Origin of the sequence: Vibrio sp. OY15, assembly GCF_000742455.1 — a bacterium.
GTDB classification, from domain to species: Bacteria; Pseudomonadota; Gammaproteobacteria; order Enterobacterales; family Vibrionaceae; genus Vibrio; species Vibrio alginolyticus.
On record NZ_JPIL01000023.1, the window covers coordinates 1 to 54221 of the forward strand.

General features: G+C 45.3%; 53 protein-coding genes, 1 tRNA gene and 1 riboswitch. Of the genes, 17 read left to right on the forward strand and 37 right to left on the reverse strand.

Features of this window, described 5'->3' with window-relative positions; genetic code table 11:
• Positions 1 to 507: 507 nt before the first annotated feature.
• The gene (locus IJ23_RS20805; RefSeq protein ID WP_033907260.1) at positions 508 to 963 is read left to right on the forward strand and encodes an RNA-binding protein; all 456 of its coding nucleotides are present in this window, start codon (positions 508 to 510) and stop codon (positions 961 to 963) included.
• On the opposite strand, the gene murI is transcribed toward IJ23_RS20805, so the two are convergent.
• The 3 genes from murI to btuB are packed head-to-tail and all read right to left on the reverse strand — an operon-like array spanning position 926 to position 4348.
• Positions 926 to 1729 carry a glutamate racemase gene (murI, locus tag IJ23_RS20810; protein ID WP_033907261.1) on the reverse strand — a complete coding sequence of 268 codons (804 nt, stop codon included), beginning with the start codon at positions 1727 to 1729 and terminating at the stop codon, positions 926 to 928. The two genes, IJ23_RS20805 and murI, sit on opposite strands and share 38 nt — an antisense overlap.
• Positions 1730 to 1760: 31 nt before the next feature.
• Positions 1761 to 2453, reverse strand: coding sequence for an ATPase (locus tag IJ23_RS20815; protein WP_017821272.1), 693 nt, complete (start codon positions 2451 to 2453; stop codon positions 1761 to 1763).
• Positions 2454 to 2512: 59 nt separating this feature from the next.
• Positions 2513 to 4348 (reverse strand): TonB-dependent vitamin B12 receptor, encoded by a 1836-nt coding sequence (gene btuB / locus IJ23_RS20820; RefSeq protein ID WP_033907262.1) that lies wholly within the window; start codon positions 4346 to 4348, stop codon positions 2513 to 2515.
• 56 nt (positions 4349 to 4404) lie between these two features.
• Positions 4405 to 4602, reverse strand: a riboswitch (cobalamin riboswitch).
• Between the two features lie 186 nt (positions 4603 to 4788).
• Here btuB and trmA point away from each other — a divergent pair.
• Positions 4789 to 5898 (forward strand): tRNA (uridine(54)-C5)-methyltransferase TrmA, encoded by a 1110-nt coding sequence (gene trmA / locus IJ23_RS20825; protein ID WP_033907263.1) that lies wholly within the window; start codon positions 4789 to 4791, stop codon positions 5896 to 5898.
• 65 nt (positions 5899 to 5963) lie between these two features.
• Here trmA and IJ23_RS20830 read toward each other — a convergent pair whose 3' ends face one another.
• The gene (locus IJ23_RS20830) at positions 5964 to 6329 is read right to left on the reverse strand and encodes a YijD family membrane protein (RefSeq protein ID WP_005378634.1); all 366 of its coding nucleotides are present in this window, start codon (positions 6327 to 6329) and stop codon (positions 5964 to 5966) included.
• Positions 6329 to 6970, reverse strand: coding sequence for an HTH-type transcriptional repressor FabR (gene fabR, locus IJ23_RS20835; protein WP_005378632.1), 642 nt, complete (start codon positions 6968 to 6970; stop codon positions 6329 to 6331). The genes IJ23_RS20830 and fabR overlap by 1 nt, the downstream gene beginning before the upstream one ends.
• Before the next feature lie 263 nt (positions 6971 to 7233).
• Here fabR and sthA point away from each other — a divergent pair, with 263 nt between their 5' ends.
• Complete coding sequence (gene sthA / locus IJ23_RS20840) at positions 7234 to 8664, forward strand: Si-specific NAD(P)(+) transhydrogenase (RefSeq protein ID WP_006742759.1); 1431 nt, start codon at positions 7234 to 7236, stop codon at positions 8662 to 8664.
• 57 nt (positions 8665 to 8721) lie between these two features.
• Here sthA and dinF read toward each other — a convergent pair whose 3' ends face one another.
• The 3 genes from dinF to lexA form a co-directional block, all read right to left on the reverse strand.
• Complete coding sequence (gene dinF, locus IJ23_RS20845; RefSeq protein ID WP_017636071.1) at positions 8722 to 10071, reverse strand: MATE family efflux transporter DinF; 1350 nt, start codon at positions 10069 to 10071, stop codon at positions 8722 to 8724.
• Positions 10072 to 10126: 55 nt separating this feature from the next.
• Positions 10127 to 10921 (reverse strand): class I SAM-dependent methyltransferase, encoded by a 795-nt coding sequence (locus IJ23_RS20850; RefSeq protein WP_005378679.1) that lies wholly within the window; start codon positions 10919 to 10921, stop codon positions 10127 to 10129.
• Between the two features lie 184 nt (positions 10922 to 11105).
• A complete protein-coding gene (gene lexA / locus IJ23_RS20860) occupies positions 11106 to 11726 on the reverse strand; it encodes a transcriptional repressor LexA (protein ID WP_005378682.1) in 621 nt (206 codons plus the stop codon).
• A 368-nt stretch (positions 11727 to 12094) separates the two neighbouring features.
• Between lexA and plsB the strand changes: the two genes are divergently transcribed.
• The gene (gene plsB / locus IJ23_RS20865; protein ID WP_033907264.1) at positions 12095 to 14521 is read left to right on the forward strand and encodes a glycerol-3-phosphate 1-O-acyltransferase PlsB; all 2427 of its coding nucleotides are present in this window, start codon (positions 12095 to 12097) and stop codon (positions 14519 to 14521) included.
• Positions 14522 to 14585: 64 nt separating this feature from the next.
• Here the strand turns inward: plsB and ubiA are convergent, their stop codons facing one another.
• Positions 14586 to 15440 (reverse strand): 4-hydroxybenzoate octaprenyltransferase, encoded by an 855-nt coding sequence (ubiA, locus tag IJ23_RS20870; RefSeq protein WP_005378684.1) that lies wholly within the window; start codon positions 15438 to 15440, stop codon positions 14586 to 14588.
• Entirely contained in the window at positions 15441 to 15980 is a 540-nt protein-coding gene (locus tag IJ23_RS20875) for a chorismate lyase (protein ID WP_081886437.1), read from the reverse strand.
• Between the two features lie 161 nt (positions 15981 to 16141).
• On the opposite strand from IJ23_RS20875, the gene IJ23_RS20880 reads away from it, so the two are divergent.
• Positions 16142 to 16552 carry a flagellar basal body-associated protein FliL gene (locus IJ23_RS20880; protein WP_005378687.1) on the forward strand — a complete coding sequence of 137 codons (411 nt, stop codon included), beginning with the start codon at positions 16142 to 16144 and terminating at the stop codon, positions 16550 to 16552.
• Positions 16553 to 16615: 63 nt separating this feature from the next.
• Here IJ23_RS20880 and glpG read toward each other — a convergent pair whose 3' ends face one another.
• The 6 genes from glpG to ftsY all read right to left on the reverse strand — a co-directional run bounded on the left by glpG (position 16616) and on the right by ftsY (position 22175).
• Positions 16616 to 17458: a rhomboid family intramembrane serine protease GlpG gene (gene glpG, locus IJ23_RS20885; protein ID WP_033907266.1), complete on the reverse strand. Its 843-nt coding sequence runs from the start codon at positions 17456 to 17458 to the stop codon at positions 16616 to 16618.
• The gene (glpE, locus tag IJ23_RS20890) at positions 17458 to 17778 is read right to left on the reverse strand and encodes a thiosulfate sulfurtransferase GlpE (protein ID WP_005378691.1); all 321 of its coding nucleotides are present in this window, start codon (positions 17776 to 17778) and stop codon (positions 17458 to 17460) included. Before glpE ends, glpG begins: the two co-directional genes overlap by 1 nt.
• A 493-nt stretch (positions 17779 to 18271) precedes the next feature.
• A complete protein-coding gene (rpoH, locus tag IJ23_RS20895) occupies positions 18272 to 19129 on the reverse strand; it encodes an RNA polymerase sigma factor RpoH (protein WP_005378693.1) in 858 nt (285 codons plus the stop codon).
• A gap of 176 nt (positions 19130 to 19305) precedes the next feature.
• A complete protein-coding gene (gene ftsX / locus IJ23_RS20900; protein WP_025768167.1) occupies positions 19306 to 20274 on the reverse strand; it encodes a permease-like cell division protein FtsX in 969 nt (322 codons plus the stop codon).
• Positions 20264 to 20938: a cell division ATP-binding protein FtsE gene (ftsE, locus tag IJ23_RS20905; protein ID WP_005378697.1), complete on the reverse strand. Its 675-nt coding sequence runs from the start codon at positions 20936 to 20938 to the stop codon at positions 20264 to 20266. Before ftsE ends, ftsX begins: the two co-directional genes overlap by 11 nt.
• 22 nt (positions 20939 to 20960) lie before the next feature.
• Positions 20961 to 22175, reverse strand: coding sequence for a signal recognition particle-docking protein FtsY (ftsY, locus tag IJ23_RS20910; RefSeq protein ID WP_033907268.1), 1215 nt, complete (start codon positions 22173 to 22175; stop codon positions 20961 to 20963).
• Positions 22176 to 22405: 230 nt separating this feature from the next.
• Here ftsY and rsmD point away from each other — a divergent pair, with 230 nt between their 5' ends.
• On the forward strand, positions 22406 to 23005 hold the full coding sequence (gene rsmD, locus IJ23_RS20915) for a 16S rRNA (guanine(966)-N(2))-methyltransferase RsmD (protein WP_005378702.1): 600 nt from the start codon (positions 22406 to 22408) through the stop codon (positions 23003 to 23005).
• A 25-nt stretch (positions 23006 to 23030) separates the two neighbouring features.
• Positions 23031 to 23297 carry a DUF1145 domain-containing protein gene (locus IJ23_RS20920; protein WP_005378704.1) on the forward strand — a complete coding sequence of 89 codons (267 nt, stop codon included), beginning with the start codon at positions 23031 to 23033 and terminating at the stop codon, positions 23295 to 23297.
• Positions 23298 to 23354: 57 nt separating this feature from the next.
• On the opposite strand, the gene IJ23_RS20925 is transcribed toward IJ23_RS20920, so the two are convergent.
• From IJ23_RS20925 to IJ23_RS20940, 4 genes are all read right to left on the reverse strand, one after another.
• On the reverse strand, positions 23355 to 23939 hold the full coding sequence (locus IJ23_RS20925) for a YhgN family NAAT transporter (protein ID WP_005389671.1): 585 nt from the start codon (positions 23937 to 23939) through the stop codon (positions 23355 to 23357).
• 106 nt (positions 23940 to 24045) lie between these two features.
• Positions 24046 to 24267, reverse strand: a complete 222-nt coding sequence (locus IJ23_RS20930) for a YecH family metal-binding protein (protein WP_005378711.1) — start codon at positions 24265 to 24267, stop codon at positions 24046 to 24048.
• A 69-nt stretch (positions 24268 to 24336) separates the two neighbouring features.
• Entirely contained in the window at positions 24337 to 24957 is a 621-nt protein-coding gene (locus tag IJ23_RS20935) for a lysoplasmalogenase (protein WP_005389670.1), read from the reverse strand.
• A gap of 1081 nt (positions 24958 to 26038) precedes the next feature.
• Positions 26039 to 26407 (reverse strand): hypothetical protein, encoded by a 369-nt coding sequence (locus IJ23_RS20940; RefSeq protein ID WP_005378717.1) that lies wholly within the window; start codon positions 26405 to 26407, stop codon positions 26039 to 26041.
• A gap of 328 nt (positions 26408 to 26735) precedes the next feature.
• On the opposite strand from IJ23_RS20940, the gene IJ23_RS20945 reads away from it, so the two are divergent.
• Positions 26736 to 27065: a DUF2500 domain-containing protein gene (locus IJ23_RS20945; RefSeq protein WP_005389668.1), complete on the forward strand. Its 330-nt coding sequence runs from the start codon at positions 26736 to 26738 to the stop codon at positions 27063 to 27065.
• Here IJ23_RS20945 and IJ23_RS20950 read toward each other — a convergent pair.
• From IJ23_RS20950 to rhtB, 7 genes are all read right to left on the reverse strand, one after another.
• Positions 27062 to 28075, reverse strand: coding sequence for an acyltransferase (locus IJ23_RS20950; protein WP_017636080.1), 1014 nt, complete (start codon positions 28073 to 28075; stop codon positions 27062 to 27064). The genes IJ23_RS20945 and IJ23_RS20950 overlap by 4 nt on opposite strands.
• 283 nt (positions 28076 to 28358) lie before the next feature.
• A complete protein-coding gene (arsJ, locus tag IJ23_RS20955; protein WP_005378722.1) occupies positions 28359 to 29576 on the reverse strand; it encodes an organoarsenical effux MFS transporter ArsJ in 1218 nt (405 codons plus the stop codon).
• 254 nt (positions 29577 to 29830) lie between these two features.
• Positions 29831 to 30325, reverse strand: a complete 495-nt coding sequence (locus IJ23_RS20960) for a cyclin-dependent kinase inhibitor 3 family protein (protein ID WP_033907269.1) — start codon at positions 30323 to 30325, stop codon at positions 29831 to 29833.
• A 13-nt stretch (positions 30326 to 30338) separates the two neighbouring features.
• Positions 30339 to 31340 (reverse strand): ArsJ-associated glyceraldehyde-3-phosphate dehydrogenase, encoded by a 1002-nt coding sequence (locus IJ23_RS20965; RefSeq protein ID WP_005383630.1) that lies wholly within the window; start codon positions 31338 to 31340, stop codon positions 30339 to 30341.
• A gap of 42 nt (positions 31341 to 31382) precedes the next feature.
• Positions 31383 to 31718, reverse strand: coding sequence for a metalloregulator ArsR/SmtB family transcription factor (locus IJ23_RS20970; protein WP_005378730.1), 336 nt, complete (start codon positions 31716 to 31718; stop codon positions 31383 to 31385).
• Between the two features lie 154 nt (positions 31719 to 31872).
• Positions 31873 to 33096 carry an EAL and HDOD domain-containing protein gene (locus IJ23_RS20975; protein ID WP_005378731.1) on the reverse strand — a complete coding sequence of 408 codons (1224 nt, stop codon included), beginning with the start codon at positions 33094 to 33096 and terminating at the stop codon, positions 31873 to 31875.
• A 24-nt stretch (positions 33097 to 33120) separates the two neighbouring features.
• Complete coding sequence (rhtB, locus tag IJ23_RS20980) at positions 33121 to 33738, reverse strand: homoserine/homoserine lactone efflux protein (RefSeq protein ID WP_005378732.1); 618 nt, start codon at positions 33736 to 33738, stop codon at positions 33121 to 33123.
• A 65-nt stretch (positions 33739 to 33803) separates the two neighbouring features.
• On the opposite strand from rhtB, the gene IJ23_RS20985 reads away from it, so the two are divergent.
• Positions 33804 to 34814 (forward strand): alpha/beta fold hydrolase, encoded by a 1011-nt coding sequence (locus tag IJ23_RS20985; RefSeq protein WP_005378733.1) that lies wholly within the window; start codon positions 33804 to 33806, stop codon positions 34812 to 34814.
• Between the two features lie 244 nt (positions 34815 to 35058).
• Positions 35059 to 35883, forward strand: a complete 825-nt coding sequence (locus IJ23_RS20990; protein WP_017636084.1) for a Cof-type HAD-IIB family hydrolase — start codon at positions 35059 to 35061, stop codon at positions 35881 to 35883.
• Between the two features lie 50 nt (positions 35884 to 35933).
• Here IJ23_RS20990 and IJ23_RS20995 read toward each other — a convergent pair whose 3' ends face one another.
• Positions 35934 to 36404 (reverse strand): EVE domain-containing protein, encoded by a 471-nt coding sequence (locus IJ23_RS20995; protein ID WP_005378735.1) that lies wholly within the window; start codon positions 36402 to 36404, stop codon positions 35934 to 35936.
• A 47-nt stretch (positions 36405 to 36451) separates the two neighbouring features.
• Here IJ23_RS20995 and IJ23_RS21000 point away from each other — a divergent pair, with 47 nt between their 5' ends.
• On the forward strand, positions 36452 to 38002 hold the full coding sequence (locus IJ23_RS21000) for a COG3650 family protein (protein WP_033907271.1): 1551 nt from the start codon (positions 36452 to 36454) through the stop codon (positions 38000 to 38002).
• On the forward strand, positions 38002 to 38598 hold the full coding sequence (locus IJ23_RS21005; protein WP_033907272.1) for a tRNA-uridine aminocarboxypropyltransferase: 597 nt from the start codon (positions 38002 to 38004) through the stop codon (positions 38596 to 38598). Before IJ23_RS21000 ends, IJ23_RS21005 begins: the two co-directional genes overlap by 1 nt.
• Before the next feature lie 83 nt (positions 38599 to 38681).
• On the opposite strand, the gene IJ23_RS21010 is transcribed toward IJ23_RS21005, so the two are convergent.
• The 7 genes from IJ23_RS21010 to lptM form a co-directional block, all read right to left on the reverse strand.
• Complete coding sequence (locus IJ23_RS21010; RefSeq protein ID WP_033907274.1) at positions 38682 to 41168, reverse strand: EAL domain-containing protein; 2487 nt, start codon at positions 41166 to 41168, stop codon at positions 38682 to 38684.
• 138 nt (positions 41169 to 41306) lie between these two features.
• Positions 41307 to 42023, reverse strand: a complete 717-nt coding sequence (gene yigB, locus IJ23_RS21015) for a 5-amino-6-(5-phospho-D-ribitylamino)uracil phosphatase YigB (protein WP_033907278.1) — start codon at positions 42021 to 42023, stop codon at positions 41307 to 41309.
• An 8-nt stretch (positions 42024 to 42031) separates the two neighbouring features.
• Positions 42032 to 42964 carry a tyrosine recombinase XerC gene (xerC, locus tag IJ23_RS21020; protein WP_033907275.1) on the reverse strand — a complete coding sequence of 311 codons (933 nt, stop codon included), beginning with the start codon at positions 42962 to 42964 and terminating at the stop codon, positions 42032 to 42034.
• Positions 42930 to 43661: a DUF484 family protein gene (locus tag IJ23_RS21025; protein ID WP_005383398.1), complete on the reverse strand. Its 732-nt coding sequence runs from the start codon at positions 43659 to 43661 to the stop codon at positions 42930 to 42932. The genes xerC and IJ23_RS21025 overlap by 35 nt, the downstream gene beginning before the upstream one ends.
• Positions 43655 to 44485, reverse strand: a complete 831-nt coding sequence (gene dapF / locus IJ23_RS21030; RefSeq protein ID WP_006743008.1) for a diaminopimelate epimerase — start codon at positions 44483 to 44485, stop codon at positions 43655 to 43657. The genes IJ23_RS21025 and dapF overlap by 7 nt, the downstream gene beginning before the upstream one ends.
• A 10-nt stretch (positions 44486 to 44495) precedes the next feature.
• Positions 44496 to 45749, reverse strand: coding sequence for a diaminopimelate decarboxylase (gene lysA, locus IJ23_RS21035; protein ID WP_033907276.1), 1254 nt, complete (start codon positions 45747 to 45749; stop codon positions 44496 to 44498).
• Positions 45750 to 45810: 61 nt separating this feature from the next.
• On the reverse strand, positions 45811 to 45927 hold the full coding sequence (gene lptM / locus IJ23_RS25850; protein ID WP_005378746.1) for an LPS translocon maturation chaperone LptM: 117 nt from the start codon (positions 45925 to 45927) through the stop codon (positions 45811 to 45813).
• Positions 45928 to 46001: 74 nt separating this feature from the next.
• Between lptM and cyaY the strand changes: the two genes are divergently transcribed.
• On the forward strand, positions 46002 to 46316 hold the full coding sequence (gene cyaY / locus IJ23_RS21045) for an iron donor protein CyaY (RefSeq protein ID WP_005383391.1): 315 nt from the start codon (positions 46002 to 46004) through the stop codon (positions 46314 to 46316).
• A gap of 69 nt (positions 46317 to 46385) precedes the next feature.
• On the opposite strand, the gene IJ23_RS21050 is transcribed toward cyaY, so the two are convergent.
• A complete protein-coding gene (locus IJ23_RS21050) occupies positions 46386 to 48914 on the reverse strand; it encodes a class I adenylate cyclase (RefSeq protein ID WP_005378748.1) in 2529 nt (842 codons plus the stop codon).
• A 346-nt stretch (positions 48915 to 49260) separates the two neighbouring features.
• On the opposite strand from IJ23_RS21050, the gene hemC reads away from it, so the two are divergent.
• From hemC to IJ23_RS21070, 4 genes are read left to right on the forward strand one after another with little or no spacing between them, the layout of a single operon-like run.
• Complete coding sequence (hemC, locus tag IJ23_RS21055) at positions 49261 to 50199, forward strand: hydroxymethylbilane synthase (protein ID WP_033907277.1); 939 nt, start codon at positions 49261 to 49263, stop codon at positions 50197 to 50199.
• A gap of 2 nt (positions 50200 to 50201) precedes the next feature.
• The gene (locus tag IJ23_RS21060; protein WP_005383386.1) at positions 50202 to 50930 is read left to right on the forward strand and encodes a uroporphyrinogen-III synthase; all 729 of its coding nucleotides are present in this window, start codon (positions 50202 to 50204) and stop codon (positions 50928 to 50930) included.
• Between the two features lie 17 nt (positions 50931 to 50947).
• Positions 50948 to 52159, forward strand: coding sequence for a uroporphyrinogen-III C-methyltransferase (locus tag IJ23_RS21065; protein ID WP_005378751.1), 1212 nt, complete (start codon positions 50948 to 50950; stop codon positions 52157 to 52159).
• Positions 52159 to 53340 (forward strand): heme biosynthesis protein HemY, encoded by a 1182-nt coding sequence (locus IJ23_RS21070; RefSeq protein WP_005383375.1) that lies wholly within the window; start codon positions 52159 to 52161, stop codon positions 53338 to 53340. Before IJ23_RS21065 ends, IJ23_RS21070 begins: the two co-directional genes overlap by 1 nt.
• Positions 53341 to 54045: 705 nt before the next feature.
• Here the strand turns inward: IJ23_RS21070 and IJ23_RS21075 are convergent.
• A tRNA-Ser gene (locus tag IJ23_RS21075) sits at positions 54046 to 54136 on the reverse strand.
• Between the last annotated feature and the right edge of the window lie 85 nt (positions 54137 to 54221).

Genomic DNA, 54221 nt, shown 5'->3' on the forward strand with positions numbered 1-54221 from the left:
TTTGAATTGACTGTGCTGAATCCGAAGATTCAATGGTCACTTCGTATCATTGAAACCTAATTTGATACCAAGGTATCGAATTGGATTATCATCAACGAGTGCCCACACAGATTGATAGGTTCTTATTTTTAAAGAGCTTTTCTAACGTTTTCAGCAACTTAGTTGCTCGTCGTTAGGGGTGCGTATCTTACTTCACACCGTGAGAGAGTCAAGCATTTTTTTCAAATTCTTTTTTCTCTCTTCTCGACTCGCTGTGTGACTTTCGTCTCACTCCGTGTCGGTGGATGCGCAGTATAGGGGGTTGAGAAATTAGTACAAGCGTTTTTTGCAAATAAAAAACCAACCGGTCACAAATTATCCAAAAGTGCGATATTTGCATATTTCTTCGTCACATTTGAGACATATCACAGCAATTGGTTGGAAAAACACCAACCATATACGTAAGATTCATGTGTCTATTCTGTTAATGGACAATCGATCTCTTTATCACTATGTGTAGTAATTAAAATGACGTCTAAAAAAAATCTGATTTTATGTGTTGGGCTGGCCATCGTTGGGGGAATCATCTTCTCTCAATTCATCATCCCACCAGCCTTGAGCTTCCTCATTGGTGTTATCGCTACTGCTTTTCTTTTTTCATTTTCTAGCAAAACACCTATTCTTCAATCTTCGGATCCTGATCCTTCAACTAAAACGCTGTATGTCGGCAACCTTCCTTATAAGGCCAATGAGAGTCATGTTCGCGATTTGTTTGCTGAATATGGACAGGTCTATGCAGTACGCTTAATGAAAGATAAGCGCACTGGAAAAAGAAGAGGGTTTGGTTTTGTAGTGATGGCTGCGGCAGATGCCAAGCCAGCTATCGCTAAACTTAATGAAAAGGAATATATGGAGAGAACGCTAAAAGTGAGAATTGCGAACGATCCTAAACATCCGGATGGCGGTAAACCTGAACAGGATTAAAACCTAGCTTCTTTAAACAAATGTTCAGTGCATCTTCCTGCCAAGGAGTTGCACTGGCATAAATCGACTTACTTCCCTCTTCTGTATCCTCAATTTCATCACTTAATAGCAATGCTTTTACTCGACGTGCAATCGCTGCGCCTGAATCAATTAAAGTAACGTCCCCACCCAAAGCTTGATGAATCTCCTCTTTGATTAAAGGGAAGTGAGTACAACCGAGCACCGCAACATCGACTTTATCGCGAAGGGGAAGCAGGATATTTGTCAGTTCGTCGAGAGAAACGCTGTTGCCTCGCAACTTCTCTTCGGCCATATCTACCAAGCGAGTTGATCCCACCAGCTCAACTGGTTTGCCTTGCGCAAAGTCCCGTATTAACTCGTGAGTATATTGGCGTGTTACTGTCGCCGGAGTGGCGATCAGCCCTACCCCTTTTGATGCTAAAAGCGATGCGGGTTTAATCGCAGGGACAACACCAACAACGGGAATCGATAAATTTTCGCGTAAGGAAGGAAGCACTATGGTGCTCGCCGTGTTGCAAGCAATGACAACAACGTCGACTTGGTGTTCTTCGACTAATGAAGAGACCAGTTGGTTAACTCGTGAAATGAGTACAGCCTGATCGAGTTCACCATAAGGGTAAGCCTGATTATCGAATAAGTATAAGTAGTCTAACTGGGGCAATAGGCGATGTATCTCTTGGAATACAGAAAGACCACCAACACCAGAGTCAAAAACTAGGACTTTTTTCTTACTTGCTACTCGCACGAGTCTTACCTAAAGAACAGAAACGTTGCGATCATACTGCGTAGATTTGTTTTGGCAATGCTTTAGCATGGTATCTTTGATGGCTGAATCTATCTCCAGATTCTACATCTCGCTTCGTCAACTCGATATGTCCTTGAAAAGATGGCGAAGACGTAACCAATGTGTGAAATTCACCATTTTCCCCACAGGGATCAATTTGACTTGGTAATGACTCTATTAGGGCTTTGTCATACCAGCGACCACACCATTCTGGAGGGAGAACTCTTCCGTCGATGGTGATTAACATAGTTTGAATACCACGCTCTATGATTTCCATCGCTAGTTTTTCGCTGCTCTCCCCTAATAGAGGAAAGACGCATTCCCAGCCAACAGGTTCAATATAGCTGCGTCGGTAATCGGCAATGCCATTACAAAACATATCACCAAATGCGACAGCTTCTATATTCAGACCACTACTTTGTAATGCATTAACGATGGTCGATTGATAAATGTCGTTACTTGGAAAGACTTCAGGTAGCTCGATAGTAATGAGCGGAAGCGCAAGTAAGTCTGCTTGCATTTGTACGACTTCAAGCGGAGTTGCTTGGAAAGGGACTTCTTTCCCTACGTAAGTCGTGTACAAACCGACAACTTGATAATTTGGATTCTCGTTAAGGCGCTCAAGCGTTAATGTCGAATCTTTACCGCTGGACCAACTGATCACCACTCGCTTGGGTTTCTTCATTCGATTTTCCACCACAAAATATTAAAAACCGCCCGAAGGCGGTTTGTGCTCATTCACGATTAGAATTCGTAGCCAACGTTGAGATAGTACGCTCGCTCTGCAGCAGGGTAACCTTTTGCCATCTCATACTCTTCATCAAGTAGATTATCGATACGAGCGCTAATAGAGGTCGACTCATTCGGATAGTAAGTCACCGCCGTATCAACCAACGAGTAAGAAGAAAGCGTAATATCTTGTGAAGGCCAAGTGCTGTAATCCACATCTGGACGCTTACCGACGTACTGATAGCTAACCGACCAATCCACTTTATCGAAGCTCACTAAAGCATTCCACTTATACATTTCTTTAGCGCGGCGCTGCAACTGATGCCCTTTATCGTCTTCAGCATCTTTGTAATCTGCACTCAACTGGTGCTGCACAATCCCTGTATCAAACTCAGCAACAAGCTCCACACCTTGGATATGTGTTTCACCATCGACATTCAAATATTTGTATGTGGTTGGATGGTAATCGATAAGATTCGTGATTTTATAGTCATAACCCGTGACGGACCAAAAAACGCCTTGGACATCACCGCTGAATGCTAGCTCCCAAGCATCTGACTCTTCCGGCTTCAGATCTTTCTCACCGTATGTTGGGTCATACTGTTGATATAGGTTTGGAGCCTTAAACGCAGTACCAAAAGAAGCTTTAACCCCAAACTCTGGCACAAATTGGTAACCAGCCGCTAAACTGTAAGTGAACTCACTACCGTATTCTTCGTTATCATCAAGGCGAGCACTGCCCTCAAGCATTGCTTTATCAATACTAGTCGTTGCCATACCAAACAGAGCGCCATTGGTACGATCAAACGTTTTATTCGCACTCTTGTCTTTATAAGACTCATTACGCCAATCAATACCACCAGCCAACGTCGTATTGTTGTTTAGCAAGTAACTGTTGGTCCACTGGACATTCTGCTGCTCAAGTTCATCTTTAGTACCTGAGTGTTTGCCTTTTGCTTGCTCATAGTTCCAAGACTTCTGTTTCTGTGCCGTTACTTGTAGTTCTGACATTACATTATCAGACTGATACTTACCGCCCAGAGTGACAGAAAGATCGTCTTTTTCTGCTTCGTAGTAACCGCGACTGCCGTAGCTGCTGTCATATTGATAAACATTTTCGTAAGCACGTAGGTTACCAAATGCAGACCACTGATCATTGAAGTTATGCACGTAACCTAGCAGACCATTCTTTGTATCAAAGCCATGGCGATCACCGTCATTAACTCCCGGTACAGGACGAACGTTATAACCATCATCACTTTCACTACCAAGCGCGATATTTAGCTGGCCGCTCTCTGTGACTTTAATACCAGATGCCACACTCAATTCCTGGTAATCTAAGCTGCCTAAACCCGCACTTAACTTCGTTCCTTCTTCGTCAGCACGCGCAATGGTGATGATATTGATCACGCCACCAATCGCTTCTGAGCCGTAAAGTGACGCACGCGCACCACGCACGTACTCAATACGTTGAACGTAAGTAAGTGGGATTTGGTTAAAGTCCACAGCGCCCTTCGCTGCTCGTGCAAAACGTACGCCATCAACCAGTACTAAAACTTGGTCGGAACTGGTTCCACGAACAAATAAAGACGCTAGCTGACCACGACCACCATTTTGTGAAACTTGAATCCCGGTAAGGCGACGCAATACATCTGGTAGGGTTTTCGCTTGAATGCGATCGATGTCTTGTCGAGTAACTACTTCGACATCTGCCAACGTACGGCTTTCGGCTTGCTCAAAACGGTTTGCCGTAACAACGATGGTTTCGTCAGTGGAGGTTTCTTGGGCCTGTAGATAAGAGACAGGTGAAAGCAGCGATGCCAAAGTGATCGCCAGTGCGGATTTTCTCATTGTATTGTCCTAAATCGCGTAATTCCTTCCGAGCCCTGTCATCATGACAGTCCAGTGCTGTGGCTCAGTTGTTGGCAGGTATTCGGACTCAAGAGCACGGGTGTACCGCCTACTTGCTCGACTTCCCACATAAACTAATGCAGTGTCTGATGAGCGTTCGTTCTCTTTTACCGCTGCGCGTCAGTTCTGGATTCACACCAGATTCCCATTTCAGCCATCTAGATTGCTAGATAGCACCAACTTGAGGCAAATATTATTCAGCTATTGATTATTTGTCCAGCCAATATTGCCCTTAGAAGTTGTAACGTTTTGATTGATTTTGCTTTCTACTCTGCCTGTACGCACTATCTTTAAATCAATTCCAGTACAAAACTGGACATCCTATTGAGATTGAATAAAATCTGCGCTCTTAAATTGAATGCACCATAAAAGGTAAGATCATGGCTACTCTTGATGTAAACCCACAACGCTACCAAGAACAACTGGCTGAAAAAGTCGAACGTCTCACGGATATGTTCGCGCCATACAACATGCCAGAACTGGAAGTGTTTGAATCACCAGAGCAGCACTACCGCATGCGTGCTGAGTTCCGTGTTTGGCATGAAGGCGAAGATCTTTACTACATCATGTTCAACCAAGAAACTCGTGAGAAGTACCGTGTTGACCAATTCCCTGCAGCAAGCCGTCTGATCAACGACCTGATGCCGCTATTGGTTGAAGCGATGAAAGACAACGACTCACTACGTCGTAAACTGTTCCAAGTGGATTTCCTATCGACGCTAAGTGGTGAGATTCTGGTCTCACTCCTTTACCATCGCCAACTTGATGAAGAGTGGATTGAAAACGCGAAAGCCCTTAAACAGCGTTTAAATGATGAAGGCTTTAACCTAAACATCATTGGTCGCGCTCGTAAGATGAAGATTGTCCTAGACCGAGACTACGTTATCGAGAAGCTCGATGTAAATGGTCAAAGCTACATCTACCAACAAGTAGAGAACAGCTTCACTCAGCCGAACGGCAAAGTCGCAGAGAAGATGCTGGAATGGGCGGTCGACTGTACCCAAGAAAGCACTGGCGACCTACTAGAGCTTTACTGTGGTAACGGTAACTTCTCGCTGGCGTTGGCACAGAATTTCGACCGCGTACTGGCAACTGAGCTAGCGAAGCCATCTGTGGTATCTGCACAGTACAACATCGCCGCCAATAAGATTGATAACGTACAAATCTTACGTCTATCGGCAGAGGAATTTACTCAAGCGATCGAAGGTAAGCGTGAATTCCGTCGTCTACAAGATGCAGGTGTGGATCTGAAGAGCTACAACTGCAACACGATTTTTGTCGATCCACCACGTGCTGGGATGGATGTCGATACTTGTAAAATGGTGCAAGGTTACGAGCGCATCATGTACATCTCTTGTAACCCTGAGACTCTAAAAGAGAACTTGGACATTCTATGCGAAACACACAACGTGACGCGTTTTGCTCTGTTTGACCAATTCCCTTATACCCACCACATGGAAGCTGGCGTGCTATTGGAACGTAAAGCTTAGTCCACCAGCTTCAGACAAAAAAAAGCGAGCTCAATGGCTCGCTTTTTTTAATTTGATTCGTTTGCTTATTCCGCAGAAGTCTTCTTGCTGACAAAACCTAGCTTCTTACCAATCCATGCGAGTAAGATCATTGAAACCATGATCGCGAAGAAGTTTGAGCCTGCTTCTGGGTATTGCGCTTTAATAAACGCAGAGTGACCAAACGCACCTACGAAGAAACACGCCAAGCCAACTAATGGGATATCTTCTGATACCGGATTATTTAGGTACTCTTGGTAAAGAGCTTGTACAGCCAGTACGAGTGCAATCAATGGGAAGATTGAAAAAGACACTTCACTCATGGTCAACCATGACAACAAAGCATCACCACACATACCTGCAACCAGTGCCAAAATCAGCGTTTTCTTTTCAGATTTATTTCCATTCGACATTATTCTATCCCGCCTTTTAATCGGTTACGTTCACGTTCTTTGCGATACCAATAGGCCCCTTTGGCTATCATTCGCAATTGCATGATCAATCGCTCGGCGAGTTCATCGCGCTCACGTCGATCTAAATCTAAAGCTTCAGCCCCCGAACTGAAAACCAAAGTCACAGACGCTTCTGCTTGAGTATACGCCTCTTCTCTGGTCACGCCGGTGCTCATTAAATACTCGGTTAATTCTGCCGCAAAATGCTGGATTTCTCGAGCAACAGCGGTACGAAATTCAGCAGAAGTGCCGGAGCGCTCACGCAACAACAAACGAAAAACGTTCGGACTACTTTCAATGAATTCCATAAAGGTTTCGACCGAGGTACGAATTACGCTACCTTCTTTCACAATACGTTGACGCGCCTGACGCATCAGTTGGCGTAGTAGCAAACCGCCTTCATCAACCATGGTTAAGCCTAGCTCATCCATATCTTTGAAGTGACGATAAAAAGAAGTCGGTGCAATCCCTGCCTCTCGGGCGACTTCTCGCAAGCTAAGGCTGGAAAAGCTGCGATCCGCACTTAACTGACTAAATGCCGCATCGATCAATGATCGACGTGTCTTCTCTTTTTGCTGTGCGCGGATTCCCATCGATTTCATTCTTAACTTGCTCTTTTTCTATAGGGTACAAGAGCCTCAATATAACGCAATTTGCTCCTACGGAGAAAGATATGTTGCTTCGCTCGCTCTGAGCGCCGAGAACGTTACTATTGGCATGCATCTAATTGCAATGTTCTCGATGCAATTTATAGACATACAACATACCAAATCACCCTTTTGGTCGATTCTGCGTGATCACTTCCACTCTCTAACAGGCATGACGTGTACCAATAGAGTAAATGAGTTAAAATCGCGCTAAAGCAATGTTAAGCAAATATAACAAGGAAGGCATCATGGCGCATGTTAATCACTATGACGTGATCGTAATCGGTAGTGGCCCTGGCGGAGAAGGGGCTGCAATGGGATTAACCAAAGCGGGACTGAATGTTGCCATTGTCGAGAAAGAAAGCAGTGTCGGCGGCGGTTGTACTCACTGGGGTACCATTCCATCAAAAGCACTGCGTCATGCCGTTAGCCGCATCATCGAATTTAATAGCAACCCGCTATTTTGTCGAAACAACACCAGCGTTCATGCAACATTTTCTGACATTTTAGATCATGCTAAATCGGTCATTGATAAGCAAACTCGACTTCGTCAGGGCTTTTATGACCGTAACTCATGCACACTTTTGTTCGGAACCGCGCGATTTATCGATAACTACTCAATTGCAGTGATGCAAAGCGACGGTACAGAAGAAATCTATTCTGCAGATAAGTTTGTCATCGCGACGGGTTCTCGTCCGTATCAGCCTAACGACGTAGATTTCTTGCATGAGCGCATCTACGACAGTGATTCCATTTTGAGCCTGAAACACGACCCTCGCCATATCATCATTTACGGTGCGGGCGTTATCGGTTGTGAATACGCTTCTATCTTCCGCGGACTTGGAGTGAAAACCGACCTTATCAATACCCGCGACCGCTTGTTGGAGTTTTTGGATAACGAAGTGTCAGATGCGCTGTCTTACCACTTCTGGAACAGCGGTGTGGTAATTCGTAATGATGAGACCTATGAAAAAATCGAAGGCACAGAAGATGGCGTGATTATTCACCTACAATCTGGCAAGAAGATGAAGGCAGACTGCTTGTTGTATGCGAATGGTCGAACAGGTAACACCGATAAGTTGAATTTGGGTGCAGTGGGTCTGGAAGCGGACTCTCGCGGACAACTAAAAGTAAACCGTAACTACCAAACCGATATCGAACACATTTACGCTGTAGGCGATGTCATCGGTTACCCTAGCCTTGCAAGCGCCGCTTATGACCAAGGGCGATTTGTCGCACAAGCCATTACGAAAGGTCAGGCAGAAAACTACCTGATTGATGATATTCCAACGGGTATCTACACCATCCCAGAGATTAGCTCTGTGGGTAAAACCGAGCAAGAGCTAACAGCTGCGAAAGTACCGTATGAAGTAGGACGCTCTTCGTTCAAGCATCTAGCTCGTGCACAGATCGCAGGGAAAGACATCGGTAGCTTGAAGATATTGTTCCATCGTGAAACCAAAGAAATTTTAGGGATTCACTGTTTTGGCGAACGTGCCGCGGAAATTATCCACATCGGTCAAGCCATTATGGAGCAAAAAGGCTCAGCGAATACCATCGAGTATTTCGTCAATACCACCTTCAACTATCCAACAATGGCCGAAGCGTATCGTGTCGCTGCGTTGAATGGTTTGAACCGCTTGTTCTAATCTATGCTTCTTGATAGCAGACAGAAAAACAGCAGGCTTGGACCTGCTGTTTTTATATCAACATTGTGCTAGGAAGGTATCCTTGTGCCATTGGTAGAGAAAGATAACCCCTAAACCAATACCCCGCATCAACATAAAGCTCGTCATTGCAAACCACAGCGCGTGATTTTCCCACTCGGCGAATAAGTAAAAGACAACGAAGAAACTGCTGGTCGCGACAAACATACTATTGCGCATGTCTTTGCCTTTGGTTGCACCGACAAAAATGCCATCCAATAGAAAGCACCACATCGACGCAAGTGGCATCACCACCAGCCAAGGTAGATACACCGCTGCTTGCTGTTGGACCGTCTCAATTGAAGTGATCATGGCGATCAACTCCGATCCCGCCAAACCAAAGAGCGCGGTCAGTCCTAAGCAAATAACCAAACTCCAAAAGAAAGTGCCGACAAGCGATGCACTCAATTGTTGCCTATCTTTGGCACCAATCGCCTTCCCGACCATGGCCTCCATCGCATAAGCAAAGCCATCCATGCCATACGAGATAATCATCAGGAAGCTCATCAGAACCGCATTTGCAGCGACAACCTCATCACCCAAGCTCGCGCCTTGGAACGTCATAAAGCTAAAAGCCGCTTGCAGACACAAAGAGCGTAAGAAAATATCGCGATTCAATTTCACGAATCGCCCTAAACCGTGTTGAGTGCTGGCTAGCAACTTTTGAGGTGATGGTAATTGCCTCTCTCGCCAGGTTTTCCAGACACACATGAGACCAAAACCCATGCCAGAGTAGTCAGCAATCACCGATGCCAGCGCAGCGCCTTCTACTTTCCACCCCAAACCAATCACAAACAACAAATCGAGGGCAATATTAGTCACGTTGGTGATGATCACCATCCACATTGGTGCTTTGGAATTTTGCGTTCCGAGCAGCCACCCCAACAACACAAAGTTCATTAGCGCAGCGGGGGCACTCCACACACGGATAGAGAAATATTGCATACCGTAGTGTTTTACCTCTGCGCTGGCGTCACTCCAACCAAAGATCAAATCAGCTATCGGGGTATGGGCAATAAGGAAGACTAACGCAAACAGCAGCGCCATAAGTGAGCCTTGCATAAACACCAAGGCAAGTTGCTTTCGGTCTTCACCGCCATAGGACTGCGCCGCCAACCCAGTAGTCGACATACGCAAAAAACCAAGCAGCCAAAACGTCACGCTGATCATGGTGCTGCCCAACGCAACACCACCCAAATACCAAGCGTGGTCTAGATGACCAATCACCGCAGCATCGACCAAACCAAGCAATGGAACAGTAATATTCGACAGCACCATAGGTATAGCTAAAGCTAAGACTTGGCGATGAACTTTTGGGTTAGATAAAGGAGAGAAGATTGAATTTGTCACAGGCACCTCATCAGTAAGATCGACGAGTGTACCTGAGCGCTTAACGACTAGCCAATTACCACTTGATATGAACGAGTACTGGCGTGAGGCGATGCTTCAACATTGGAATCTTATTAAGCCAACGCTGCCAAGCTTTCCAACGAGAACAGAATCTATCGAATGGCGAGAAAGCTTTCACCCACTGTGCCCATGGTAACCATTGCAATATCTGTGCTGCAGGCGCTTCAAAGCCATGAGCATAACGATCAGAGCCAAGCTTTTGTCCCCACTTGGTTTCCGTTAAATCTCCTGCCAGCACCATACACAGTTCAGCAGAAACAAAATGTCGACCTAAGGTTTGAATAAATTTCGCGACTTGACGCTCTGTGCAATCGAGCAGTGCCATTTCACATAAAATGAGTACCGGTGCTTGCTCTGGAATGGCTAACGTCTCTAGCCACGACATTTCATCCACACTGCCACAGCGATGTTCATAACGTTCATTTTTGTGGAACAAACGCTGACGCCATACCAAATTTTCCGTCACATCCAGCTCTATCCAATGGCAGCGTCCATTATCCAAACGATAAAAGCGGGTATCCAACCCCGCTCCGACATTGATTATCCAGGCATCGGGATACTGCTGTAAGAAGTGACTAACCTGCTGGTCACAAAGCTGAGTCAGCGTCACGTGCAGCAATTGCTTCTGCGCAATATCACCACTCAAACAATCCGGCGCCATCTTACAGCTCAAACACGCTTTAGCAGCTATCGGATCGTACACCAAGCCATTGTCGACCATGCTTTCACGGCTACGCAATAACAGTGGCTTTAATAAATGGTTAGGAACTTGATGTTTAGACTGAGACATGGGCATTTCCTGCGCCAGAGAGAAAACATAGACATTAATAAAGATGATAATGAATATCAATTACATTATCAAGCTTATAAATTGGTCAAAACAAACAAGGTCAAGATGATGAGCAAGCTTTTGGAGGAAGTAGAAAAAGAGAAAAGACAAAACAGCCCAGATGAACTGGGCTGCTTAAACACACTTACATCCAATCGGTATTGCGAATAATACCAACGGCTAAGCCTTCAATCGTAAGGTGCTGAGACGTTAAGTCCACTTGGATTGGGGCAAACTCTTCATTCTCAGCATGCAGTAATATGGTTGAACCTTTGCGCTCCAAACGCTTCACAGTCACATCATCATCAACACGCGCAACGACAACTTGACCGTCTCTCACATCTTGGGTTTTATGCACCGCGAGCAAATCGCCATCCATAATCCCGATGTCTTTCATACTCTCGCCATTTACACGAAGTAAGAAATCCGCTTGCGGTTTGAACATCGCAGGATCGACTTGGTAGTGCGCCTCTACGTGCTCTTGAGCCAGAATTGGCTCACCCGCTGCGACTTGACCAATCAAAGGCAAACCCTGCTCATCATTGGCTGCGTCTTCAAGCAGGATACGAATCCCACGAGAAGCGCCTGGAATAATTTCAATTGCTTGCTTACGAGCAAGCGCTTTTAGGTGTTCCTCTGCGGCATTCGCAGAGCGGAAGCCAAGCTCACGCGCAATCTCTGCACGAGTTGGTGGCATTCCGGTGTCGTCGATTTTACTTTTAATCAAATCGAAGACTTGTTGTTGGCGTGGCGTTAACGGCTTCATGTCTCACCTGTCTTTTTATACAGTTAACTGTGAGTATATCCAGTAAATGCTCAAATGAAAACCCAATTGGTTGTTTTTTAATTTATTTGTGGGGAGCTTTCAGCTTACCAATTAAGTTCATTCTTTATTCGTTTAAAACACCGACTTTTCAGTTAATCAAGTCAAAGCAATAACTTAGGGGTTCGACTAATTTACAGCCAATAAAATTAAAAGGTTTGACCAGTTTCTGGTATCCTTGCAGCGCTTAAATTTTATCGCCTAGGCTTATTTCTATTGCCGTACTCATCTCTTTTTATAGAGAAGACATGCAAAGCGGAAACTGAAATAAGGTTAGGCCTGTTTGAATACCTATTGAGGCTGTGAACTTTATGTCTTCTGGACAATCATTTTCACGTTCATTACTAAAACTACCTTTATCGGTACTGGTAAAGGGCACCGCAATCCCGTCGAACCCGATTGAAGATCTGAACATCGACCTAACTAAACCGATTGTATATGCCCTGCCGTTCCGCTCGAACGTGGATTTGCTGACACTGCAAAAACAAGCCATGAGCCTTGGTCTACCCGACCCGCTCAGCCCGCTGGAAATCAATGGCAAAACGCTGAACCGTTTCGTCTTTATCGCTGCGCGTCCAACTGTGATGAACAACGATAATGATGTCCCAACCGATTCTGTTTCTCTGTTCACTGACTTACTGGAACTGCACAAGCTGGATAGTGAGTTGGATGTTCAAATGATCCCTGCAACCGTGCTTTGGGGTCGTAAGCCAGGTAAAGAAGAGAACCAAAAGCCTTACCTTCAACCGATGAATGGTCCGCAAAAAGCCAAAGCGGTAATGGCGGCGGGACGCGACTGCTTAGTTCGCTTTAGTCCCGTGGTATCTCTGCGTTATATGGCAGACTCCCACGGTACCGACAGCGCAATTGCGCACAAACTGGCTCGCGTGGCGCGTATCCACTTCTCACGCCAGAAACTGGCTGCTTCAGGCCCAAACCTGCCACAACGCCAAGTGTTGTTTGCTCGTTTACTAAAATCTCCAGCTATTGAACTGGCGATTGCTGACGAAGCCAAGAGCAAAAACATCTCGATTGATAAGGCACGTAAAGAAGCCCACGACATCATGGATGAAATCGCTGCCGACTTCTCCTATAGTCTGGTGAAAAACGGCGACCGCATCCTGAGTTGGTTATGGACAAAACTATACCAAGGTTTGCACATCAATAACGCCTCGACTGTGCGTCGTTTAGCGCAAGACGGCCACGAAATTGTGTACGTTCCTTGTCACCGTAGTCATATGGACTACCTGCTGTTGTCTTATGTTTTATACCATGAAGGCATGGTGCCTCCGCACATTGCGGCAGGCATTAACTTGAACTTCTTCCCGGCCGGTCCCCTTTTCCGTCGTGGTGGGGCGTTCTTTATTCGTCGTAGTTTTAAAGGCAACAAACTGTACTCAACCATTTTCCGTGAGTATCTAGCTGAGCTGTTTGCCAAAGGCTATTCAGTCGAGTACTTCAGTGAGGGTGGTCGTTCACGTACAGGTCGCTTACTGCAAGCGAAAACGGGTATGCTGGCTATGACCATCCAAGCAATGCTACGTGGTTTAAACCGCCCAGTAACGCTAGTGCCGGTCTACATAGGCTACGAGCACGTAATGGAAGTGGGCACTTACGCGAAAGAGCTGCGTGGCAAACGCAAAGAGAAAGAAAACGCAGGGCTTGTACTGCGTACTCTGCGTAAACTGCGTAACTTTGGTTTGGGCTATGTGAACTTCGGTGAGCCAATTCAGCTCAACCAATACTTGAACGAGCATGCTCCTGAGTGGACGAAAGACATCGACAGCATGGGTGGTAACAAACCACAATGGATGAATCCTGTGGTGAACGACCTTGCTAATAAGATGATGACGCACATCAACGATGCGGCGGCGGCAAACGCGTTGACCTTGTGTGCAACCGCACTGCTTGCTTCTCGTCAACGTGCACTTTCTCGTGACTCGCTGATCAATCAGATTGAGTGTTACTTAAAGCTACTCAAAAATAACCCGTACTCAAGCACCTCCACTATCCCTACCGAAAGTGCTGAGGAGTTGGTCGATCATGCAATTTCGCTTGATAAGTTCGTGATTGAAACCGATAGCATGGGTGACATCATTTCGCTGGACCGTAGCCAATCGATCCTGATGACCTACTATCGCAACAACATCATCCACTTGTTCGCTCTGCCGTCATTAATTGCCCAAATGCTCATTCGTCAGCGCAACCTTTCGGTAGCCAAGATTCAAGCGAATGTCGCGCAAATCTACCCATTCTTGAAGAAAGAGCTGTTCTTAAGTTACCAAGAAGACGAGTTAGATGAATTGGTCGTTAAAACACTGCATGAATTTGCCGATCAGAAAATGATTAGTCTGGATGGTGATAAGCTAGAGATCAATCAATCGAACAACCAGCCTTTGGTTCTGTTAGGTCGAACGATAACTGAAACGCTGCAACGCTACTCTATCGCGATGAACTTGCTTGTTGCTTACCCTGAGCTGGGTAAATCGGACCTAGAGCAGAAGAGCCAAGATATTGCTCAGCGCCTAGGGCGTTTGCACGGTATTAATGCGCCAGAATTCTTCGATAAAGGTGTGTTTACCGCCATGTTCAATACGCTCAAACAGCAAAAATACCTCGATAACGATGGTAACTGTGACACGAAGAAAACGCAGCAATTTGCACGGCTACTGTTCACTCTGCTTTATCCAGAAGTGAAACTGACGATCGAAGAGAGTATTCACCAACTTCGGTCGTAACCGTTTTACCTTCTTCCAATAAGAAAAAAGGCATCCAATCGGATGCCTTTTTCTATTTCTTCGCTTACCAAAATGCGACCAGTAACCCTATCGCTATCACCATGCCAACATAATTGTTGTTAAGGAAAGCCTTAAAGCACAACTCACGCTCACGGTGACGAATTAAGTGCTGCTGATAAACAAACAACGACGCTGCAATCAAAAGGGTCCAGTAGTAACTTTGTCCCAATTGGTAGAACTGCCCTAACCAAACCAACATCGCGAGTGTAATCAGTTGCAACACACCAATAATAAGCTTGTCATGACGACCAAACAGAATTGCCGTCGATTTAATGCCAATCTTTAGATCATCATCTCGGTCTACCATCGCATATTGAGTGTCGTACGCAATGGTCCACAAAGCGTTAATGAGGAACAAAAACCAAACAATCAATGGTAATTCCCCAGTTTGTGCAGCCCACGCCATTGGAATCGCCCAGCTAAAAGCCAAGCCTAAAAATAGCTGTGGAATATGAGTGTAACGCTTCATAAATGGATAGATGAACGCCAACACAATGCCAGCGAAGGATAGCTGAATCGTCAGCGGGTTCATGGTCAGCACTAACAAAAACGAGCTGATACCCAAAACCAAAAATAATCCAATCGCTTCTTTTGCTGTCACTTTCCCTGATGGCAGTGGACGTTGCTTAGTACGCTTTACATGGCCGTCGACTTTGCGATCTGCAAAATCATTAATCACGCACCCCGCACTACGCATTAGGAATACCCCCAATACAAATACGATGAATACATCCCAACTTGGCATCCCTTGGGCTGAGATAATTAGCGCCCAAATCGTTGGCCACATCAGTAACAGTGAACCAATCGGGCGATCCATGCGCATCAGTTGCCAATATGCTTTGGCTTTTTCTGCGGACATTTACACTGTCTCCTTAGCGTAAACTGGTGAATTAGATAAGAATAACTCGGCGACTAGCATCGGTTTGTGATTCATCCACAACCTTGAGCGTCGCGCTAACAAACGTCCTTCTGGTACGGCTACCCATCCCATTTGCAAAGAGTCCCGCTCAACGTTATCTGCTCTGAACACAGTTAGTCCTAATGGGATATCCCCTTGTTGAGCCAAATCATACTGCTGATCAACTAAGGTTGAGCGAGGAATCAATGTCCGCCCAATAACCCAGTTATTATTGTCACCGCACAAAATTACCTCTCTCAGTAAGCAATCTTGTTCGGACAATAACTGGCTTTCGTCCTGTTTTAATGTCGCTGCAGTGACGATCTGATTTTGTAGCAATTCTACCGTTAACGCTTGGCAGTGCTGTTTTAAACGACGTGACAAAGACCCTTGCTCTTCAAGCCAATGCTTGGCAAATTCATTTGGAAATTCGAATTCTTCGGGGTTTTGCCACTCTACTTCCAATAAAGAAGCAAGATAGAGTGATGTTGGCTGATTCATACTAGTATTCAATTGGAGGCTTTATGCGTACAATAAAGCAACAACTTACCGTCCATAGTAATGTATGTAACCGTAAGTTCCGTTATTTGTTATAGACGGCCCATTGTATCAAGACTGAAGCGATTCGAATATCGCGATCCAGAGAAAGAAAAGTTAGAAATATGTACAAACGTTATATAGCCCAAATTATTTTTGCGTTAACCATACTATTCGCCGCACCAAGTTGGGCTGAAACGGAAGAAGCTGGACCTAAGTTGGCATACTTTACCCTAGAGCCTGACCTCACTACTAACTTTTACACCAAAGGCAAAAAGTTAGGTTATGTGCAAGTGCGCATCGACATCATGGTAATGAGTCAACAAGATTTATCAGTTGTTGAGCATCACCAACCTTTGATTCGCGATGCAGTGATTGAATTACTGGGTAAGCAAACAGAAGATACGATTAAGTCCCTGTCTGGCCGAGAAGATCTGCGCAAAACCTTAGTGACGACCCTCAACGAAACACTTTTGCCTGAAACAGGTAAAACCATCATTGCCGATTTGTTGTTTACAAAATACCTTTATCAATAAACCCAAATCCGTTTTGAACATAAAAAAAGACCGCTCTTGAGCGGTCTTTTCATTTCATCTGCTTTAGGCTTGCTGTTGGTATTTCATCTTGCCTGAATCAAACAGCGCAATCGCCATCCCCGACAGTAGCCCAACTAAGTGAGCGGTGTTTGCAATCGCCATAAATGGCTGCACAAAACCAAGAACTAACCATACCAACATAAAGACGATGATTGGCTTGGGTAGCGTAAGGTCTAAATGTGGCAAGCGGTAACCCAGTATCCACAAATAACCAAGCAGTGCATAGACCACGCCAGACAAGCCGCCGAAGTTAGCCCCTTCAACATAGAACTGGCCTGCCCCTGAAAGCGCTGCCGACACCACAAAGAGTTGCAATAGCTTACCGGAACCGAGACGACGTTCGATGTCGCCACCCAACTGCCACCACCATAGTAAGTTAAACACGATGTGAGTTACTGAAAAGTGCAGTAACGCATGACTTAGCCATCGCCACACTTGCCATTGTTGCCCCTCAAAAGCCGGGAAGTGCAACAACTTAAACACGCCATTGCCAAAGCCAAACATTTGTAACAAGTAGATGATGATACAGACTGTCATGATCAGCAAAGTCATGGGGCCAGCTTTCGCTTTGACCATGCTCATGATACTCGGGCTGGAATAATGAAATGTGCTCTTACGAGTATCGGCAACGTCCCACGAGGCGGCGCTGTATCTTGAATCAGACGGGTTAGCAAGGAACAGCTTAAGTTCGGCTTCCGCTTCTATTTCATGCTGGCTATCAGTCAGCCACAGCGCAAATTGCCCATCCCCTTCAGGCATCATTTCGATGTCAATTTGGCGAGAGGCCATATAATCAATAAAGGCTTGCGCCATACGTGGATTATTTAACGTTACCAATCTCTTCATTAACTTCTCACTATCGGTAGTTCTGCTCGATGCCAGGCTTCAAAGCCACCATCTACACTGTACACCTGTTCAAAGCCTTGGTTAACTAAATATTGCGCCGCACCTTGGCTACTAATGCCGTGGTAACACATCACCAGAATAGGTTGTTCGAACTCCACTTCATCCATAAACGCAACGATCGTATCGTTAGTTAAATGATACGCGGACTCCGCATGCGCAACGGCAAACGATTGAGGGTCACGGATATCTACAAGCTTCGCATCACCCTGCTCGAGCAGCGCTTGCGCACCTTGTACATCGATATGCTTAAACTGATCCATTTACTTTCTCATTGTCTTATTAATATACCCAAGCAACCTCGAACCTAACGTACTAATCAGCGCCCGTGGTACAGCATAAAATCCATATTTGAAGCTGCTTGGGTATACTGCCGCTATTGTAACCTATCCAACGGCAAACTTAGACACATGGATAATCAGGGTTTTCAAAAGTGTACACATTCCAACCATTTGTGGATAAAGCTGTGAATTGCGTTGATAAAGTGTATTTGGATCTTTTGATCCACAATATGTAGTGATGATCCTGATCTAACTGTGTGTATATCTATAACTATCCCCAGATGGAAAAGTGCTTGAATCCCTTATTTTGTCCGGGTTTCGAACAGTTGATAAATAATTACTTCACAGAGTTATACACAGGTAGCACATAAAATCCAGATCGCAAAAGCTATCGATTTTCGATCGACAATAAAAAAGCCGAGATCACATGATCTCGGCTTTCTATGAAAATCTTACTTTCAATTAGCAGTGGAAATTAAAATTCACCCACGGCCAATTTTAGTTTCTTCATTGCATTTTTTTCTAGCTGGCGAATACGCTCGGCAGAAACACCGAACTCATCAGCTAAGTCTTGCAATGTTGCTTTCTCATCATCTAACCAACGAGAACGCACGATGCGCTGACTACGCTCATCCAAACTCGCTAATGCATGACCCAAGCGATTGTTGGTGTGCATTTCCCAGTTGGCGGCTTCAATGTTGTCGGCCACATCAGACGATTTGTCTTCTAGGTATAGCATCGGCGCTGTGTAAGCGTTTGAACTGTCGTCTTCATCAGTTGGCATATCAAAGGTTGAATCCACCGCCGCTAAGCGTGATTCCATCTCGCGAACTTCAGAAGGCTCAACACCTAACTCGCGCGCAACGGTTTCCACTTCACCGTTGTTAAACCAACCCAAGCGCTTTTTCGACTTACGCAGGTTGAAGAACAATTTACGTTGCGCTTTAGTGGTCGCAATTTTCACGATACGCCAGTTACGTAGCACGTATTCGTGGATCTCTGCTTTGATCCAGTGGACAGCAAAAGAAACCAAGCGAACCCCTACTTCTGGGTTAAAACGCTTAACGGCTTTCATTAGACCGATGTTACCCTCTTGCACAAGATCCGCCATTGGCAAACCGTAGCCAGAGTAACCACGAGCAACGTGAACAACGAATCGTAGGTGCGAAAGAATTAGACCTTTTGCAGCCTCAATCTCACCTTTATAGTGTAATCGTTCTGCCAGCTCACGCTCTTCGTCTGCAGTCAGCATTGGGTAGCTGTTTACTGAGCGAATATAGCTATCAAGGCTATCTTGCGTGACTAGAGCCATCGGATACGCTTCTTTTGTCATTCAATTCCTCATCAATCTCTGATCTGGAGCATTACATTGCAATTTAGCTTCGATATCTTGAACTCAAAATGAACAAGTTTCAAGAAGGGGAAGCAATTATCCATAAACATTTGGTCTAAGCAAGGGTTCAAAATTAGCTAGTGCTAATGAAATCCAAGTAATAAGACCGCCATCACTTAAACTGGTTCAATTTCTTTTAAATGTCGTTGCGCAGAAAAACGCGCCGCAATACATCCCAAAAGACTCCCAATGATGATTAATAACAAAGATTCATCCCAATTTAGACCAATCAGGCGGAACTGGCTATCGTACAACGCAGCAAGATCTTCCACCGCACTGTTCATGACAATGGTCACTAAAGCCGTTACCAACCACGCAATAGTGGCACCTAACACGCCAAACCACATACCTGTGTACAAGTAAGGGCGCAGAATAAAACTGTCCGTCGCACCGATCAGTTTCATGGTTTGAATCTCTTCTTTATTCGCCAACACATTAAATCGCAATGTATTGCCAACGATTAAAAATACCGCACCGAGCATCAGCACTGTCAGGGTAATGACAATAATACTCGCGAGAGTTTTGATGGCATCAAGACGCGCCAGCCAGTCTTCGTCAAGTCTCACGTCGGTCACATCTTGTTGCTCTCGAACGTCTTTGGCTAATGACTGAATATCACTTTTTAGCTCCGAATCTGGCGTAATCACCAACACACCAGGAAGCGCATAGCCACTTAAAAGACTGATAGCTTGGTCGAACCCTGCATATTGGCTTAAATCAGATAGACCTTGTTGCGGTGAAATATATTCTACCTCTTTTACCAAAGGCCAAGTTTCAATTTGATCTTTGAGAACCATCACTCGCGCATCCGGCATGCCTTCAACTAAGTAAGCACTAACTTGTGAAGGAGAAGCGACATCTTCCGCTGCCCCTGCAACGTTTTTCCCCAATAGATACAAACAAGCTGGCATGGCAAGTGCCATGGAGATGACCGCTAGGGTCAGAATGTTGCCTAGTGGTCGTTGCCATAAGGCGCTAAAAGAGGATTTAGCTTGTTTTGCGTGGACAGAGAAAAAACCATCGGTATTCGCACGCTTGGCACTACGGCCTTTCCCCTTCTTTTGGGAGTGCTTGTTACCTGCCATAGTCTTCTACCTCACTTAGGAAGCCTTGATTCAATTCAAAATGACGATACTGTGGGCGAGTGTTTACTAACCCCACATCGTGCGTGGCAAGTAAGATTGTCACGCCCGCACGGTTAAATTCTTCGAATAGACGCAACACACGGTTGGATAATTCTGGGTCAAGGTTACCCGTAGGCTCATCAGCCACCAGCAACGTTGGTCGATTAACCACAGCACGGGCAATACCGACGCGCTGTTGCTCACCACCAGAAAGTTGACTAGGTAGACAACGAGCTTTATCGAGTAAGCCCGTTTTATCTAACGCCGCAGAAACACGTCGTTTGATTTCGTTTTCAGAAATCGATTCGATACGCATTGGCAGAGCGACATTGTCGTACACACTGCGATCCATCAATAGGCGATGATCTTGAAAAACAATCCCAATATTGCGGCGCAAAAAAGGGATGTCTTTGCCTGGAATACGCGTGATGTCGTGGCCATTAAAATGGATTTTGCCATCGGTTGGTCGCTCTATCGCGCAGATCAATTTCAGCAAGGTACTTTTACCAGCCCCGGAATGTCCGCCTAAAAACGCCATTTCACCGCGCCTCAGGTGAAAATCGACTTTTTGCAGTGCTTGTCGACCACCTCGGTAAGCTTTGCTTACTTGCTGAAATTTGATCACCGTTGATTTCCTCTAACTCTTTTTATTCTTCACGACTAAACAGTGCGTCAATAAACTCTTGAGTTTCAAATGGACGCAAGTCTTCGATACCTTCACCCACACCAATGTAACGAATTGGAATACCGAACTGATCAGCGATAGCGAAAATTACGCCGCCCTTGGCTGTACCATCCAGCTTAGTCAAAGTAATCCCGGTTAGAGGGGCAACATCACTGAAAAGTTTCGCTTGGCTAATGGCATTTTGTCCTGTACCTGCGTCAAGCGTTAGCATGATCTCATGTGGTGCAGAGTCATCAATTTTCTTCATCACACGTACAATCTTACGCAGCTCTTCCATTAGGTTCGCTTTGTTCTGTAGACGACCTGCTGTATCAGCAATCACCACATCCACACCACGTGCTTTTGCCGCTTCAATCGCATCATAGATAACAGAGGCACTGTCTGCGCCAGTATGTTGAGCAATCACAGGAACATTATTACGTTCACCCCACACTTGTAGCTGCTCAACCGCTGCGGCACGGAAAGTATCTCCCGCTGCAAGCATCACTTTTTTGCCTTGAGTTTGGAACTGCTTGGCAAGCTTACCGATGGTCGTGGTTTTACCCACGCCATTTACACCCACCATCAAGATGACGTAAGGCGTTTTGTTGCTATCGATTTCTAGTGGCTGTTCGACTTTAGAAAGAATCTCAGCCATTTCTTCTTTCAACAAACCATAAAGGGCTTCGCCGTCTTTCAGATCGCCACGTGTGGCTTTTTCTGTCAGGTTGTTGATAATTTTTGTTGTGGTATTCATGCCCACATCAGCAATAAGCAGTTGCTCTTCTAGCTCTTCAAATAAGTCCTCATCGATTTTCTTACCGCTGAACAGACCGAAGAAGCCAGCACCAATATTTGCTTTTGTTCGGCTTAGGCTGCGTTTAAGACGAGCAAAAAAGCTTTCTGTTGGCTTTTCTTGTTCTTGAACACGAGGCGCGGCCGATACGACTTCTGGCTCTTCTGCTTCTGCTTCTGCTTCTGCTTCTGCTTCTGCTGGGGCAGCCTCTGATTGTTTCGCTTCTTCTTCAAGTTCTGGCGTTGCTTCCGCTTGCTCAGCAACCGCTTCGGTTTGCTGCTCTTCAGAAGGCGCTTCCACTGCTTCTTCTTTTACTGTTTCTTCAGTTTTTGGTTTTGGGCTTTGTTCTTCGTCACCAAAACCTAGCCACGAAAGTAATCCGCGCTTCTTTTTTTCCGTCATCTGGGGCTATCCTAGATTGTTCTTTTATCTATTAATGACTCTTTTTTGACAAGATTATTATCTGTCTAAAAAAGGCTAATGACAAAGTTCTGAAAACTTTCCGATTAGGTAATTCTAATCTTATTAGTGTTACACTCTGTCATCTTGAATATTCTGGGCTGTATCCAAGCTCCAAGCTCATTGCTTGGGCGATTAGATATAGTATCACTTTATTAGCGGTCAAAAAATCTATGGTAAGACGTCGCCAGCAAAACTCATCACAAAAAAAGCCAACAACGGGCTTTGTTCGCATTATTAGTGGCTTATGGAGAGGCAGAAAACTTCCTGTACACGATGCTGAAGGCTTACGCCCCACGACCGATCGCGTCAAAGAAACGCTGTTTAACTGGTTAGCTCAAGATGTACCACAGGCAAAATGTCTCGACTTGTTTGCTGGCTCTGGCGGCTTGGGATTTGAGTCAGCTTCGCGCCAAGCAGAGCAAGTGACCATGGTTGAGCTAAACCCACAAGCTTTCCAACAGTTACAAAAGAATGTTGCCTCTCTTAACGCGAACAACATCCAAGTGGTAAATACCGACGCACTGAGTTTTTTGAAGCAACCGGGTTCTGCTCACCATGTGGTGTTTATTGACCCACCGTTTCGCAAAGGTCTATTGGATGAGACCGTGGCTCTGCTAGAACAAAATGGCTGGCTCGCGGAAGATGCGATGATTTATATTGAAACAGAAAAAGAACTCAATATTGCCGACTTACCAGAAAACTGGCAATTACATCGAGAAAAAACAGCAGGCCAAGTGAGCTATCGTCTGTACGAACGTACCTCCGCATAACGCCTCGATTTAAAAGGATACTTAAATGAAAGCACTAATTATGCTGGCCAAAGCGGCTATCGCCTTTGTTTGGTTAGTATTAATCCTAAATATTTTTATGCCCTTTCCCGGCAATGCCGCGATTGCGCTATACATCATGACCGCTTTTTTGTTCATCATGCACGGTTTACAAATGGCCATCTTCATTGGTGCATTTGGCGACAAAATAAAAATGAGCAGTTGGGAAAAATATTCAATCCTGATTTTTGGTATTTTTGCCCTACTCGATATTCGTCGTAAACACATGATGTAATCGCTCAGATACGAAAAAGCCGCTCTTGTGAGCGGCTTTTTTTCTGCGTTTCGTTCGTCACCCAATGTAACTTTTTACACCATCCAAGAACATTTGAGTGGAGATCATCACCAGTAACAAGCCCATTAAGCGTTCTACCGCCTTCAAGCCACGTTCACCCAACAAGCGATTAAAGAAGCCATAAAACATCAGTATAAAAAATGTTGCGCCCCACGCAATTACGACTGATGCTGACATTTCCAACATTTTCTCTGGATGTTGCGAAGACAGTAAAAGCAAGGCTGCAATCACTGAAGGGCCTGCGATCATAGGAATGGCCATCGGAACAATAAAGGGCTCCTCGCCTGCTGCCAGTCCAGTGATGCTGCCAGCACTCGGGAAAATCATCTTAATCGCAATAATGAAGAGAATAATGCCACCAGAAATGCTGAGCGTTTCTGGCTGGACATGCAAAAAACTTAAGATGCTTTGTCCTGCAAACAGAAATAGCATCAAGATCAGTAAGGCAAACAGTAGTTCACGAATCAATACCTTACGACGACGCTTGGGATCGATATGTTTGAGAATAGACAACACAATCGGCAAGTTACCGAGAGGGTCCATGATTAGAAACAGCATGGTCGCTGCAGAAAGAATGTCCATATTCTGGCCTCACCTAAAAAATGGCGGCCAGTGTATAGCAAACTGACAACATGAGTATATGACTGAGGGCGAAAACACCATATTCACCCTCGATCTTAGCCGCCGTTTAGTGATTGCAAACTCGCGCCATATTGACCACAAACTTACCTTCAAGCTCACGAATTTTGTCGCGCTTGAGCAAAAATGCTAGTAATGCATCTAAGTCTAGATCATTCAGTTTACAGGTGTGAAAGCGAACGCTAGCGCCAAAGTGCTGTGTGAGGGCTTCGCGATCCATTGGCGTTTCTCTAAGTAGGTTTAGCAGCTCGTGAGCATGGATTTCACTCATTATTGACTCCAGTTATTAAGAACAATGCGTTCAGTTTACTGAAATCCTCAAGAGCTGCTTTGACTTAAATTAGTAAATGATTGAGGCAACAATGAGGGCATGAGCAAAAAAGTAACTGCCACTCACCCACAAATAGGCGTGTTTCATCGGTTTTCGATAACCGTGTATCGCGTATGCCAGCGCCGAATAGATCAGAACTAAGGTTCCGCTAAAGCCGATAGCATTGGCGTAACTCGGCACTTGTAACCAAACTTCACCGGCAGCCCAAGCAAGTTGAACCAGCATCATCCCCATGATCACAACGGGGAATACCAGAGAGTCGAGTTGAGGTAGCAACAAAAAGAACGCTACGATACTCGCTGCAAGCAGCAGGGCCAACAGCCACCAGACAATCTCACCATTAAGCTGCACCCAAAATGACTTGCTGTAGCATACCTGGGCAACCAGATAAGCCGTAAAATAGATTAGCTTACGAGTTTTAAACGAGTGCAGCGTATCTGCCACCATAGACACAATAAGCCCACCCGCAATCCAGTAGGTATATGTTGCGGATGCACCTTGAGTTAACACCAACACAAGAAGAAGTAGCAGAGTAAAGATTTTAAACACGAGGGATTGTGTCGGGTTAGCTTGCTTTGCTCCCAACACGGAATACACACCTGATAGCCCTATCGCCAGCCAACTCCACATGCAGTATACACCTTTTACTTAAACTCGCCGCTAGTCTAGGTAGACCAGTTTTGATGTAAAGACGCAATCTACGAAAGTTGGATCTCGCTAGCGATTCGAAACATTTTGTAACCCTCAGCCTACGTAATAATAAAGCCGATGAGCCTGAATGATGCCACTAAACATTGGGGCCAAGCTTTGCTCATCAGCCGAACCCATCAAATCACACGACACAATAACCAACGCTTTCTAAAACTATTTAACTGAAAAACAGATAAGTGCTCCAGGTAAGCCGCCACTTCACAAACTGACGATTAAACCACCAGGATGTATGTAATGCAGGCAACAAGAATAAATAACAGACACAAAATAGAAAATAGTCTTAGTAGCGCCCTAAGAGAGGAAAAACTACTGATGACTAGGGGTAAAAACTAAGAAAACCGACCTTAATTCAGTAAAAAAAACATCAGACAAGAAAAGTAAGTCAATGATAAATAAAACCATAATTTCAATAATAGATAAAAGTGCGGACTTCATAAACCATAAAATCACTAAACACTTTTGAAGCCCATATTTTCTCATAAGGTAAGAAAATCTCACTCCATGCTTTCGATTTGACGATGCAACCTCATAGCACATTTTTTAATTTTCTCAATTTTTGAGAAATACAGACAAAATAAACACCCAACATACCATTCGAAACAAAAAACAATTACAAAGCCAACATTACAAACCATTTAACATTATAAAATCATACACTTAAAACAAAAAAGGATAGAAATAAAACAATGTGAACACTTTAAATACAGCACAAAAAACATAGTTTCATTAGTCAGAATCACGTAAAACCAGACAAGTTAAGTGTGGTTTTTGAAAAGATTAATGAGCATATGTTGATCAAACCCCAAAAACAGTGCTATATTAAATTCATCGAGTTCATCAAAGATTAAGGGGTAGTGTTATGATTTCATCTTCTCAAAAACAAGGGCTGGTTATGATTGCAGTGGTTGTGGGTTTAATGACACTGCCAATGATGTACTAACCAAATGATTTAAAATAAAAAAGGACGCAAATGCGTCCTTTTTTATTTATCTGTATAGCTCTACTGAATGTGCTTAGACAAAATATCCCAGTGCATATAGTAGAAACCAAGAGCGGCCAACGTAATCAACGTCATTAGCAAAATTGCTGTACGCCAAATAAAGCGAGAGCTTCTTGGTGTCAGCTCTTTTTCACAAGCATCACATGCCGCCATAAAGCCTTTACGATCATCCAGCTTGTAATCGTCTTCGTGCACCACTTTGTTACGCACGGTTGCGATGAATCGAAGCTTTGCTATCACGTCATGCGGTAAACGTTCTTCACAACTATTAATAAGTTGGTGCAACCCTTTCCCTTCTGCATGGTACTGAGTACGCAAAAGTTTTTCGATCGTTCGGGTACGCATGACTACTTTTTCAATATCTGACATCGTAACCCTCCTTACCAGACCCTTCCTATGTTCATTATTTTTATTCTTCTATAAATTTAGAGCTTTTTCGAGCCGTTAAGTGCAATTTTACTTTCAATTTGTGCCCTTGAGCTCATATAGCCAGACAAGTGAAATCTGCTTAGTTCAGCTTTAGTGACGTAGCTTACAGATGAAGCAACAATTTCATCGCGTCCCCATTGAGATAAACCGTGAAGTGCGCCGAATAAAATTCATGTCCCTTTCATTAGATTATGAATAAGTTACCTCAACTCATCGTTTCGTCAGCGAGTTCTGTAGAATGGGACCCGATAAAACATTGGAGGTTAATATGCCAATCTCACTTATTGTCGCCCTATTCGCCCTTATTGCCTTGGGCGCTTGGGTGTTTTTCCGTTTTTATAGTAAGCACTATGTGGGCGAAGACGCTCCAGAGCAAAGCGCGCAGGTAACGGTTTTAGATAAACAAGCGATAGACATACCAAACGCACCACCAGGTCAAGACGATCAAGAGTATTGGATTTACGTTCAACGTGGTTCTATCGGTCCAAAGCGTGAATTCCAAATTGGAGTGCATTACTACCATGCACTCAATCCTGGAGATAAGGGAACACTGACCTATCGCGGCAACAAGTTCCTTCACTTCGCTATCAAACGTTAAGGCAGTAACCAACGAGTCTTGGCAGAACGAGAAAAGAGATAGCTCATCGCCAAGGCTCCAGCTCCACTTAGAACGATCCAGACTGGAATCACCCACGCAGGATGTCCTGTGTACCAACCGAACTCTTTCATCGGCCATAAGAAAATAGGATGAAGTAAGTAAATCCCTAAGCTGTGCTGACTGATCACACTTACCACTTTTTGTACTTTTGGTGATAAGCCTTCACCAAAGTAACGCCCGATCATAAAAATCATCGAAGCTGCTAGAATCACATTCAGTGTTTTATAAGAGAGCCAGCGCCCAACCGTATACTTCTCCGCCTCTAAGCTATTTGTCACAACCATCGTAAAGGTCACAGCCAACGCCACGAGTCCTAGCCCAACAAATAGGGTCACCATAGAGCGATTCAAAGGTACCTTTTGAAATAAAACATACCCCAGTGGAAGGTAACCCATATAAAGCCACATCTGATTACTCCAAGGGCCATCAATCTTGAACAAGAACAGTGTGCTGGTGAAAAGCCAAAATGCGAGATAGGTATACAAGACGTTGTCATCCACGTTGCGTACCATCCATTGAAACAGCGGAATCACAAAATACAGTGGTATAAAGTAATAGAAAAAGCCGAGATGGTAATACGTTGCGTGGAATGGGCTATTGCTTAATACCTCTTTTACGGTTTCAAAATCAAAGCCTTGAGAAGTCCAACCTGAAAGGTATGCATAAAACATCGACCAAATAAGAAATGGAACTAAAACTTTGCCCAAACGCCTTTTGATATAATACTTACCGTCAAATGGTCGAGTGTCACTGAGCATTAGCGCTCCGGTGATCAAAATAAAAACTGGCACTGCCCAGCGGGTTACGCTATTCACGCCTACCGCTGTCAGCCATTGGTCAAATGGAATCACTCCTAACTCATTTCGATACGGTGCCAAGACGTGAATGGCGATCACTGCTACCGCTGCGAAGCAGCGCAATAAATCAAAAAACAGAACCCTTTCTCTCATACCTTTCCCTACTTTGAGTCGCTTATCGTTTATAGCATAGGGTAAATCTCAACCAGTGAAATAGTTAACAATCTGTTTTTGCTTATTTTTAACTCAACAATGACCTACAACGGGGATTTCATCACCACTCTAATCACTTAACGAGAACCAAAAACCAAGCATCAGTATTCACTCTCGATGCCAAACCGAAACAATCTGATTACAGCAAACGGCGCATAAGAAACAAAAATGGCTCCGATTTGGAGCCATTTATACCATCTACAGATAGCGATACTGGGGGTAGTTACGCAGTAGCAACATTAGCTTTTGGCAACTTAATTGAAATCAGCGTCGTCAGTGCCAAGAAAGCAAAAGAAACCCATAAGCACGCTGCAAGACCAGCCTCTTGGTAGATCCAACCCGATAATACCGTGCCAATCAAACGTCCCATCGCATTGGCCATGTAGTAAAAACCGACATCCAACGAGACGCCATCGCCTTTAGCGTAGCTCACTATCAAGTACGAGTGCAGCGAAGAGTTAATGGCAAACACAGCGCCAAAAATCATCAAACCTACCACAATCACCAGTTCAGGCTGCCAACCGATTTGCACACCATAAGCAATACCAGCCGTAATTAACGCTAGGATTCCTGCCCACACCAATGCTGCACTACCATCAGGCACACGACCTTGCGCTTTGCCAGTAATACGCGGCGCAAAGCCTTGCACAAACCCATAAGCAATGACCCACGCTGCGAGAAAGCTACCAACCCACAAGTGATCCCAGCCAAACACGCTACCAAGATAAATAGGCAGAGCAACGACAAACCACACATCACGAGCACCAAACAAGAACATGCGTGCTGCGGATAAAATGTTTATCGATTCAGACTTGGAGAATATTTGGCGAAACTTAGGTTTACTCTTTGCTTTACCCATGTCCGCTTCTAGCCAGATCATGCTGCAAACAAACACTAATGTAAGTACACCCGCCATAATAAACATCGAGTTTTGAAAACCCACCCAAGACAGCAGCAAGCCACCAACAAAAAAGCCCGCTCCTTTGAGTGCATTCTTCGAGCCAGTCAAAATCGCTACCCATTTGTAGAGCGCACCTTGCTGTTCGTCTGGTACTAGCGTTTTAATCGCGCTCTTAGCACTCATTTTGTTCAGATCTTTGGCAATCCCCGACAGAGCTTGCGCTGCCATCACCCAAGGAATGGTCAGCCATGCATTTGGTACTGCGAGCATCAACAACGCAAACACTTGCATCGCTAAACCAATGTTCATGGTTTTATTTAGGCCTAACCTTGCGCCCAACCAACCACCAACCAGGTTTGTCACCACACCAAAAAATTCATAGAAAAGAAACAGTGAGGCAATAGCTAACGTGGAATAACCTAAGTCATGAAAATAGAGCACCACCAGCATACGCAGTGCGCCATCGGTCACCGTAAAGTTCCAATAGTTAAACGTCACTAACATGTACTGACGAATACTTTTGCTTAATTGAGAAATCATATTGACCTCATATGTACAGCGATAGAAGCATTTAGATCATCATGTTCTAAATACTTCCTAACCTGTACAGCAACATTGACCAATACAATGTTGCTGTGATTTTCAAAAAATGCCCCAACATCAATAAAAAGCAAAATACACCTTAAAAACAATGTATTAGTTAATATTAATGGCTTTTTTTGTAAACAGTCGTATCCTGAAGAAGCTCGAATTTAGCTTTTGGATCATAATGAACCAAAAGCTATTTAAGCTGATCAAGCGTCTTGAGCCACGCGTTCGATGTACTCAACTTGCACAGGTTTTGTAAATGCACCAGGGCGCAATGCCTGTACTTCTCGCACGATATCTTCTAACTGCCATTCCTTTTCTAGGAGTAGGTGAGCAGCGAACAAACCTGTGCGCCCCGAACCACCCATGCAATGCATCGCAACTTTGCCACCTTGAGCAAGAATCGCGTGCAGTTCCGGACTGGCTTGTTGCCACTTCGTCGCAAATTCTTCATCTGGTGCGCAGTCGTCTTCAATCTCGATCTGGAACCATTTCATACCCAGTTGCTGAGTGGCTTCACCCAATGCAGAGACATTCTTCGCAGCTAATTCACTATCATCTAATGCAGTAACGACCGCTTGAACACCCTGCTCTTTCAACTGTTCTAACGACGCATGCAAATCGACACCTTTCGTTCCTGGGCACGGTGTTAAGATTAAAGCACCGGAGTCCAAATCTAATTGCCATGTAGGATGAGACATTGTGACCCCCTTTTTAAGCCAAACCAACGTTACGAACCAGCTCTGCTGTGCGCGTTGCATAACCCATTTCGTTATCGTACCAAGCGTAAATCTTAACCATACGAGAACCCACAACCATGGTTGATTGCGCATCAACGATGGTTGAACGTTGGTCGCCTTTATAATCGATAGAAACTAAAGGACGCTCTTCGAAGCCAAGGATGCCTTTCAAATCACCTTCAGATGCTTCTTTTAACAGTGCATTCACTTCTTCTGCTGTGGTATCACGCTTCACATCAAAAATGATGTCTGTTAACGATGCGTTTGCTAGAGGTACGCGAACCGCATGACCATTAATTTTGTCTTTTAATTCTGGGAAAATTTCGACAATCGCCTTCGCGCTACCCGTCGTGGTCGGGATAAGGCTCATGCCGCATGCTCTTGCACGGCGTAGATCTTTGTGTGGCGCATCTAAAATAGTTTGCGTATTCGTCAGGTCGTGAATGGTCGTAAAAGAAGATTGTTCGATACCCAATTTCTCATGAATGACTTTAACCACAGGTGCGATACAGTTAGTCGTACACGAAGCTGCTGTCACGATACGATGTTTTTCAGGGTCGAAAATATGGTCGTTCACGCCCACCACAATGTTCGCGATACCTTCTTCTTTCACAGGTGCGCTTACCACGACACGTTTCACGCCTTGCTCTAGGTATTTGTTTAGGAATGATGTTTTGCGATGTACGCCTGTCGCTTCAATCACAACATCACAATCAGACCAGTTCACCGCATCGATATCGCGTTGTTGAGTCGTGGCGACACGCTTGCCGTTGATGACGAGCTCACTGCCTTCGACCTGAACTCCATGATGCCAACGACCTTGCACTGAATCGAATTCTAATAAGTGACCAAGCGTAGCTGCGTCACCTGCGACATCGTTGATTAACACAAACTCCAATTCTGGCCAATCAAATGCCGCTCGCAGCGCTAAGCGACCAATTCGGCCAAAGCCATTAATTCCTACTTTAATTGTCATAGTTTTACCCTCTAATCTTCTACCTTGAATCTCTATTCGCTGTTAACAGCAAGCCTCACGACTTTTATCGTGTAAGCGAGTGATGTCGTCTTGGTATTCCTGCTTCAAACAGTTTGATGCCACTAAGTCTTCAATTAACTTTCGCATCCAACCTGGTAATTGCTGTGATAACTCGTAATACACCCATTGCCCTTGGCGTTTATCCACCAAGATGCCACTGGATCGTAACTGAGCAAGATGACGAGAAACTTTCGGCTGGCTCTCTTGTAGAGCAAACGCCAAATCGCCAACGCAAGTTTCACCTTCACGGGCCACGAGCATTAAACAACGTACGCGTGTTTCATCGGATAACAGCTTAAAAAACTGATGTGGAAGCATAATGAACATACCTATATATGGATATGCGTATATGTTTATTTAATTAAGATATATCGTCAAGAGGAAACCGTCCATCGTCATAAAAGTTTCACATCTAACGAACAGCTTGATTGTAAAGAGAGAGATTCAAAGAGATAAAAGATAAGACAAGAAATTATGCAGTCGCGATGCTTTGACTCCAGCGAGCCGCTTCACCTAAGGAGAGCTTCACTTCCTCTAAAGGCAACCCCAATTGCATCGTGATTTTTTCAACCCCTGACCAATCGGCACGCTCGTAGCACTCTTCGAGGGAAATAAGTGCACCATAAACCCCTTTGCGATGTAATAGCGCTTGTTGTACTGAATGACTAAGCGGTAACTGCCTAACTAAAGATTCCACCGAAAGATCCAGCAGCGCATCTAGAATCGACAGCAAACCAACCATGAAACCTTGCTCGTTGAGGTGAGAGAATGGCTGATAGCGCGACATCAATTGGCAAAATTGAGCTCGTTGCAATGAAAGGTGATACAGCTCTCGAGGCTTGTTACTGGAGATATACGATGCCACAACCAAAGAGACAAACTGCTTAAGGTTATCCTGGCCAAGATAAATCAATGCCTGACGAAAAGAGCTGATTTCGACAGCCAAATTCGGCGCTTGCGTATTTACAAAACGCAATAATTTATACGAAAGCGCGACATCTTGCGTAATGATGGACTCGATACGAGTAAAGTCAGGCTCAGGAGCACAAACTTCACGAAACAGTTGCAATGCCAACACTTGCTCAGGACTGACGTATTTAGTCTGCGAGACGAGTGGCTTGCTAAAAAAATAACCTTGGAAAAATTTAAAGCCAGCCGCTTTCGCTTGCTCAAACTCTTCTGCGGTTTCAACACGTTCTGCTAAAAAGTGGTATTTGACGCGTTTGGCAAGGTGTGTTTTGACCAGTTCACAGGCCTTTTCAAGCCCCATCGCCATAATGTCGAGCTTCACAATATGCACATATGGCAAAAAACGACGCCATTCTGGTGTTAGGGTGAAGTCATCCAAAGCGATCAAGTAACCTTCTCGATAAAACTCACGAATCGCATCAAGAAGCTCATCCGTAGGTTGGCACGTTTCCAACACTTCGATGACAATTTTGTTTTTCGGCAAACTGCGCGGCAAACGTCGCACCAAGCTTTGATGAGGAAAGTTAATAAAGCATCTTGAAGAGGCAATCACTGGGTTAGTACCCAATGATAGGAAGTTTTCGACGATCAGTCGGTATGTCGCTCGATTTGAATCAATATGTGAAGGGTATGCGTTACTCTCCCCGTCTCGAAACAACAATTCATAACCCAGCGTCTGTCTTTTTCGGTTAAAGATCGGCTGGCGAGCGACATACGTTGTATTCATGCTAAAGAAGGACCTATAAATGGCTTATGACTTTGCAGCTGCTAATAATGCACCACAACCCATGAACATTGAACCGAATACTTTGTTTATTTTTCCCATGATTTTATCGGAGCGAATAAAGCGTCCCATTTGTGCTGCCAAGCTCGTGTAACCCAACATTACACACGCATCAATCACGACCGTAGTGACGCCAAGCACCAACAGTTGCGTGATTTGGTCTTTTGCCGGGTCAATAAACTGCGGGAACAACGCCACCAGAAAAACAATCGATTTAGGGTTGGTGAGGTTAATCAACACTGCCTTGTACAACAGCGCCGTGCCTGACATCTCGTTGTGGTTTTCAGCTGCGACTAAGCTTGATGTATCGCGCCATTTCTGAATCCCCAACCAAACCAGATAAGCGGCACCAACCCATTTAATGACAGAAAATGCGGTTGCTGACTGCGCGACAAGCGCACCAATACCCGCCCCCACCAGCGCGATGTGGATAACTAAACCAATTTGTAAGCCAATAATGGCACCCAGTGATTTACGGGTACCGTAACTCAAACCATTACTGATTGAGTTCACCGTGCCAGAGCCCGGAGCCAAACTAAAAACGATTGCTGTTACTACATAAGCTAACCAGACATGGGTATCCATTGCATTTCCTCACTAATTCTTCGATGATACATCGCGTAAACAACGTATCTTCAGGTAATCAACTAATGGCGACTAACCATTCACCTTTGACTTATACTCAAGAGACATTATTTGAGCAAGCAATTGGTGGTCCGATCGCAGCACTTTGGCAAACTCGCCAAGAGGGCTTTGTTAAAGGGACTGAGAAAAAGAACATTTACTGGTGCAAGCTAACCAACCCAGAGCATAAAAAAGCCGTGCTCATCGTAAATGGACGCATTGAGTCTTCCTGGAAATACCAAGAGCTGTTTTACGATCTCTACCGCCAAGGTTTCGATGTCTATTCCTTTGACCACCGCGGTCAAGGTTTATCAGATCGTTTATTATCTGACTCAGATATGGGTCACGTCTATGACTTTACTGATTATATTGATGATATGGACATCGTCGTAAAAAAACACGACCTTAGCGAATATCAACAATGCTTCATCATCGCGCACTCTATGGGCGGCGCGATCGCCACACGTTACCTGCAAACTCACCCAGAACACCCTTTTACTGGTTTGATTCTAAGTGCGCCCATGTTTGGCATTAACCTGCCATGGTACCTATCACCAATAGCGATTCCGGTCACACAAATTATGTCAGCGGTATCGACTTTGCCACGCTATGCACCAGGACATCAGGCCTACTTCCCTAAGCCCTTTGAAGATAACCCACTTAGCCAAAGTTACGGCCGCTACCAATGGTTCCGAAACCTATATACGGAAAAACCGGAACTGCAAGTCGGTGGGCCAAGCACTCGCTGGGTTTGGCAAGGGCTCATGGCCGCTAAGCAGTGCTTTTTATTAACTCGCCAAGTCAAAATACCAGTCATCCTAATCCAAGCCGGAAACGATCGGATTGTTAGCAATCTCGCGCAAAAGCGTTTTATTGATAAATTGCGGAAAACCAACCCGCACGCGGAGCTGCTTTCTATCGAAGGCGCACAGCATGAAATCTTGTTCGAGACCGACAAGTATCGTAATCAAGCTCTCGATGCGATTTTCCGCTTTATGAATGACCCTAAATCGCCATCAAACGAACAAGCACAATAAGAACTCTAGGCGACCATTTCACGACTAAGATTAAAGAGGAAATGTCTACACATCGATTTACCCTCTTTTTCATCCTCATTTTGGCGTACACTGCTTGAACTTGGCTACTTTGACACAGTGTTTAACCGCATAGTGCTACGGGCCCAAGTTCCCCCGCATTCGGAGCAGTACGATCTAGTCAGTCTGCTGTACTCCGTTTGCAATTCACCTGTTCCACACTATCCAAACCGTTTACGAGGACTTCATGAGCACATCGCTACCTTGCAAAGAGATCACCAAAATCGTTGCCTCTGATCTGGATGGCACGTTACTCGCACCTAACCATCAGCTCAGTGCTTACTCAAAAGAGACGCTAAAAGCGCTGCATGAAAAGGGTTATACCTTTGTCTTTGCAACCGGCCGTCACCACGTAGACGTTGCGAGCATCCGTCGCCAAGTTGGCATTCCAGCTTATATGATCACGTCGAATGGTGCCCGAGTGCATGACCAGGAAGATCAGCTAATGTACAGCGAGAATGTCCCTGCGGAACTGGTACAAGGCGTGATCGACACGATCAAACATGATCAAGAAATACTTATTCACATGTATCAAAATGATAGCTGGTTGATGAACAAGGATGATGAAACGTTACGTGACTTCCACGATGAATTCACTTACGTCTTATTTGATGAAGACCACGCCCCAACTGACGGTATTGCGAAAGTTTTCTTCACGCATCCAGGAGAAGACCACGAACGTTTGGTCGTATTTGAAAACAAACTACGTGAGCAGTTTGGTGATAAGCTGAACATCGCATTTTCAACGCCTTGGTGTTTGGAAGTAATGAGCGCTGGCGTGTCTAAAGGTCATGCTCTTGAAGCGGTAGCGAAAAAACTCGACCTCACGTTAGAAAACTGCGTAGCATTTGGTGATGGCATGAATGACGTAGAAATGCTGTCGATGGCAGGTAAAGGGCTAGTTATGGGTACATCACACGAAAAAGTGATGAAAGCTCTACCAAATAATGAAGTAATTGGCAGCAATGCAGAAGATGCGGTTGCACACTACCTACAAGAACACTTGCTGTAAGCTTCAATACTCCAAATAATGAAGGGCTGCACATTCGCAGCCCTTCTCTTTTATCGCTGACTTGGCAGCTTCTCTTTGCCAAGAATCGCGTCCCATTCTTCTTCTGTCACGGGCATAATCGACAAGCGATTTCCACGTTTCACCAACGGCATGTTCTCAAGTTCTGGCATCGCTTTCATCACCGACAACGGAATCACTCGCGCCGTTTTACGTACAAACTCGACATCCACCATAATCCAACGCGGGTTGTCTGGGTCTGACTTTGGATCGTAATAATCGCTTTCGGGATCGAATTGGAAATGATCGGGATAGGCTTCTCTCACAACTTTAGCAATACCTGCCACGCCAACATGTTTACAAGAAGAGTGGTAAATCAGGACTAAATCGCCCACCTTCACTTGGTCACGCATCATATTGCGCGCCTGATAATTACGAACTCCCTCCCAACATGAAACCTTTTGGGTTCGAAGCGTGTCAATAGAAAAGGTATCTGGTTCAGTTTTAAATAACCAATATGCCATAATGCCATCCGATGCCGATTGAGTAACAATAATGAGGAAGATATAACATGAAGGCTTTGAAAAACCCAGTGGCGCTTGCCACCCTGCTGGTTCTGCAAGCATGTAGTTCACAGCCGCCACAATCTGGTGCTGCTGACCCAACCTCTCCACCAGCAACCTTAGATAAGCCTGAAACCATTCAACCTCAAACTTTTATGCTGCGCGGAAAAGTGATCGTCGGTCACGAGAGCCAATACATCATGCCTTGTGGCAGCGACAAGCAATATTGGTTGCAACTATCACCACAGCAAATGCAACGAGCAATTCAGTTAAATAACGAGCCTTACCAGACTATGTATGGCGAGGTTATCGGCCACCTCAACCCACCGGGCATCGATGGGTTTTCTGCTGATTTCGATGCTAACTTTGTCGTGGAACAAGTGAACTTCCTCACAACGGAAAACCCAAACCGTTGTCAGCAACCAAACAAACCAACTCGCGTGTTTGGTAATGAGCCTTCTTGGTCGGCAAGCTTTGAGGCTAATGGACTAACATTCCAGCAAATCGGCAAACAAACCACAAAATTAGCGATTAACAGCAGTCAGCTTCAACCTCGCCAGCGCACTTATCAACTGCAAGGTGGTGAGCTTCGCTTAACAGAAAACCTCTGCTCAGACACAATGAGCGATTCTTTGTATGGCTGGAAAGCAACACTAAAACATGATGGCGAGACGTATCAAGGTTGTGGTATGACTGCAAACGTCGATGCAACGCTTGGCTGGGCTAATACCTATGTCGCGACCTCAACCCAATCACAAGGCTTTGAAGTACAAATGACCTTAAACCCAGACCACAGCGCCACAACAAAATACCGTTACGCCAATGGACAAGCACCATTAATCGAGCGTGGTTACTGGCAACAGTTAAGTCCGTCTCAGGTTCAAGTTGTCATGACGCATCATCAACAGCAAAGGCTAATGTCAGAGCGACTGTTTACTCGAGAAGGCAATCAGCTCAAAGCGACCAAAGAAAAAGTCGGTAACTTGGTATACCCAATCGCCGATGGTGGTTTAGTCCTTTATCCTGCCACCGTTCGTGATGAAGGCATCATGCAACCAGCCGAAAAACGCACCAACAACCCCATCGGTAGTGCTGACGTCCCTTCTAGTGCAGAGTTTGATTCAAAAGTAGATGCCGCGGTGCGCAACTACTTCTTTATCCATCAAACCACCCCCAACAATAACCAATACCGTTGGCTAACTTACGACCTCAACAGCGATGGTAACGAAGAGCTATTGGTACAGTTGGATTGGTGTGGTTCCGGTGGCTGTACATTGCTGATATTTGAACATCACGAAAAGGAATGGCGATTTAATAGCCGCATTACACTAGTGCAAAGCCCGATTATGCTCGGCCAACAAACCTCTCATGGTTGGCGAGATCTGATTTTTAATGTCAGCGGTGGCGGAGCTAAAGCGGCTCAACACGTGATGCAATACACTGGGGTTAGCTACCCACTCAACCCAAGCATGGCGCCAACGGCAACGCCGAACCAAGTCAGTGGTGTGCGTCTGTTCTCTGATGGGATAAGCCCGGTGCGCGAAGGAGTTCGTCTGTAATGTCACAACCGTGTCCAACCTGCGGTTTTCAATTCAATTGTATGTGCTCGCTAATGCCGAAACTTAACAGTGAGCACAACATCCTGCTGTTAATGCATCCGAATGAACTGAAGCGTGATACTAATACCGGCCAGCTACTAGAGCAGTGCCAACTCAACATTGAGCGAGTAATCTGGGATCGCAAACAGCCACCAGCAGAATTGCTCACTCTATTAGCTGATCCGTCGCGGTATCCGGTGTTGCTCTTCCCCTGTGAAGAAAGTATCACACTCGAACATGTGGTACTCCAAAGCCAGCAACAAACCAAAACTCCGCTGTTTATTATTTTAGATGCCACCTGGCAAGAGGCGCGCAAGATGATCAATAAGAGCCGTTGGTTAGAAGGTATCCCTACTATGGGATTGTCTGCGTCGGCGGACTCACAATATCAGCTGCGACGCAACCAACAACAAGGTAATTTGTGTACGTTTGAAGTCGCTGCACATTTGCTCGGGCAACTTGGAGAACAAAACAACCAACAACAAATGCAGCGTTTTTTTGCCCATTACCTCGCTCTGTTCCAAGCTGAAAAGAGTGGACACGCTCTTAAGCGTTAACCATTAAGCTCAGTAGAAGAACCAAACAAAAAACGCAGCCTACGCTGCGTTTTTTACGACAAGAAGTTTCACGTGAAACATCATTAAAACAGTCGAGTCGGCTCGCCAAGATAGTAACCCTGCAAATAATCCACCCCCATGTCTTGTGCAATGGTACACACCTCCTGATTGTGGACGAACTCCGCCACCGTCTCCGCGTTAAACACCTGGCACAAACGCACCAACTGGGAAGCGATCTTGCGCTGTTTTAAGTCTTTATCAATATCACGAATCAAGCTGCCATCGAGCTTTATGACTTCTGGCTCCAACTTTAGGATTTCATCGATATTCGAATAACCGGACCCAAAGTCATCAACAATGATACGCGCCCCTAAGCTTCTAAAATGACTGCACACTTCTATCATTCGGCCGTAGTCTTTGATCTGCTCAGATTCCAGCACTTCTAAACCAATTCGCCTTGGGTCATTTAGCTGGCTAATTTCATGCTCTAAAAGCATTAAAGTTTTATCACTGAGCAAATCTTGCGGCGATAAGTTTATAGAAAAGTCACCTTGCTTATCTCGCATATAATGCAACGTAGAATGAATCATGTGCCGACTTAGTCGAGTGTAAAGATGTGTATCAGAGATAATTGGCAGAAAACGCCCTGGCGCAATCACCGTTCCATCGGCTTCCAGAATACGAACCAAACATTCTTGGCTTGCCAATTTGTGGCTACCCGCATGCACAATAGGTTGGCTATAAGTGATGATATTCTGTTTGAGAATGGCTCTACTGACGCAACTTAGCCATCCAAGTTGCTCTTTACGCACATCCTCACTGACTTCAATATCTTTCGCATTACAGATATGGGTATTACTGCGTACACCGGAGCGCCTCGCTTCGATGCCTTTGAGTAAGAGCTCATCTATTGAAGCGGATGGAAAATCTCGACGACTCACTAAGCCGCCGCATAGCGAGATAGAAAGATAATCTATTTCACGTAGGCCAATTGGCTCAAAATTAGTTTGTTCTACCGCGTCAGCAAAACGCGTAAAGTGCTGTTTGATGGTCTCGCTGCTTTGATCAGCTTTAAATATGAACGCCCATTCACCAACCCCAATACTATAAAGCTGCAAAGCCGTTGGCATGCCGAAACGCTTTCGTAGTCGATTCGTAAAGTGCATTGAGAGATCTTTGAGTAATTGATCTCCCACTCGGTAGCCGTATTTTTCGTTGATATGACTAAAGTTAAGTAGCTTTAGAGTCAACAAATGCTCATCCAAATCGATGTTACTCAGCCGCTCTTGCAATGCGACCCGGTTTTGTAATCCCGTGCGACTGTCGCGTCGATAGCTTTCTTGTAACTTGCGCGTTTGGCGATCGAGTTGATATCCCATATGCGCGTTCATATGGTTGAGATCGCCGATCGCATTTCGAATCAAGCTAAACAGCGGTGAAATAGAGGAGCTAACGGGCGACTTAGGCAAGTTCAATGTTTGCACTTCGTCTCCCTCTCGCATCGCTAAATACGTCAGGCTGTGATGAAGAATTTCGGGCTGACCAATACCACCATGCAGCTCCCCCATACAGTAACTACCAAACGTCGTCGCAATATCTTTGAATGCTTGGACTTCGTCGCTGCTGTCAATAAAGTCTAACCGTGACGCGCAGTTAAAAATCATCACGACTTCAGGTTGGTGCATGGCTAACTCAACCACACCATGCCGCACTTGCTCGAGCGTTAACGAGGGATGGTTATAGCAAAATTGCACTTCGTCACCAAGACACCAGGGCCTGTCGAAGCTCATACTGCCATCAGCGTGTAGCTCCGTTACCGTACAAACTTCCTTTCGCCCTAAGCTTTCTCGATATAAAGGAAAGCTGAGCAGTTGACTCAGCGTCACGTCATGGCCATCCGCCAAGTAACGCTTGTATACGTCCAGCGCTTTCTTCTCACCTAAACAATACAAGCGCGTTCCTTTTGCATGAGTGACTTTGTGTGGCATGCCAATCGGGTTCCATTCCGAATACGCATCAGTCCATAGCTTCAAAGTATCACTGTGCAAAGCTACGGCAACCACGGCATTATCGTAAACTCGGTTTTGATATAGCACCCAGCAGCCATCGTCAATACTCTGCGCCAACCCTCCAGAAATCACTACTTCTTCACTGGCGAAGGTTTGAAACAAGGGATAGTCACGTCGTTCAATTTGCACAGCAAAGCTGAGGATCACCTGTGAATTATGCTGCATTAGAAGAGAGCGCTTGAGCTCCCCGCCATCAATGTCAGGGGAGTAAGAGTATGTTTGTACCGCAGAAGTCAGCGTGGTTTGCTCAAATTCAATCACACTCACTAGGCAACCAGAGGTAAATATCTCCCCTTCCAGAATCACATTACGCGTACTATGCCCCATAACATGAGCATTCGGCAGCGACGACAAAACGGCGTCTGCAAGTGTGGTCGTAATTTCGCGCGATTGCGTCGACAATATTTGTACTAAATATTGTTTATCTGAGGAAGTCGGAAAAGTGACTAAAAAGTCATTCAGTTGACTGACATCGTGAACCAGTTTTGAAAAAGCTCGCATGGACCTACCACTGCCGTAACACTATCTTCACCACGACGTGTGGCGTTACTATTTTTATTTAATAGAGAATAATTTACGTGGCTTTGCGCTGCTTTTCTAGACACAAAATGAGATTAGAATGGATTAATGCGAAAGCAATTAAAAAAGTGTGAGTAACGGCTGCAAACTATTGATTTCAATATCAGGTAAAGTACGTGTTTTTGAATGGTTAATGACATTTTTATTCATATCATTAAACCAACAGGCTGCAAAACCAGCCAACTTTGCACCATGCACATCCGTGGTTAGATGATCACCGACATGCAGAATATTCTCCGCAGGGATATCCAAGAATCGCTTCGCTTTAGTAAACATATCGGTTGCGGGTTTCGCCAATCCATCTGGTCCTGCTTTAAGTACCTGTTGGAAATAAGGCGTAAGACCGATGCGGTCTAAATCCACATTACCGTTGGTGATTGCCACCAACGGGATGTGCTGCGTGAGTTCCTCCAGTACATCGAGGCTTTGCTGCGGCACTTCAAAACAGTTACGCCAGTCTAACGCAACGTCTACTGCGGCTTTCGCGGCGGCATGTGCTGCGTCTTCGTCGTAGCCTACTTGGGAGAAAGCTTGCTGAAGTTGCACTAAACGCCATAAAGTGACATCGCTCTTCAGCTCGGGTTGTTGTTGCACAACTCGCTGTTTGAGAGCAAACCAATCCGCTTTGTTCATATGAGCAACCGCTGGATGATGGTGCTTGAGCCAAGATAGCAACTCACGCTCCATGCGAACGATCACAGGATAGTTGTCATAGAGGGTATCATCTAGGTCAAAGGTCATTGCCTTAATAGGCTCGATACGGCGATAAAATTTCATACTTCGGCTCACTCCCCGTTTCTTTTGCGTGCGCGTGGGTGGGCTTGGTCGTAGGCTTGCGCCAAATGTTGGAAATCCAAGTGCGTGTAGATTTGGGTCGTCGAAATGTTCTCGTGCCCTAAAAGCTCCTGCACCGCACGTAAGTTATTGCTTGATTCGAGCATATGTGTCGCAAATGAGTGACGCAATTTATGCGGACTAATATGGCTTGCGACAGACTGTTTCTGCCCCCATTCAGCCATGCGCTTTTGCACGCTACGATGCGAAATACGCGTTCCGAGCTTAGATACAAACAAGGCGGGCTCACCTGGAGCGGCTAAATCACCACGAACGCGTAACCACTTCCCGACCCACTCGGTTGCCATCCCAGAGAACGGTACTTTACGTTCTTTATCGCCTTTACCAATAACACGAAGCTCACCACTACGCAGTTGTACATCACGTACATCCACACCCACCAACTCAGCCAAACGTAAGCCGGCGCCGTACATCAGCTCCATCATGGCGCGATCGCGCACAGCCAACGGGTCGTCCTCGTTGACTTCAAGTAATTGGCTCACTTCGTCAACATCGAGGTTTTTGGGCAACGGGCGTTTTTTGCGAGGTGCTGAAACCCCTTTGGCTGGGTTAGCCGACATCTCGCCACGCAGAATAAGGAAATCGAAAAAGCTACGCAGCGATGAGAGGCGCGTTGCCAAACTGCTGGCTTTCATGCCTTCTCGCATGCCCTTACCTGCTAATTGGCGCACCCAACCAGCATCCACTTGAGACCAATCTTTGAGCCCCATTTCAGCTAGGTGCTGCGCCATTGTTTCTAGCTGCTGTTTGTAATTGCGCTGAGTATGTAGGCTAAGCCCCTTTTCGCTTCGTAAGAATTCATAGAAGCGCTCAAGAGGCTTTTGCAGATTATTTGGCAGAGGAGTGTTGGGAGTTGTCGTCATCGTAACTTTGCCATACCAGTGTTTGAGCGAGATGTGCCACTACTAATGATAGGTGACGCAAAAACAAGGTATCCATATCTGGCTGAAAATGGCCGCCATCTTCACTAGAAAAAGCAAGCACGCCCAGTGTTTGCTGTTTCACGAGCGGTAGTACCACATAGGACCCCATTTCCGGCACTTCCATGTTGCCAAACAAAGCTTCACGATCCACTTTGCGAAGACGTCCTAAGTACGCATCTTTGCCATTTAAGTGAGTGGTCGCAAAGCGTTGATAACTTTCCTTACTCAATTGAATCGATGCGTCGCATTGACTAAACAATCGAACAAACGCACGTAAGCCCAATGCTTTGGCTTTCTCTTCGATAGAGTGAATGACTTGTTTAAAGTCACCACACTTTAGAATCTGCCCCTGCAAATCCATAAATTCGTAAAAGGTGCGATCATTGTTCGCCGCAAGCGACATTAGTGTAGTGATCTCTTCCTCTAACTCTTCAATGCGCTGACGTTGGCGATTCATTTGGATGTGTACCAAAGATACCGCGCCTAAGTCTGAGTGTGGGAAAGATAAACGATCCACAAGCTCTGGACGCTGCACAAAAAAATCGGGATGATCTTTGAGGTACTCGGCCACCACTTCAGCCGTTAAGGCATCTGCTTCTACTTGAGACAAACCGTTTCCTTTTTCTTCTACTAGCAAGACAATTGACCATCAAATACATGCGTTGTAGGTCCGGTCATAAACAACGGCTTACCCGGACCTTGCCACGCAATTCGCAGTTCACCACCTGGTAGAGAAACCTTAACGTTTTCATCCAACAAGCCCTGCAGAATCCCAACCGCTACCGCCGCGCAAGCGCCGCTACCACAAGCTTGTGTTTCACCTGCGCCTCGCTCGTAAACTCGAAGACGAATATGGTCACGACTCACCACCTGCATAAAGCCAGCGTTGACGCGCTCTGGGAAACGCTCGTGCGACTCAAGCAGCGGGCCTAATGTATCGACATCAGCAGTATCCACGTCATCGACCACCGTCACCACATGCGGGTTACCCATGCTTACCGCGCCACAGAACAGCGTTTTTTCACCAGCGCGCATGATGTAAGTTTTCTCTTTTTGCTTCGCTTTGAAAGGAATTTTGTTCGGTTCAAACTCTGGCACGCCCATGTTGACCGTCACTTCCCCATCATCTTCGATGTTGAGAATCATCTTTCCTTTCTTGGTGCTTACGCTGATGCTGTATTTATTGGTCAGCCCCTTCAAGCGAACAAAGCGGGCAAAACAGCGTGCACCGTTACCACACTGTTCAACTTCACTACCATCGGCATTAAAAATCCGATAATGGAAGTCGGTTTCAGGGTCGTAAGGGGCCTCTACCACAAGCAATTGGTCAAAACCAACGCCAGTATGACGATCCGCCAAGCGGCGGATCAGGTCTTGCGAGAAAAACACGTTCTGGGTAATACAGTCGACGACCATGAAGTCGTTGCCCAAACCGTGCATTTTGGAAAAGTGGAAATGCATTTGTTGTGTGTTACTCCGGTAGAATCTGTTCCAGCTGCCACAAACTGGTCAGCTCCTCACGCTGGCGAACTAAGTGGCTTTGTTTACCGTCCACCATCACTTCTGCCGCTCGGGTACGAGTATTGTAGTTCGAAGACATCACAAAACCATAGGCACCTGCTGAACGAACCGCGAGTAGATCACCTTCTTGCAAAACGAGTGCGCGATCTTTACCCAAGAAGTCGCCGGTTTCACAAATAGGACCAACCAAGTCGTAAGTCTGAGCTTCACCCTTTCGCGGTGAAACTGGCACAATATCTTGCCATGCTTGGTATAGCGCAGGACGCATCAAGTCGTTCATTGCAGCGTCGATAATCGCAAAGTTTTTATGCTCAGTATGTTTTAAAAACTCAACACGCGTTAGCAAGATACCTGCGTTCGCAGCAATTGCACGGCCTGGCTCAAAGATCAGCTCCAAGTCTTGGTGATTTTCAAGACGGCCTAGTAACGCTTTGGCGTAATCAGAAGGCTGAGGTGGTAATTCATCACGATAGACCACACCCAAACCGCCACCGACATCAAGATGGCGAATGTTAATGCCTTGCGCTTTTAAATCATCAATCAGAGCTAATAAACGGTCTGTCGCGTCGATAAATGGGTCTATATTGGTCAGCTGAGAACCAATGTGGCAGTCGATACCTTGCACATTCAAGTTAGGCAGGCTTTGCGCGAATTTATAAACATCTGGCGCACGATCAAACGCAATGCCGAATTTATTGTCGCGAAGACCAGTCGAAATGTAAGGGTGTGTTTTCGCGTCGACATCTGGATTGATACGAAGAGAAATTGGCGCAATCACACCAAGCTCACCCGCAACCTTGTTCAAACGTTCTAGCTCTGGCTCAGATTCAACGTTGAAACATTTGATACCTAGCTCAAGAGCGCGCTTCATCTCTGCCGATGTTTTACCAACACCAGAGAAAACGACTTTTTTCGGATCACCGCCTGCGGCAATCACACGCTCAAGTTCACCACCCGACACGATGTCAAAACCCGATCCCAAACGCGCTAGCGTGTTCAATACGCCTAAGTTTGAGTTGGCTTTCACCGCGTAGCAAACCAGGTGAGGATGCTGACCCACAGCACTATCAAACGCCTTCCAATGGCGCTCTAGCGTGGCTCGAGAATATACGTAAAGAGGAGTGCCATATTGCTCTGCAAGAGCTTGAAGTGGGACGTCTTCGGCCCAAAGCTGGCCATCATCCTGATAGTTGAAGTAATCCAAAATTCGCTTCCCTTATTTTATTCGACTGCTGAACCCTAATTTCACCCTAAGGTGCGGTTATTTATTGTGATTGCTCATTCTGTTGAGTGTCATCTGGAATGTATAGTGAGCCAGACTGACCACACCCCGCTAAGGTCGCGGCAACCATCACAAACAACACAGTAACTAATTTTTTCATTTCGCATATCGTGATTATTGAATCAATGCCCCCTATAATCGCACCACACTCAGGAAAAGCAATAGGATAGACGGATGAACGATACTGAATTTCATCAACTGGTGGATGCGCAGATGCAAATCATCGAAGAATCCATCGATGATTCAGGCGCAGACATTGATTACGAAGTCACTGGCAACGTAATGACATTGGAATTTGAAGACCGCAGCCAAATCATCATTAATCGCCAAGAGCCGATGCATGAGATCTGGCTAGCGTCCAAATCTGGTGGTTTCCACTTCAAACTTATTGAAGGTAAATGGACCTGCTCAAAAACGGGTATGGAGCTATTTGAAATGGTGAAGCAAGAATGTGAAAAGCACGCGGGCGAAGCCATTGATTGGGCATAATTCTGGTCAATCGTCACCAAAACAAAAAGAGCACCGAAGTGCTCTTTTTGTTTATTGATACGGGTTTAATTACGCGTTCACAGTTTTGGTCGGGCGACTCGGTGAACAACCGTCATTACGGTAAGGAATGATATACGCATTCCCCTCTTCAGGGTGAATAATTTGATAGTACTGAGGCAGGTTAAAGTTAATAAACTTAGACGCGACGCGACTATCGTCTTTTACCGACGTGTAGAAGCTGTTTACAGACGAAATCATTTCATCTTTAGAGCCGCTAAATTGGTGATACACTTCCACTTGATTTGACTCATCCAACACATAAATATTGAAGCCATCTTCGTTATCTTCAAAGAAGAACTGCACCAGACCTTCACTGGCAAACCCATCCACCGCTTCCGGCATTTGATATTCTTGCTCACGATCGAGCATTAACAGCGGCGAGCCTTTGAGTTTGTTAGTAGAAATGCTGCGGTAGAAATCGATGGAATTTTCTAGCTTCTGCACCGACACACCACGACGTTCAAAGAACAACCCATAAGTCTGGTTACCAAGACGCATCGCTTTAAAGCGGCGGCGTTTCTCTTGCTCTACTGGTTTCAAGCGTAAGTCGATACATTCAGCTAAAAGCTGGTAAACCATATTACGCATCACACCACGCATGTTCTTCGCATAGCAGAACACATCCACTGATTCTGGTGGCAACGCATCTTGGTGCATTTTGCCCAAAATGGTTTTCAGTGCATCCAGCATCGCCGTTTCCCCTTTGAAATGCAGCGTACGCACTTCATGCCAAGAGTTACGGTAAACAAGGTCAACACTGCCGACTAAATTTTTATGTTCTGGACCAAAGCTAAAAATATCGGTGTTCTTAACATCCACTTTCAGCGAACGACCAGAAAGTTCAGACGTCGGATCATTTTCGAAGTTGATGAACATCGCAAGCTGGCTTATTTCACAAGGACTCGCTAGCGCCTGCATAGATGGACGACGCTTACGCAACGCAAAAGTATTTCGTAAGTCACTCACCATTTGGTAAAACTTATCAATATCTAGCTGCGCTTCACGTACCACGGCATGTAAACGAGTCGATTCAGTGATCAAGCCATTGAAGAATGCCCAAGCAACCAACTTACTCAAGTATTCATGATGCTCTAGATATGGTTGCCCCAAAATGCGGTGCGCAATAAGCGGTTGTTTATAGAGGTACCAACCAGACTTGTTTACCCCCCCTTTTTTCACTTCGATAAAGCTCAAGTCAGGCTCGTGCAGATCAGGTGAAATCTGTGGGTTTAGTAACGTTACTTTGCCCGGCAATACTTCAAAAGCAGCGTAGAGTTTACGGGCCAAAATACTGATGTCTTGCGGACTGATAGCAGAAGTGATGTCGTTACGACGCGCAAATTGAATCAAGTTACGGTAGCTTTGCATCAACGCATCCAGCAATGCATGATGTACCACCTTTACTTGTTCAACCTTCCAATTACGGCGGTCATCGAGCTCTGCAACGACACTGGCATCCCAATTCCATTTTGCAATCATATCGCTCAGTGCTTCACGACGCCAAGCTACTGAGCCAATATTCGGCTCACGAGATAGTTTTTCATGGGTTTTGAGATAGAAACAGCGACGCACCAAATCCAAACGTGTATCGTCTTGAATTCGCTCTAAGTAACGGGTTACTTTTTCCAACATTAAGTAGTACGCATCCATGCCATAGAGGTCAGGCTCATGGGCAAAGAAACGACGCTTAGTGTCGATACTTAACAATTGAGTATGCGGGTATTCCCACGAGTAAGCTTCTAGCAAGATGGCTTTTAATACCGATTTGTAGGGAGAGTCGATGCTTTTGTATAACTGCCACAAGTTCGAGCCGAAGTATTCTTCAGCAGGAATGCAGTTCAATTTACCAAAGTCGATCCATTCACTACAGTCGATGTAACCATCACTGCACAGTTGAGAAACGTACTCGTCGTAACACTCTTCCATTTCTGGCGGCACGATTTGCCATAACAAACGCTGTCCGGCAATACGCACCGCACTACGATAGAATTCATCTAGCAAAAGTAAGTGCTGAGATGAACCACAGTTATCACCTGTCATCTCCTCAGAATGATTGCTTCTAAAGCGCTCTTTATCCATTAAGAAAAAGTTCGCTTCCACGCCTTTGCTTTGTGCCCAATCCGTGATGAGTAAGCATTTATTGGTCAATAACTCGCGTTCGTCACAATCCATCTCTGGTGAGATACACACCCAAATATCCAAATCACTGGAAGTACTTTGACCAATCGAGGAGGTACTGCCCATGGTGTACAAACCCAATATAGCGGGCTTTTCTACCGTCTTGAGCGGCTGACCAATGGCAAGTTGAATATCATCTATGAATTGTTGCTGAATGCTATTTAGTTCAAGCCCATGCACACCAAAAGGGACATCGGCATCATAATAGCCAGGAATTACAGGATGGTTGTAGTTCAACAAGGCAGGAATCAAATGGAAGACTTGCTGGCTTTGCGAATCCATAAGCGCCAGCGCGCGATCAACTCGCTGCTGATTCAAATTATCTAGTCGCTGGATGATTTTTTGGGTGTAAGCCTGCAAGGGGAATTCCTTGGTTGAACAATCACGAAAATCTGCTGACGTTTTAAACCAAAATGGTTTAAAAACGTGATCAATTTAACACTTTTATTGGTGCGGGTAAAGCTTCACGCCCGCGTATCACTCTGGATACAAAACCATACTTTAGTCACAAAATTAATCGCGCGGTAGTGTCGCTCTTATTACCTATTACTAATAATAGTCCTTAGTCTAATTGAGAATCCAGTCACACTATTTTCATAACGTCATGTAATTCCATTCATAGCCTTCAGAGATAACGAACTAACAGTAAGCATTTCTTGATGAGAATGGTAGGATAAACCCAAATCCAAACAGCATTGAGAAGATCATGACACAATCCACACCGATTCGCATTGCAACTCGAAAAAGCCCTCTTGCTTTATGGCAAGCTTACTTTGTTAAAGACGCCCTTCAAGCCGCTCACCCTGGCTTGGAAGTCGAGTTAGTAACCATGGTGACCAAAGGTGACGTGATTTTAGATACACCACTAGCAAAAGTTGGCGGCAAAGGCTTGTTCGTAAAAGAGCTTGAAGTCGCGATGCTAGAAGGACGCGCAGACCTCGCCGTTCACTCAATGAAAGACGTACCCGTCGATTTCCCAGAAGGCCTTGGCCTCGTGACCATTTGTGAGCGTGAAGATCCTCGTGATGCCTTCGTCTCTAATACCTATAGCCACATTGATGAGCTCCCTCAAGGTGCCGTGGTTGGTACTTGCAGTTTGCGCCGTCAATGCCAACTGAAAGAATATCGTCCGGACATCATCATCAAAGAGCTTCGCGGTAATGTGGGCACTCGCCTTGGTAAGTTAGATGCGGGTGAGTATGATGCAATCATTCTTGCTGCGGCTGGCCTCAAACGATTGAAGCTTGAAGAACGCATTCGTAGCTTTATCGAACCAGAGCAATCACTACCAGCGGTAGGCCAAGGTGCTGTCGGTATTGAGTGCCGCCTTGACGATGAAAGACTGCTTAAGCTGCTTGAGCCACTTAACCACCAAGACACCGTAGACCGCGTTTTGTGTGAGCGCGCAATGAACCTTACGCTAGAAGGCGGCTGTCAGGTACCTATCGGCAGCTATGCCCTGCTAGACGGCGACAACATTTGGCTACGCGCATTAGTTGGCGAACCAGATGGCAGCGAAATTGTGCGTGGTGAAATTCGTGGCCATCGTAAAGATGGCGAAGCATTAGGAGTGCAGCTAGCCAATGAGCTGCTAGATAACGGCGCTCGTGAAATCCTAACTAAGCTGTACGCAGATCACGAATAACCATGGCAGTGTTGGTCACTCGGCCGGGAGAGCAAGGCAACGCGCTTTGCTCTCTGCTCGAAAGGCACGGCATTTCCGCATATCACCATCCTCTGATCGACATTGTCGCCGATCTCACGGACACGCACCTCTCTAAACATCTACATCAAGCTCAAATTGTTATCGCTGTTAGTCGACATGCAGTGCAATGTGCACAGCAAATCTTAGCCAGCAACGGGATGTCATGGCCGAAACAAGCTATTTACCTTGCCGTTGGTCAAAAAACAGCACACTATTTAAGCAAATGTACCCAACAGAAAGTACACTATCCCCAAGTCAGTGATAGTGAACACTTATTGCGACTGCCAGAGCTCAACAATGTGGCACAACAACAAGTTCTTATCCTTCGTGGTAACGGCGGAAGAGAGCTGATCAAAGATGCATTGGTGAGGCGTGGCGCAAAAGTTCACTATAGTGAGACTTACAAGAGAGAATTCATCCCATTCGATCCAGTAAGCTGTATCTCACTATGGAAAAACCTACAAATTAACCAGATTATTGTCACCAGTGGTGAACAACTGGATTATTTGTGCAGCCAATTGACGTCGGAGCAATTGACTTGGCTTAATCAACAAGAGTTGTATATCCCCAGTCAGCGTATCGCTGACATCGCAATTCAAAGGGGGTTCACTCGCGTGAGATGCACGGGAAGCGCATCCAACCAAGAATTACTGGCGGCTCTCCAGCCCTAGCTACACAGGATATAGGCATGACAAGTAAAAATAACGACCAAAAAAATAACGATAAAAACCTTTCCGAAGAAACCTCATCGGCACCGCTAGTCGAAAAAACCACATCGCAGCAGGATGCGGACCTTAAAAAAGAGCAACCACAAGCGGCCGAGCCCCCAAAAACAGCAGAGCCAACCAAAGTCGAGTTTGAAGAAAAACAAGGTAAACGCGGTGTCAAACTAGGCACGGTCGCTATCATCTTATCGATTATTTTTGGCGGTGGCCTCGCGTACAAGCTGCATCAACAGCAAGCCGATTACCAAGCGCAGATCGCCCAACTAAAAAGTCAGCTAGAAAGCACTCAAGCTTCCATGAAGCAAGAGCTCAGCCGGGTACAAGAAGAAACCATCGAGAAAGCAACAACCGTGACACACAAAGCGGAAGTGGTACTTGGACAGCAACAGAAGAGCATTGAAAGCTTACAGCTCGCCGTTGCCGATGTGAAAGGTCGTCGACCAAACGACTGGCTATTGGCGGAAGCCGATTACCTCGTCAAATTAGCCGGCCGTAAATTGTTCTTAGAGCACGATGTAGAAAGCGCGACTCAACTGATGGAAAGTGCAGACCAACGCATTGCAGCGCTGAATGACCCTAGTCTCGTCAAACTACGTAAAGCAATGGCAAACGATATCACCAAACTTCGCACTATCCCGCTAATTGACCGTGATGGATTGGTACTACGCTTAACTGCCCTGCAACAGCAAGTAGACAAGCTCCCTCTCGCCAATGCACTGCTACCTGAAGCTGAAGCCGTAGAAAACACTGAAGTGTCTGAAGATATCGCAAACTGGCAAGATAACTTAATGACCTCTTTGAAGGACTTTTCAGAAAACTTCATTACCTTCCGCACGCGCGATGGTAACGTCATTCCACTGCTTTCTCCTGAGCAACACTTTTACCTGAAAGAAAACATCAAAGCCAAATTGGAAACGGCAATAAAAGCGGTGTACCAAGAACAAGGTGAAATTTACACCACATCTCTAAAAACAGCCGACAAATGGGCATTAGCTTTCTTCAACCAAGACGATAATTCCGTTAAAGAGTTCAACAAAACGGTTAACCTGCTAAGTCAGCAAAATATTCAAGTGGAATACCCAACAAAACTGCAAAGTCAGTCTCAACTATCAGATGTCATCCGTGAACGCCTACGTCGTGAAGTCACAACGATGACAGGCATGGAGGATAAGTAATGTTTCGTCTTATTTTCCTATTTGTTGTACTAGGCGCAGGACTATTTGTTGGCACCCAGTTTTCTGGTCAGCAAGGCTATGTACTCATCTCCATTGCCGAGAAAACGATCGAGATGAGCGTAACGACATTAGTGGTTTTCGTTATCGCAGCACTCGCAGGTCTTTTTCTGCTTGAGTACCTGATTAAGAAGTTAGTTTATGCTAGTTCTACAACATGGAACTACTTCAGTGTTCGCAAAATGCGCCATTCCCGCCGATACACCAATGAAGGCATTATTAAACTTCTAGAAGGTGACTGGAAAGGTGCTGAGAAAAAAGTAACTCGCTGGGCAAATCATCACGATATGCCGCTGCTTTGCTACTTAGTTGCCTCTGAAGCCGCACAAGGTCAAGGTGATAAAGCAAAACGAGATCACTATCTAGAGCTAGCGAGCCAACAAGAGAATGCCCATCTCGCAGTAGAGCTGACTCGAGCGAAACAATTTATCCGCGACAACGAGTTCGAGTCCGCTTTCGATACCTTGCAATCGTTAAAAAGTCAGTATGCGAGTAACTCTATTGTATTGAACTTGCTGAAAACAACGTACATGCAGCTAAAGTTGTGGCAACCTCTTATTGACCTCTTGCCACAACTAACCAAAGCAAAACTCATCTCGGACGAAGAACATGCAGAGCTGATTCAAAAGGCGCAGTGCGGCTTACTCCATGAAGTAGCGCAGCAACAGGGTAGCGAAGGGCTAATCTCCCATTGGAATAGCCTCTCACGTAAAGTGAAACAAGACACACACCTCGTTGCCTGTTTTGCTCGAGAACTCATCACACGAAAAGCTGATGCAGAAGCCTTTACCGTGCTAAAAGAAGCATTAAAAAAACAACCAGCCCCAGAGCTTTATCAACTACTGCCAGATCTAAATCTGCCAGATACCCACCCTGTCGTGGTCTTCTTAGAGGGAGTAGTGAAGAAAGAACCGGATAACGCCGCTGCCCATAGCGCATTAGCGCACTTCTATTTCCGTCAAGAGAAGTGGCAAGAAGCCCAGGATCACTTTGAGATCGCCTTAAAGCTTCGCTCTGACGTCTCTGACTATGCATTCCTAGCAGACACACTAGAGAAGCAAAATCTAACCAAAGCTGCTCACGAAGTCTCTCGTAAAGCTCTCACGCTCGTACAGAATGACTAACTTAAGATGACCTAACCAAGCCGACAGCTTACCTGTCGGCTTTTTTATTGCCTGCTATTAACCCTTCAGTCCTTAGTCATCAATATGTTTATCCAATTCATTGGCTCCCAAGTAGTTCTCAACTTCCTAGCAACTCACTATCGTTTCACTTTCCTCTTCTCTTTGACTACTCTGATCCTGTCATTCCAGCAGAATCCAAAACAATTTTAAAAAATGCAGGAATACGTAACTTTAGCCTGTTGATGTATGGTTTTAAGACGTAGCTAGATTTAGGCAATAGAGCACACGCGTCGCTAGACTGAGTAAAACAAAAAGATACATCAGTGAAACAGTGGCTATTTGAGTATGCTTATTTGTTCGGTCTATCCGGTAAAAGGGGCTAGAGAAGCAATGGTAGTGCTTTAAGAGAACGATAAGGCAATAGATGGTTCAACACCTTAACAAAGCATCTCCAACAACCTTATCGGGACAGCATGCAGTGATGAGGATGAACAGCTTTAGAGGCAACTGCACTTCTTAGCAAAAATCAAAACGTCACAACCAATACCAATACCGATACCGATACCGATACCGATACCGATACCGATGTTACTTAGTCCAAAAGTAGATCGCATATGGAATTGATTTTTGGCAAGCACAGATAGAGTAATAAAGATGTGCGGAAATGAAAAAAGCCTCGCTATTTCTAGCGAGGCTTCTTATTAGTGGCGGAGAGATAGGGATTTGAACCCTAGATACGCTATTAACGTATGCCGGTTTTCAAGACCGGTGCTTTCAACCACTCAGCCATCTCTCCACAAATTGTCATCAACAGATTAGTACACTGATGATGTTGTTACTTGTCTATGCAAATAACGATATTTAAAGCCTGGCGATGTCCT

What these genes read in the sequence shown, in the direction of transcription:
- IJ23_RS20805 (WP_033907260.1), top strand. Translation starts at nt 508, where the DNA reads ATGACGTCTAAAAAAAATCTGATTTTATGTGTTGGGCTGGCCATCGTT.
- IJ23_RS20815 (WP_017821272.1), bottom strand. Translation starts at nt 2,453, where the DNA reads ATGAAGAAACCCAAGCGAGTGGTGATCAGTTGGTCCAGCGGTAAAGAT.
- btuB (WP_033907262.1), bottom strand. Translation starts at nt 4,348, where the DNA reads ATGAGAAAATCCGCACTGGCGATCACTTTGGCATCGCTGCTTTCACCT.
- trmA (WP_033907263.1), top strand. Translation starts at nt 4,789, where the DNA reads ATGGCTACTCTTGATGTAAACCCACAACGCTACCAAGAACAACTGGCT.
- IJ23_RS20830 (WP_005378634.1), bottom strand. Translation starts at nt 6,329, where the DNA reads ATGTCGAATGGAAATAAATCTGAAAAGAAAACGCTGATTTTGGCACTG.
- fabR (WP_005378632.1), bottom strand. Translation starts at nt 6,970, where the DNA reads ATGAAATCGATGGGAATCCGCGCACAGCAAAAAGAGAAGACACGTCGA.
- sthA (WP_006742759.1), top strand. Translation starts at nt 7,234, where the DNA reads ATGTTAAGCAAATATAACAAGGAAGGCATCATGGCGCATGTTAATCAC.
- IJ23_RS20850 (WP_005378679.1), bottom strand. Translation starts at nt 10,921, where the DNA reads ATGTCTCAGTCTAAACATCAAGTTCCTAACCATTTATTAAAGCCACTG.
- lexA (WP_005378682.1), bottom strand. Translation starts at nt 11,726, where the DNA reads ATGAAGCCGTTAACGCCACGCCAACAACAAGTCTTCGATTTGATTAAA.
- plsB (WP_033907264.1), top strand. Translation starts at nt 12,095, where the DNA reads ATGTCTTCTGGACAATCATTTTCACGTTCATTACTAAAACTACCTTTA.
- ubiA (WP_005378684.1), bottom strand. Translation starts at nt 15,440, where the DNA reads ATGTCCGCAGAAAAAGCCAAAGCATATTGGCAACTGATGCGCATGGAT.
- IJ23_RS20875 (WP_081886437.1), bottom strand. Translation starts at nt 15,980, where the DNA reads ATGAATCAGCCAACATCACTCTATCTTGCTTCTTTATTGGAAGTAGAG.
- IJ23_RS20880 (WP_005378687.1), top strand. Translation starts at nt 16,142, where the DNA reads ATGTACAAACGTTATATAGCCCAAATTATTTTTGCGTTAACCATACTA.
- glpG (WP_033907266.1), bottom strand. Translation starts at nt 17,458, where the DNA reads ATGAAGAGATTGGTAACGTTAAATAATCCACGTATGGCGCAAGCCTTT.
- glpE (WP_005378691.1), bottom strand. Translation starts at nt 17,778, where the DNA reads ATGGATCAGTTTAAGCATATCGATGTACAAGGTGCGCAAGCGCTGCTC.
- rpoH (WP_005378693.1), bottom strand. Translation starts at nt 19,129, where the DNA reads ATGACAAAAGAAGCGTATCCGATGGCTCTAGTCACGCAAGATAGCCTT.
- ftsX (WP_025768167.1), bottom strand. Translation starts at nt 20,274, where the DNA reads ATGGCAGGTAACAAGCACTCCCAAAAGAAGGGGAAAGGCCGTAGTGCC.
- ftsY (WP_033907268.1), bottom strand. Translation starts at nt 22,175, where the DNA reads ATGACGGAAAAAAAGAAGCGCGGATTACTTTCGTGGCTAGGTTTTGGT.
- rsmD (WP_005378702.1), top strand. Translation starts at nt 22,406, where the DNA reads ATGGTAAGACGTCGCCAGCAAAACTCATCACAAAAAAAGCCAACAACG.
- IJ23_RS20920 (WP_005378704.1), top strand. Translation starts at nt 23,031, where the DNA reads ATGAAAGCACTAATTATGCTGGCCAAAGCGGCTATCGCCTTTGTTTGG.
- IJ23_RS20925 (WP_005389671.1), bottom strand. Translation starts at nt 23,939, where the DNA reads ATGGACATTCTTTCTGCAGCGACCATGCTGTTTCTAATCATGGACCCT.
- IJ23_RS20930 (WP_005378711.1), bottom strand. Translation starts at nt 24,267, where the DNA reads ATGAGTGAAATCCATGCTCACGAGCTGCTAAACCTACTTAGAGAAACG.
- IJ23_RS20935 (WP_005389670.1), bottom strand. Translation starts at nt 24,957, where the DNA reads ATGTGGAGTTGGCTGGCGATAGGGCTATCAGGTGTGTATTCCGTGTTG.
- IJ23_RS20940 (WP_005378717.1), bottom strand. Translation starts at nt 26,407, where the DNA reads ATGTCAGATATTGAAAAAGTAGTCATGCGTACCCGAACGATCGAAAAA.
- IJ23_RS20945 (WP_005389668.1), top strand. Translation starts at nt 26,736, where the DNA reads ATGCCAATCTCACTTATTGTCGCCCTATTCGCCCTTATTGCCTTGGGC.
- IJ23_RS20950 (WP_017636080.1), bottom strand. Translation starts at nt 28,075, where the DNA reads ATGAGAGAAAGGGTTCTGTTTTTTGATTTATTGCGCTGCTTCGCAGCG.
- arsJ (WP_005378722.1), bottom strand. Translation starts at nt 29,576, where the DNA reads ATGATTTCTCAATTAAGCAAAAGTATTCGTCAGTACATGTTAGTGACG.
- IJ23_RS20960 (WP_033907269.1), bottom strand. Translation starts at nt 30,325, where the DNA reads ATGTCTCATCCTACATGGCAATTAGATTTGGACTCCGGTGCTTTAATC.
- IJ23_RS20965 (WP_005383630.1), bottom strand. Translation starts at nt 31,340, where the DNA reads ATGACAATTAAAGTAGGAATTAATGGCTTTGGCCGAATTGGTCGCTTA.
- IJ23_RS20970 (WP_005378730.1), bottom strand. Translation starts at nt 31,718, where the DNA reads ATGCTTCCACATCAGTTTTTTAAGCTGTTATCCGATGAAACACGCGTA.
- IJ23_RS20975 (WP_005378731.1), bottom strand. Translation starts at nt 33,096, where the DNA reads ATGAATACAACGTATGTCGCTCGCCAGCCGATCTTTAACCGAAAAAGA.
- rhtB (WP_005378732.1), bottom strand. Translation starts at nt 33,738, where the DNA reads ATGGATACCCATGTCTGGTTAGCTTATGTAGTAACAGCAATCGTTTTT.
- IJ23_RS20985 (WP_005378733.1), top strand. Translation starts at nt 33,804, where the DNA reads ATGGCGACTAACCATTCACCTTTGACTTATACTCAAGAGACATTATTT.
- IJ23_RS20990 (WP_017636084.1), top strand. Translation starts at nt 35,059, where the DNA reads ATGAGCACATCGCTACCTTGCAAAGAGATCACCAAAATCGTTGCCTCT.
- IJ23_RS20995 (WP_005378735.1), bottom strand. Translation starts at nt 36,404, where the DNA reads ATGGCATATTGGTTATTTAAAACTGAACCAGATACCTTTTCTATTGAC.
- IJ23_RS21000 (WP_033907271.1), top strand. Translation starts at nt 36,452, where the DNA reads ATGAAGGCTTTGAAAAACCCAGTGGCGCTTGCCACCCTGCTGGTTCTG.
- IJ23_RS21005 (WP_033907272.1), top strand. Translation starts at nt 38,002, where the DNA reads ATGTCACAACCGTGTCCAACCTGCGGTTTTCAATTCAATTGTATGTGC.
- IJ23_RS21010 (WP_033907274.1), bottom strand. Translation starts at nt 41,168, where the DNA reads ATGCGAGCTTTTTCAAAACTGGTTCACGATGTCAGTCAACTGAATGAC.
- yigB (WP_033907278.1), bottom strand. Translation starts at nt 42,023, where the DNA reads ATGAAATTTTATCGCCGTATCGAGCCTATTAAGGCAATGACCTTTGAC.
- xerC (WP_033907275.1), bottom strand. Translation starts at nt 42,964, where the DNA reads ATGACGACAACTCCCAACACTCCTCTGCCAAATAATCTGCAAAAGCCT.
- dapF (WP_006743008.1), bottom strand. Translation starts at nt 44,485, where the DNA reads ATGCATTTCCACTTTTCCAAAATGCACGGTTTGGGCAACGACTTCATG.
- lptM (WP_005378746.1), bottom strand. Translation starts at nt 45,927, where the DNA reads ATGAAAAAATTAGTTACTGTGTTGTTTGTGATGGTTGCCGCGACCTTA.
- cyaY (WP_005383391.1), top strand. Translation starts at nt 46,002, where the DNA reads ATGAACGATACTGAATTTCATCAACTGGTGGATGCGCAGATGCAAATC.
- hemC (WP_033907277.1), top strand. Translation starts at nt 49,261, where the DNA reads ATGACACAATCCACACCGATTCGCATTGCAACTCGAAAAAGCCCTCTT.
- IJ23_RS21060 (WP_005383386.1), top strand. Translation starts at nt 50,202, where the DNA reads ATGGCAGTGTTGGTCACTCGGCCGGGAGAGCAAGGCAACGCGCTTTGC.
- IJ23_RS21065 (WP_005378751.1), top strand. Translation starts at nt 50,948, where the DNA reads ATGACAAGTAAAAATAACGACCAAAAAAATAACGATAAAAACCTTTCC.
- IJ23_RS21070 (WP_005383375.1), top strand. Translation starts at nt 52,159, where the DNA reads ATGTTTCGTCTTATTTTCCTATTTGTTGTACTAGGCGCAGGACTATTT.